This window comes from Flexivirga sp. YIM B11880 (assembly GCF_058148645.1).
The window spans coordinates 1-56,740 of record NZ_JBMAMH010000011.1 but is presented as its reverse complement, the minus strand read 5'-3'; the positions used below and the strand labels follow the sequence as shown (position 1 = coordinate 56,740).

The following is a 56,740-nucleotide window of genomic DNA, read 5'->3' as shown; positions in this document are numbered from 1 at the left end:
CACGCTGCACGTGCACGACGACGGTGTCGGCTTCGCCGACTCGCTCGCGGCGGCCGTGAAACGCAAGCGGTTCGGCCTGCTCGGGATGCGCGAGCGCGCGGTCGCCGCACACGGGGACCTCTCGATCAGCCGTCGCGAGCCGCGCGGCACCACCGTCCAGCTCTCGCTGCCCCGATGAAGGAGAACCAGCAGCCATGACGACTACGGACACCACCAATGCCACCGGCGTCGCCCCGACGACCCGGCTGCGCGTCGCCATCGCGGACGACAACGAGATCATCCGGGTCGGGCTGCGCAACATGCTCGAGATCGACGCCTCGGTCGACGTCGTCGGCGAGGCCGGCGACGGACGCGCCGCGATCGAGCTCATCCAGCGGCATCGTCCGGACGTCGCCCTCGTTGATGTGCGTATGCCGTTCGCCGACGGCATCACCGTCGTCCACGAGGTCCACGAGGTGACCAACGTGCTGATGCTGACCTACTCGGACGCGCCGGACGTCGTCCGCGGTGCGCTGTCCGCCGGGGCCCGCGGTTACCTGGTGCACGGGGCGTTCTCCCCCGCCGAGCTGACCGCCGGCATCCGGGCCGTCGCTCAGGGCGGCTCGGTGCTGTCGCAGCCCGCCATCGACGCGGTGCACAGCGCCTTGATCTCCTCGGCGCCGCTGCCGGACGCGAGCCGGCACGACGTCTACGGCCTCAGCAGGCGCGAGCTGGAGATCATGGACCTGATCGCGGCCGGCCTGGCCAACGGCGACATTGCCGGCAAGCTCTTTCTGGCCGAGAAGACGGTCAAGAATCACGTCAACCACATCTTCGCCAAGCTCGGCGTGACGACGCGGTCCGCTGCTGTCTCCTTGTGGCTCACCTGACGGCCCTGGGACCCAGCGGAAACGGTCGCAGAGATGGGCCCGGGATTGGGCCTGCAGGCCCTGCCACGAAATGCACGGTCCTCGTAATGTTTATCTCGTCAGGAAATAAAGCCCCCAGGGGGGAACGGGAACAAATCTTCCCGAATATCTTTCAAGGAGAAGACCCATGACTCGTGCAATCGTCGCCACCCGCGTCCGCCTCGTCAAGACATTCGAGGAGCGCGCCGAAAAGGGGCAGGGCACCCTGGAATACGTGGGCATGATCGCCCTCGCCGCGCTCTTGGTGATGGCCATTGTCGGCGCGTTCGGCGACGGCGGCAAGTTGGCCACCAAGGTCACCGACGCGATCGGCAAGATCACCGGCATCGGCGGCTGATCACCGCATTCGCCGCAATCAGGAGGGCCGTTCCTTTTCCGGAGCGGCCCTGCTGATTGTCAAAGACAGATGCCGCATCCGAAAGAAGGGAAGGCCGCCGAAAGGCGGCCTCCCTTTTGCGGGAATATCGCTTCAGGTCGTGCTCGAGGTATTGTGCAGCCGCAATGAACCACACACCGCTGCCACGTGCTGTGATTGAACGAGCGCGGCCGGCGATTTGGCTGTCACCGAAATGTATTGCCCGGAGGCGGCCTCGCCCATCAGCACCAGCGTCTTTGCAGCAGGCGTGACGTTGTGGTCGGTGTAGGCGAACTGATAGGCGTCGTGCAGTCCGGGCCAGGACACGCGCACCATCCGCAGGTCGCCGACGTGCTCGACGTCCAGCAGCTGACCGCGGAACGCCTGTGCTTCCAGCTTCGCGGTCTTGGCGTCCTTGCCGTTGGACCATGACACCACGATCGCCACCCGCTTCCCCTGCGCCTGCTCGGTGGACACGAACGACACACTCGTGGACTTCGACTGCTGCGCCGGATCGCCCTCCTGCTCGAAGCCGGCGGACACGACGAACGACGCCGGCCCCTGTACGACCTTGTGCCCGTCGGACGGACCCGGGCCCGCCGGGAAGATCGGCGTCTGCGCCGTGCTCGCCGAGGACGGCAGCGAGATCGACGGCCCCTGCGAGCCACCGCCGGAGCCACTGCCGCACGCCGCGACAAGCGCCAGTACGCCGATGGCAGCCGGAACGCCCAGCAACCGGCTTCTCATGACGTCACCTTCACGCCGGTCACCGCAGCGAACCCGGGCAGCGTGAGGTTCACCGTGGTGGTGCCGGAGGGTAGCGGCGGCAGCACGGCATACAGGACGGTCCCGGTGGTGTCGACGGAGTTGGGCAGCTCACTGCACACGCACGAGGTGTCCGAGCCGTCGCCCTGCGCGGGCACGTAGGTGTAGGGGTGGTAGATCTTCTTGGTCGCGGGGTCCACGACCCCGAGCAGCCGGGTGTCGAACAACGGCGGCCGGGCGAACTGGAACGACCTGGTGTCGGTGGTCGCCCCCGAGGCGCTCTTCAGCCGCCAGGTGACCAGGGTCGCCTGCGCGGAGTTCTTCACCTGCAGGATCTCGGCGATCACGGACGATTTCCCGGACGAAGCCTCGAGCGTGCCGTGGCTGGTGCCGAGCACCGGCAAGTTGTCGCCCGAACCCATGACCTCCGCGATCGCCGCGTCCGCAGCAGACCGGCCGCTGGTGGACGTGCCGGAGCCGCGCACCGGGCCGTGCGAGCCGGAGGACGACTTCGCCGGGGCCGGGGAGTCGCTGCTGCAGCCGGCCAGCGACAGGGCGACCAAGCCGGCGGCGACGGTGGCGGTCGCCTTGACGGAACGGTTCATCGGGCACCTCCGGTGTGGAAGGTGATGGTCACGCGGCGGTTGAGCTGTCGCCCTTCGGCGGTGCTGTTGTCGGCGACCGGGTCCTGCTCGCCCTTGCCCGAGGCAGTGAACGACAGGCCCTTCTTGGTCACCAACTGCTGCAGCGCCTTCTGCACCGATCGGGCGCGCCGCTCGGACAGGTCCTGGTTGAACGAGTTGCTGCCCGTGTTGTCGGTGAAACCGACGATGGACACCTGGCCGTCGCCCTTGGCCGACAACTGGGCAGCTACCTTGCGGAGCGTGCCCTGCGCCTTGGCCGTGAGATCGGCCTTGCCGTAGTCGAAGAGGACGTCGGCGTCGACGGAGATGGCGGTGGAGTCGGAGGTCGTCTTGGTCGAGGTGGTGGGGTCGGCGACGTTGCTCGCCAGCGACCGGATCGACTTCGCCGGGTCGGCCTGCTGGAGGGTCGCTTGGTCCGGCAGTTTCGGCCAGCCCTTGCCGAGCTCGACCGGCGACGAGCCGGCGGTGGGCGTCGGCAGGGTGCCGGTCACCGGGACGTCGACCACCAGGTTGCCGTAGCCGAACTGCACAGTGACGCTCGTGAGGCCGGCAGGCAACTCGGGCAGCACGGCCCAGCCGACCCGCGGTGTCTTGGTGCCGCCGTAGTCGCTGATGTCGGACACCGTGCTGCACAGGCACTTCTGGTCCGACGACACGAGCGGCAGGTAGAGCTTGAGCCCCTTGGTGTCGACCACGGCGACCGACCAGGCGGCGCCGGCCTGGTATGGCGTGCTGAGCCCGACGGACGGCATGACCGCGCTCGGATTGGCGCCCGGGCCGCCGAGGGAGTAGAAGACCGCGGTGCCACCGGGCACACGGACCACGGCGTTGACGGCGCCGTGGATCACCGGGTTACCGGTGTCGTTGCTGCCGTTGTAGACGAAGGTGCCCGCGATCGGTATGTCGCCTTCGGACGCGGCCGAAGCCGGCGGTGCGCCCACCCCGGCGACCAGGACGGCAGCCGAGACGGCGAGGGCACCCCCTCGGATTCGCATACTGGAAAGCACGGTCGATCGTTCCTTTCTCGGGTCGGCAGGGGCGTCGATCAGTCCACCAGTCGCGCCTTCAAGATATTGCGCAGCGCCGGCAGATCGTGGAGTACGAGGTGGCCGTCTTGCAGGTCGTAGTCGATCGTGACGCCACCGCACACCAGGTGCACGGGCTGCGGCGGCGCACTGCTGGACGGTGACGGGGTGGACGACCCACTGGGTGAACTCGCACTGGGCCTGGGAGTCGGGGTCGGTGTGGGCAGGTTGGTGAAGTGGCAACTGCCCCATGGCACACCGGTCTGCGCGACGGCCTTCGCCTTCGAGTGCTGTCCGCCGGAGAGTGCCTTGTCGGCCGCCACCTCGACCGTGGCCCGGTCGGTGCGCCAGTCGTAGCAGTAACTGATCGTGTGGGCACCGTTGCGATGGGCCAGTTGCTGAGCGTCGGAGGCGCCGAGGGCGCAGAAGAAGGTGCTCGGCTCGAACGGCCCGACGGGCAGCGTCCGGATGTCGTCGAGGACGTGGTCGATGACGTCGTCGGCGCCGGCGAGCGACGCCGCGTCGGCGGCGTTCTGGGTGTCCGACTTCTGGTTGACCGCGGAGCCGATCGGCACCATCACCCAGAAGGCGATGGCGACCAGGCCGAGAGCCGCGCAGATGATCAGCCCCGTTGCGACCTGGCCGTGCTCGTCGCGTGCGATGCGACGACGGCATCCGTGGGTACGGCGCACGGGCATACCCCTCTCTCGTCGACGTGCAGGCGTTCGGTGGGTTGGACGCAGCGTGGCGCCGATCAGATCCCGGTGATCTTGCCGATCGCGCCGCTCACGATGTCCGCCAGGCTGGTGCCCCTGCCGAAGGCGGCGACGATGGCGATGACCAGCAGCGTGGCGAGGGCGATCATCCCGACGTATTCGAGCGTGCCCTGTCCCTGCTCGGCGCGCTCGATGCTGGAACGCAGTGTCATCTGCGCAACGCTACCCAGGGCCGGTGCATCACCCCAGGGCCCACGGGCCCAGGAAACGAAGCCGGCCGCCGGAGGAGATCCTCCGACGGCCGGGCTTCTACGAGCTCGATCAGGCGAGTTCCTTCAGGATCTCCCGCATCAGTTCGGCGGTCTCGGACGGCGTCTTGCCGACCTTCACCCCGGCTGCTTCGAGCGCTTCCTTCTTCGCTGCGGCGGTGCCGGACGAGCCGGACACGATCGCGCCGGCGTGACCCATGGTCTTGCCCTCCGGCGCGGTGAAGCCCGCGACATACCCGACGACGGGCTTGGTCACGTGCTCCTTGATGTATGCCGCGGCGCGCTCCTCGGCGTCGCCGCCGATCTCACCGATCATCACGATGGCCTTGGTGTCGGGGTCGGCCTCGAACGCCTCGAGCGCGTCGATGTGCGTGGTGCCGATAACGGGGTCACCGCCGATCCCGATCGCGGTGGTGAAGCCGAAGTCGCGCAGTTCGTACATCATCTGGTAGGTGAGCGTGCCCGACTTGGAGACCAGGCCGATCGGGCCCTTGCCCGCGATGGTGTGCGGGGTGATGCCGGCCAGCGACTCCTCCGGGGTAATGATGCCCGGGCAGTTCGGGCCGATGATCCGGGTTTTCTTGCCCACCGAATAGTTGTAGAACTCCGCGGAGTCCTTCACCGGGATGCCCTCGGTGATGACGACCAGCAGCGGGATCTCCGCGTCGATCGCCTCGATCGCCGCGTCCTTGGCGAACTTCGGCGGCACGAACGCGACCGACACGTTGGCGCCCGTGGCCTCCATCGCCTCCTTGACGGTGCCGAAGACCGGCAGTTCCTTGCCGCCGATCTCGGCCGTCGTGCCGGCCTTGCGGGCGTTGACACCACCGACGATGTTCGACCCGGCGTCGAGCATGAGGGCCGTGTGCTTGGAGCCCATGCCGCCCGTCATACCCTGCACGATGATCTTGCTGTCAGCATCCAAAAAGATTGCCATTGCTTGCTTTTCCTTAAGTTCGTATGCCGTCAGCTGATCACTTGGAGGCGAGTTCGGCCGCGCGAGCGGCTGCGCCGTCCATGGTGTCGACCTGGGTCACCAGCGGGTGGTTGAGCTCGTTGAGGATGGCCCGGCCCTTCTCGACGTTGTTGCCGTCGAGGCGGACGACCAGCGGCTTGGTCGCGTTGTCGCCGAGGATCTCCAGGGCGCCCTTGATGCCGTTGGCGACCTCGTCGCACGCGGTGATGCCACCGAAGACGTTCACGAAGACGGACTTGACCTGCTCGTCACCGAGAATGACGTCCAGGCCGTCGGCCATGACCTGCGCGTTGGCGCCGCCGCCGATGTCGAGGAAGTTGGCCGGCTTGACGTCATACTGCTCGCCGGCATACGCGACGACATCCAGCGTCGACATGACGAGCCCGGCGCCGTTGCCGATGATGCCCACCTGGCCGTCCAGCTTGACGTAGTTGAGGCCCTTCTCCTTGGCCTTGGCCTCCAGCGGGTCGGCGGCGGACTTGTCCTCCAGCGCCTCGTGGTCGGGGTGGCGGAAGTCGGCGTTGGCGTCCAGGGTGACCTTGCCGTCCAGCGCGACGATGTCGCCGGCCCCGGTCTGCACCAGGGGGTTGACCTCGACCAGCGTCGCGTCCTCGCCGGCGTAGACGTCCCACAACTTCTGCAGCACCGGGGCGATCTTGGCGCCCAGCTCGGCGTCGAAGCCGGCGGCGTCGACGATCTCCTGCGCCTTGGCCGCGTCGATGCCGACGTTGGGGTCGACCGCCACGCGGGCGAGGGCGTCGGGGCGCTCGACGGCCAGCTGCTCGATCTCCATGCCGCCCTCCTTGCTGCACATCGCAAGGTAGCTGCGGTTGGCCCGGTCCAGCAGCACGGAGAAGTAGTACTCCTCCTTGATGTCCGCGCCCTGCGCGATCATCACGGTGCCGACGGTGTGGCCCTTGATGTCCATGCCGAGGATCTGGTCCGCGAGCTCACGCGCTTCCTCCGGCGACTTGGCGACCTTCACGCCGCCCGCCTTGCCCCGGCCACCGGTCTTGACCTGCGCCTTGACGACGGTCACGCCGCCCGACTTGCCTCCGATCTCGGCAGCGGCCTGCTCTGCTTGCTCCGGAGTGGTCGCCGTCTTGCCGGCCAGCACCGGCACGCCGTGCGCTTCGAACATGTCGCGCGCCTGGTATTCGAAAAGATCCACGCGGAATCCGTCCTCGTCCCGGGAGTCGTCACCGCGGGCGGCCGGGCCGCACATGCTGCCGGCCGGTCACGCGGAGCAGGCCCCCTCATGTTGATTCGTGATGAACTTCTGAAGGGATCAGGCCGCCGGTCCGCCGCGGACGGCGTGTCCGGGACCTCGGTGTCCAGACCGGATGCTAGTGCTACGCGCACCACCGGCACAGGTGGGGTCCAGGTCTACCGGTCGGTACGTGACAGATCTCACGCGCGGTCGTTCCGACCGCCACCCTCCGATCGACCGGCACCGGAGGCATCTTCGGATGGCGGCTCAGAGCTTCTCGACCGGCGCGTAACGCAGCAGCAGCCGCTTGACGCCGACGTCGCCGCCGAAGTCGATGTGCGCCATCGCACGGTCGCCCTGCCCCTCAACACGTATGACGGAGCCGAGCCCGAACGTGTCGTGGGTGACGCGATCGCCGGAATCCAGTGAGATCACGGCGCGATTGCCCGGACTGCGCACGCCCGGCTTTGCTGCAAGCCGGGCGACCGCGGGCGTCGACGACGGACGCGTCGCCGTCGTCGTCACCCGCTGCCAGTCGATCAGTCCGGACGGAATCTCACTGAGGAAACGCGACGGCGGGTTGTACTGCGGCGCCCCCCATGCCGACCGCACCTCGGCACGCGAGATGTGCAACCGCTCGCGGGCGCGGGTGATGCCGACATACGCCAACCGTCGTTCTTCCTCGAGCTCCTTCGGGTCTCCCAGCGCCCGCAGGTGCGGGAAGGTGCCGTCCTCCATGCCGGTGAGGAACACGACGGGGAACTCGAGCCCCTTGGCGGTGTGCAAGGTCATCAGTGTGACGACGCCCGTGTCCTCGCCATCCTCGGTCGGGATCTCGTCGGTGTCCGCGACCAGCGACACCTGCTCAAGGAAGTCCTCCAAAGATCCGCCGGGGTAGTTCTCGTCGAATTCCTTTGCTACGGCCACGAGTTCGGCGAGGTTCTCGACGCGGGTCTCGTCCTGCGGGTCCGCGCTCCGGCGCAGCTCCGACAGGTAGCCGGACTGGTCGAGGATCGCTTCGAGCAGATCGCCGACCCCTTTGTCGTCGGCCTGGTGGACCTCGCTCAGCGACTCCAACAGTGCAGTGAATGCGTTGATGCAGGTCACCGATCGAGTGGCGATGCCGGGCGCGTCCGCCGCTCGGCCGAGTGCGGCGACAAACGGGATGCGTTGGCGTTCGGCGAGGGCGGCCACGCACGCCTCCGCCCGATCACCGATGCCGCGCTTGGGCACGTTGAGGATGCGGCGCAGGTTGACGGTGTCGAGCGGGTTGGAGACCACCCGCAGATAGGCGAGCGCGTCCTTGACCTCGCGCCGCTCGTAGAAGCGTGTGCCGCCGACCACCTTGTAAGGCAGCCCGACGCGCACGAAAACCTCTTCCAGCGCTCGCGATTGGGCGTTCGTGCGGTAGAAGACCGCGACGTCCTTGGGCTTCACCTCGTGTTCGTCGCCGAGCTGGTCGATGGTGCGTGCGACGAACGCGGCCTCGTCGTGCTCGGAGTCGCCGACATACCCGACGATCGGCTCGCCGTCGCCGGAGTCAGACCACAGCTTCTTGGGCCGCCGGCCTTCGTTCTTGGCGATGACGGCATTGGCGGCCTGCAGGATGTTCTGGGTTGAGCGGTAGTTCTGCTCCAGCAGGATCGTGTGCGCCTCGGGATAGTCCTGCTCGAACTCCACGATGTTGCGGATCGTTGCGCCACGGAAGGCGTAGATCGACTGGTCCGCGTCACCCACCACGCACAACTCGGCGGGCGGCACCTCACCGAGCGCCGGATCCGAAATGGGTGTCCCCACAAGCTCTTTGACCAACTGGTATTGCGCGTGGTTGGTGTCCTGGTATTCGTCGACGAGCACGTGCCGGAAGCGCCGGCGGTAGTGTTCGGCAACGTCGGGGAACGCCTGCAGGATGTTGACCGTGGTCATGATCAGGTCGTCGAAATCGAGCGCGTTGGCCTGTCGCAACCTGCGTTGGTATGCCGAATAGGCCTCCGCGAGCCGCTGCTCCTGATGGGTGCCGTCCACCACCCGAGAGGCGTAGGTCTCCTCGTCGATCAGCTCGTTCTTGAGATTGCTGACCTGATGACTGAACGAACGCGGCGGGAAGCGCTTCGGATCGAGGTCGAGGTCGCGCATGACCAGCGCCATCATCCGCTGGCTGTCCGCGGCGTCGTAGATCGAGAACGTCGACTTCAGCCCGATCTTGGCGGCTTCGCGGCGCAAGATCCGCACACACGCCGAGTGGAAGGTCGACACCCACATCGAGCGAGCCACCGGGCCGACCAGTGCCTCGACACGTTCACGCATCTCCGCGGCGGCCTTGTTGGTGAAGGTGATGGCCAGGATCTGCCCGGGCTGCACGTGACGCGCCGCCATCAGATAGGCGATCCGGTGCGTCAGCACGCGGGTCTTGCCGGAGCCGGCACCGGCGACGATCAGCAGCGGCGGACCTTGGTGCAGCACCGCTTCACGCTGCTGTGGGTTGAGTCCGCTGACCAGGCTCTCGGGGTCGGCGGCCGACGGCCGCACCGGCTTGTCCACCGCAGCCGGCACTTCCTTGCGCAGACTCGCCCAGGTCGGCACGCCGCGCTCGTCGACATCGGTGGGCACCGTCGCCGACGCAGCGTCAGGCGGGAATCCGGGCAACGGGAGGTCGTCGAAAAGGCTGCTCATCTCGCCCGTCAGCTTACGTGGCCGCACCGACCAGGACCGAAGGATGCGGTCCGAGCGCACGTCGCGGCCGCGGCCGCGGCCCGGCGAGCGGTCCGCACGGCGAGCAGCGCCGCCAGCAGTACCAGGGCGATGTCCAGCACGCCGTAGCCGAGCAGGGTGGGGCGCAGCCCCCAGTCCTGCGCGGCGAGCCCCGCCACGACTGCCGGCACGCTGAACGCGGTGTAGCCGAGGACGTAGATCGCGGCGAACGTCTGGGCACGGCCGGTTGCGGGGGTGACCGCTCCGATCGCGGCGACGGCAGCCTGGAACGTCACTCCGAACCCGACGCCGGCGATCACCGAGCCGAGCACGTAGACCGCGCCCGACGACAACACGACGCCGACGAGGGTGACGACGACGCCGCCACCCAACGAGGCGAAGCCGAGCGTGCGCCGGGCTGCTTGCGGTACGGCGCCGATGCCGAGCAGCACGAGACCCGCCGGCCCGAAGAAGCTGGCCAACACGAGGCCCACCTGGAAGTGATCGGTGACGCCGAGCAGCCGAGCGACGGCGGACGAGCCGAGCGACAGATAGAGCCCGCCGAGTGCCCAGGTGGCGACCAAGGCCGGCGCCCAGGTCCCGAAGGTCGGTCGCGCGGCCTCCGCTACTCCCACGCTCGGCCGCAGTGCGGTGCGTATGGCGCGCCCGCCAACTTCCTCCCGGCGAGCCTCCGGCGCGAATCCGATTGCAACGGCGAGAAGTACATAACACGCGAACAGCACCCAGAACACCAGTTGCCGCGGTGCGGGGGCGTGCTGCACCAATCCCCCGGCCAGCGCTGCGCCGAGAGCGAGCCCGATCCCCGGTGCACCGCCGGTCACGACCGAACCGATGTGCGGACTCGGTTGCAGATCGAGCACCAGCGCGCCCACGGCGCCGGTGATGGCACCGGTCGCGACGCCCTGCACGATGCGCGCGAGCAGGAGCTCGGTCACGCTGGACGCGTCCGCGAAGATCACCATCGCGATCGCCAGCAGGATCAGACCACCGATCAGCATCGGGCGGCGGCCGAGGTGATCGGCGAGCGAACCCACCGTCAGCAGGGTGGCGAGCAGCGCCACGACATACACCGCGAACACCACCGTGAGGGTGAAAGACGAGAAACCCCAGAGGTGTTGGTAGACCGGATAGAGCGGCGACGGTGCTGCCGCTCCGACCATCAGGACGGTCATGGCAAGACCCGCAACGGCGAAGCCGGCGGGACGGGACAAGCGATACGACATACCAGCCTCGCTAATTGCAACCAATATTGCGTTAGCTGTGCAGCGTACGCCGCGACTCGCTTAATGCCAAGCTCACTGCAATAATGGTGAGTATGCCGACGCAGTCCACCGCCGTGAAACGCCGCCCCGGCGGCCGCAGCGCTCGCGTGCAGGACGCGGTCCACGCGGCCGTCGGTGAGTTGATGGCGACCCGCCGGCCGGACGAGATCACCGTTCCGATGGTCGCCGAGCTCGCCGGCGTCAACCCGACCAGCGTCTACCGGCGGTGGGGCGACATCGATGCGCTCCTGGAGGAAGTCGCGGTCGCCGTCTTCACCCGGGAGGACGAGGAGTTGCCGAACACCGGGTCGCTCGCCGACGACCTGCGCGGCTGGGCCGGCGCCATCGCCGACGACATCGCCCGCCCGCACCGCACGCGCTACCTACGCGCGATGGTCAAGGCTCGCGATGGCGTGCTGCAGGAGGGCTGCCCGTGCTGGACCGCCCGCCGGGAGCAACTCGCGGAAATGATCAGCCGGGCGGCGACGCGGGGCGAACGAACGCCGTCGGTCGAGCAGGTGCTCGATCACGTCATCGCGCCGCTCTATCACCACGTGGTTTTCGCGATGCCGGTCGATCGGGTGTATGCCGAGCGGCTCGTCGCCGATGTGTTGTTGATGCGCCGCAGTGACGACGCCTGAACAATCCTGCACATGAAGCGGGTTCGGCTGGTTGCGCAATGGCGGTAGTCGACGATCTTCTTCCGCTCGGCGGCTTCGCCTTTCCCAAGGAGGAACGCGAGGCGCTGGTCGCGGGCGAGCCGGACAAGTTCCAGCTGCCGTCGCCGTCCGACCTGCGCTTCAACTGGGTGCACGCTCGGCTCGCCGCCTTGGAGCGCACCGAAGCCCGCGAGCTCGTCGTCGACGCGTGGCGAATGGTCGTGCCCCAAAAGCTGTCGCGCGCCTACGATCTCGCGCACCCCAGCGGCCCGGGCTGACCTCCGGCTGGCGCGGTAACTCTGGTGTCGTCGCTTCTCGTCGTCGCGGCGGCGGAGGCTGTGGGTGAAGACCAGGTCCATCAGGGTGCGTTCGGGATCTGAGGTTGTCGGTGGTGGGTGGCCTGGTGGGGCGGGTGGTCGGCTGATCAGGGTGAATCCGCCGGTGCGGGTGATGGTCTGCCCGGCGTGCCCGGTGAGGTGGTAGTCGGGGTGTTCCTTGTCGTAGTTGCAGCGTTCGCACAGGCCTTGCCCGTTGCGTTCGGTGGTTTCGCCGCCGGCCGCGTGTGGTTCGATGTGGTCGATGTGCCGGACCGGGGCGGAACACCACGGGGTCCGGCAGGTCTGATCCCGGAACAGGATCAACCTAGCGAGCAGCCCCGGGTAGCGGCGGGCGCGGGAGTCCATGCCGACGATGTCACCCGTGCCGGGATACGTGAACAGTCGCCGCAGTTGGGGGCCGGTCGGGCCGCCGGCGGTGACCCAGTCACGGACCAGGTCGGCCGGCACCGGCCCGTACCCGGGCACGTGCGCGGGAATGTCACCGAACAGAGTGTCGAAACCCATCAGCAGATTCACGCACGCCCCCAGCGGATCCTGGGCGCGGGACCGGCCGGTCACGCGTTCGACGAGAGTGTCGGCCATCACCCGGTCCCGGCAGACGTTGCCGTCGGCGTTCGTCGCCGCCTGGTCGGCGGCCGCACGCAACGCGGCCTGGCAGGCCAGGGCGTCCTTGATCGGCAACAGCGCCGACAGCCGGCCCATGTGGTCCGCCGCGGGGCGCACCCGCACCCGCCGGTCGGCTTCGGCCGCCCGGCGGCGGGCGGCGACCTCCTCGGGCGCCACCTGGCAGGCCCCGGTTTTCGCCGCCGCGGCGAGCCGGTCGGTGGACGTGGTCCCCAGCTCGCCGCGAATTCGATCGTCCACCTGCGCCCGCTGCACGCGGCTGAGCCCGGCGGTTTCTCGCACCACCCGGGTCGCCTCCCATTCACTGATCGCCCCGGCCGCCAGGGCGGCCAACGTGTGCGGCATGTCCTCGACCAGGGCGTGCGCCACACCCAGGAACTGCGTGCCGCGGTGCGGGGTGCACCGCCGGGCGAACCCCAGGTGCGCGCCAACGATCCGCCGGGTGGCGGTGCGGGCGATCCCGCGCGCCTGGTCGGCGGCCTGTTGCCGGGCGTGCACGGTCACCGCCAGCCGGGCTTGCCGGGCGCTGATCGCGTGACGCAACTCCTCCAGCGCGCGCAGCTCGGCCAGCAGCCCGTGGGTGCCGGCCGGGTCGTCCGGCCCCGGGTCGGAGTCGTCGGCGATCGGTGTGTCGAGCCGGTCGTGGAACGCGCGCACCACGGACACGTCGAGGACGCCAATGGCGCCCTGTTCGTCGTCACATGGTTTGCCGTTCATGTGTTCGAGTATTCCACGAATCACCCACATTGGCAATAGATTTCGCCGACCGATGCTGTCCACACCCCCTTCCGTCGAGGTGCTTCGTGCACAGGGGATGTGGTCAGGCGACGGACCGACCGGATCGTTGCGGCCAACCCAGGGCTCGACGTTTTGGAGGGGCATCGGCACCGGCATATCCGCCGGACTTTTCGTCGCAGCGGGGTGTCGGGTGCTCGGGATGGAGGTCGACCCGGGGATGGCCGATTACGCGCGGTCGACCACCAGCCGACCTGGCCCGAGGAGTTCGCGGAGTGGTTGGAGCCGGTACCCACGTTTGGCGGACACAATCCATTCCCGCTGGACATTCTCGAGCAGTTGCTCTCCGGGATCGGAACCGTCATCGATGCCGCAGGCGGTGCGTTCACGATGAACTACACCGCGGTGACCGTGATCGCTAGCCTCGCCCGGACCTAGCCCGAAGCCTGCGCCCGCCGGCTCAGCGGGCGAATGTCTCCCGCGCCCGCAGCGCGGCACGCGTGATGGTGCGCGCGTCGACGGGACGTGAGGTGTCGATGTCGATGCGCACGCCGAAGCGAAACGGCGCGCCGTTGTGAGCAACCCACTCCCAGTCCAGGTCCTGTTGCACCCGTGGATCACTGCCGTGCACGGGATGTCGCTGTCCGGCCGTCACTCGCCCTTCGTGCCGGCGTCGTGCGGTCTCGATCGGCACGTCGCACCACACGTGAGGGACAGTGGCCGGATCGAAGCCCGCGCGACGCAGCCCGTCGATCGCGAGCTGCTCGTCATCGCGCCACCAGATGTTCTCGACGACACCGCCGATCGGAGACGAGGCCAGCAACTGCCAGAGCAGCTCACTCGCCCCCGCGCCGAGCGGCGAACCATGCCCGCCGGTGCCTTGTAATACAGCCGCCGCAGCGGGCTCCAGATGATCGAAGATCGTCTCCTTGACCATGTCCTTGGCGAACAGCGGCACGCCGAGTTCGGCGGCGAGCCGGGGTGCCAGGGTGGACTTTCCGGAACCGGGAATGCCGTTGACGAGCAACGCGACTCGAAGCTCCCGATGTGGTGCGTATGCCGGGGCCGGCCACTCCTCCCGGGTGACTGCGTGCATGACGTGATCGCGCCAGGATGCCCCGTCTCCGCTCGGCAGCCACAGCATGTCGCGCACGAGACCCTCGCGCCGGAAACCGAGCGACCGCAAGAGTCCCGCGGAGTTCGAGTTGCCCGGGCGGACGTTGGCCTCCAGCCGGTGCAGACCCATGCCCTGCGGTGTCGGCGTGAACGCGAGGTTGATGATCTGACGCAGGCCTTCGGCGAAGAGCCCTTTCCCGACATACGGGTCGTAGGAGTCGTAGCCGAGCACGCCGCTCTGGAAGCGGCCACGAACGACGTTGGTGACGTTCACTTTTCCGACGATCCCGTGGCTGCCCTGCGGATCGGCCGCGTGGATGAGGAAGGTGCGGTGGTCCTCGCTCTGCCGGTCCAGGTGCCAGCTGATGTCGTCGGGGTTGACGGGGTTCCACACGCTGATGCGGGCCGCCGACTGCTGGACGGCCATCCGGTATGCCGGGACGTCGTCCGGCTGCACCGTGCGCACCCAGACCCGGCGACCGCTGGACCGTAGCGGATGGAGACGCGGATCCACGGTCAGGAGCGCACCTGACGACCGCGCAGCACGATGCGCCACGGATCGGCGAGTGCCCGCACGTCTTCACGCGGATCCGCATGGTAGACGACGAAGTCCGCGCTCTCCCCTTCCTCCAGTCCAGGACGGCCCAGCCACTCCCGGGCGCCCCACGTGGCGGCGCTGATCGCCTCGAGGTTGGTCATCCCGGCGCGGGTGAGCTCGGCGACCTCGGACGCGACGAGGCCGTGCGGCAGCTGTCCGCCGGCGTCGGTGCCGGCCCAGATCGGCACGCCGGCCTCGTGCGCGGCCGCGATCGTGTCGAACCGGCGGGCGTAGAGGTCGCGCATGTGGACGCCGTATGCCGGGAACTTCGCCTCACCGGCCTCCGCGAACTTGGGGAAGTTCTCGATGTTGACCAGGGTCGGAACGATCGAAATGCCTTGCCTGGCAAACAGATCGATGGAGTCCGGGAGCAGACCCGTCGCGTGCTCGATGCAGTCCGTGCCGGCGGCAGCGAAGTCGAGCAGCGACTCCTCGCCGAAGCAGTGCGCGGTGACGCGCGCGCCTTCCTCGTGCGCGACGTCGATCGCGGCTTTCAACGCTTCGCGGGGCCAGCACGGTGACAGGTCGCCGCGGTCACGGTCGATCCAGTCACCGACCAGCTTGACCCAGCCGTCGCCGCGCCGCGCCTCCTGACGCACGTAGGCGACCAGGTCCTCCGGCTCGATCTCGTGGGCGAAGTTGCGGATGTACCGCTTGGTGCGGGCGATGTGCCGGCCGGCCCGGATGATGCGCGGCAAGTCTGCACGGTCGTCGATCCAGTGGGTGTCGACCGGAGACCCGGCATCCCGCAACAGGAGCGCCCCGGCCTCGCGTTCGGCCAGCGCGTGCTGCTCGGTGGTTTCCTTGTCCACGCCACCGTGTGCTTCGAGGCCGACGTGGCAGTGCGCGTCGACCAGCCCGGGCAAGACGAATCCCTGCACCGTCTCGACGTTTTCGGTGTGCTCCGGCGCGGACCAGCTGATCCGGCCGTCGATCACCCACAGCTCGTCGCGGATGTCCTCGGGACCGACCAGGATGCGCCCGGTCACGTGCAGCACGGGTGAGTGGCTCGCCATACGCCCGACCCTACTCACTACGGGTGCCGGAACGTGGCACCCGGACAGCCGTTGCCACCACGCGGCGACATAGCCTGAATCCATGTGTCCACGACACGCCGACGAGCTGGAGGAGTTCGTCGCCGCGCGCACGCAGGACCTGCACCACGACGCCTATCTGCTGACCGCATCGCAGGACGACGCGGAGCAGCTGGTTGCCCTCGTCCTCGCGGAACTGTCCCGCGAGCGCATCGACCTCAGCCACGCAGCGTTCGCCGCCCGGCAGCGTATGGCGCGCGCCGCCGCGCGGGCGGACGTCCGCGCACCCGACACCGATCGCGTGCCGTCGCGCTTCCGGCCGCTCGCCGCCCTCACCTCACGCCAGCGCGCCATCCTGCTGCTGGAGGCGCTCGATGGCCACGACCTGCACTCCGCCGCGCGTGCGCTGCAGCTGTCACCACGCCAGGTCGAGGAGTCGTATGCCGCCATACCCGGTGAACTGACCGACGCCGACCCGGCCGACCTGCGCCGGCTGCTGGACGACTTCGGCGATCTCGCCGAATCCCCTGACTCTGCAACGACACTGGCTGAGATGCACTCGGTGCCGCCACCGCCGCGCCGCCCCTGGTGGTCGTATGCCGCCGCAGCGCTGGTGGTCGCCCTCACGATGTCGTCCGTGTGGGTCACGCAGACCTGGCACGACGACTGGCTCCGCACTGCCGCCGGCCTCAACCACACCCACGGCACCCACTACCCGGCCTACACACAGGGCTACAAGTTGGTTGACATCAGCGACGTCGCCCCGGGACCGGCGGGATCCCTCAACCTCGGTCCCCACGACGCTGTCGTGGTCGAGTGCGCCGCTGGACAGGCGAACCAGGCCATGGTGGGTCGGCTGTTCAGCCCGGTCATCGGCGATTCGCCGGCCATGTGTTCAGCTCCAAGAGCACGACAGCTGCTGAATCCAGCAGGTGGCGAAACCAGTCTGGCCATCGATGATTTCAGTCGCCATAGCTGGCCCGTCGCTATATACCGACACCTCACCTGGGCTGAATATCCCGTTGCCACCAACGACTTCGTCGTCGAACACGACATCAGTCTCGCGAGTCAACGCCAGATCACGGACTCGGGGCAGACAATCCAGCCACTGCGGCGCGGAAAGGTGCTCACTCTGCACGGCACCGCGGATCACCCTAACGGCACGTTCACCGGAACCCTCGTCACACCTGTCGCCGGTCCGCACAGCATGCCAGTGTTCACCGGTGTGCTCTCGCCGACGACGACGGGCCAGTTCGGACTGGTGGTAGGCAGCGAACCACCCATGACGAAGTGCGGCGCGCCCGGCCCGATCTTCTACACGAGGAGTGGTGACGCTCGAACGTGCTCTCTGGTCGACAACTACGTCCCGCAGGTGATCTACAACGGGTGGGGCGTATTCCAGGCGCTGGGCCAGACGACGGCGGTCCGCTTCACGGTGAAACACGCGCGCGGGCCGTGGACCCTGCAGCTGAGCTACGACATCTATCGAACCAACGACCAAGGCGAGATGATTTCGCCGTAACGCCCCATTGGCCCTCGAGCTACCGCTTGGACACCAGTCAGTCCTTCTCAGCATCCGGGCCGAGGAACTTCTCAACCCATTGGACTGCTTGAGAAGCCCGGTCTCGCTCGGCCGCGGCGGTGATCAGCAGAGCACCAAGCGACGCTCGACCGACTGGCCCTCCGCGAGCTCTTCGTCATTCTCGAATCGCGGGTGCAGGGCACCGGCCAGTGCCAGCGCCTCCCCAATGCTTGCTGCAAGTTCTTCCATGGTGTCGCCCGTGCCGAAGCATCCGGGCTCCTCTACGACCTGCCCCCACAGCAAGCCGCCTTCGTCGTGGATCTCAACGGTGTACGCGTGCTCCTGCACGGCTTTACCGTCCTTCCCTGGGTATGCCCGCTTGCTTGAGTATCGCATTTGGTAGATCGGCAGGAATCCCGTCGCTTGTTGTCGGGCAGCGTAATAGGTCCGTGACCAGGCTTCGTCATTTTGACCTGATGCTTGCCGCCGGCTTCATGCGTCCACCCGTGCTGTTCGAGCAGCTTGATCGCCGACGTCTGATTCATCGTCTTGCTCATGCAGCCCTCCCACCCCAATTCATGGTGGGAAGGTATCGCTCAGCACCGACAGTCGGCTTGCTCGGCCGTTCAGTCCTTGTCGGCTCCCGGACCGAGGAACTTCTCAAACCCCTTGGGCAGCTTGAGGTTCGAGAAGTCCTGCTCCTCCTCCTGCTGCCCGAAGGCGCTGCCCATCGCCTTGTCCCGCGCAGCCGTGGCCTTCTGCGCGGCGGCTTGCTCCTGCTGGGCGCGCTTGGCCGGGTTGCCGCTCTTGCCCTTCTTCTTCGGCTGTTGCTTGCCGCGTTTGGCGCCTCCGCCACCCATGCCCGGCATACCGGGCATCCCCGGCATACCGCCGCCACGGCGCATCTGCCGCATCATCTTCTGCGCCTGGCCGAACCGCTCGAGCAGCTGATTGACCTCGGACACCGTCACACCGGAGCCGCCGGCGATGCGGGCCCGCCGGGAGCCGTTGATCTGCTTCGGGTGCGTGCGCTCGAACGGCGTCATCGAGCGGACCATCGCCTCGACCCGGTCGAACTCCTTCTCGTCGAGGGCGTTCAGCTGGTCCTTCAGCCCCGCCATACCGGGCAGCATGCCCATCAGGGCCTTGATGTTGCCCATCTTCTTGATGGCCGACATCTGCTGCAGGAAGTCGTCGAAGGTGAAGTCCTCCTCGTCCATGAACTTGCGCGCCATCGCGGCGGCCTGGTCACGGTCGAACGCCTTCTCGGCCTGCTCGATCAGGGTGAGCACGTCACCCATGTCGAGGATGCGCGACGCCATCCGGTCGGGGTGGAAGACCTCGATGTCCTTGGTCTGCTCGCCGATCGAGGAGAACATGATCGGCCGACCGGTCACCGAGGCGACCGACAGCGCCGCACCACCACGGGCGTCACCGTCCAGCTTGGAGAGCACGACGCCGGTGAAGTCGACACCCTGCTGGAAGGCGAGCGCCGTCTCGATGGCCGCCTGACCGATCATCGCGTCGATGACGAACAGCACCTCGTCCGGCTGGATCGCCTCGCGGATGTCGGCGGCCTGCTTCATCAGCGCCTCGTCGACCGCCAGGCGGCCTGCGGTGTCCACGATCACCACGTCGTACTGCCGCACCTTCGCCTGGCCGACACCGGCCTGCGCGACCCAGACCGGGTCGCCGTACGACTGGGTGCCCTCGCCGGTGGCGGCGTCGTGGCCGCCGATATTGCCCCGCTCCGGTGCGAAGCACGGCACACCGGCCCGCTCCGCGACGACCTCCAGCTGGGTGACCGCGTTGGGCCGCTGCAGGTCGGCCGCGACCAGCACCGGGAAATGCCCCCTGTCGCGCAGGTGGCGCGCCAGCTTGCCGGCGAACGTCGTCTTACCCGAACCCTGCAGGCCCGCCAGCATGATCACCGTCGGCGGTCGCTTGGCGAACTGCAGCTCGCGTGTCGTGCCACCGAGGACGTGGATCAACTCGTCGTTGACGATCTTCACGACCTGCTGGCCCGGGTTGAGCGCCTGGCTCACCTCGGCGCCGAGCGCCCGCTCGCGCACGTGGCCGGTGAACTCGCGCACCACAGGGGTCGCGACGTCGGCATCGATCAGCGCGAGGCGGATGTCGCGAATCGTCGAGTTGATATCGGACTCGGTGAGACGGCCCTTGCCCCGGAGGTTCTTGAAGGTCGTCGTCAGGCGGTCGGACAGGCTGTTGAACACGCAAGCTAGGTTAACTTGCCTGCTGGCCGTCCCCGTCACACGCGTCGATGAGCGCCGCGATGATCCGCGCCACGTCCGGCGGCGCGGGGACGGGTGTCACGTAGAAGGTGTCGAGCGACTGGCCGGCATACGTGGCGACGTGGCCAGAGCGTATGGCGAGGCCGTGGGCCGCGAACGCCTCCCCCAGATCACCCAGCAGTCCCGGCCGGTCGGCGGTGCGCACCTCCAGCACGAGCGCGTCGTCCGACGCCTCCGGCACGACCGTCGCCCGCGACGGCGGACCGCCCGGTGTCCGTTCGGCCGGTCGGGTGATCCGGCGGCGGGTGATGCCGCCCGGCTCCTGCAGGCTTCGGACCAGCTGCTCGGACGCCGGCAGGTCCGCCAGTGGCGCCTCCACCTGCCAGGTGTTGTGCGCGATCCCGTCGGTCGTGCGGACCCGCGCGGAGCGCACCGTCATACCCACCGACGCGAGGAGGGCGGCGCTGGCCGCGAAGAGGCCGGGCCGGTCACGGTCGGCGATCTCGATCGTGGCGCCGGACAGGGTCGGCCGCACGAGCACGTATGGCGCCCCGGCCGCCACCCGCTCCCGCACGACCGGGTCGAGCACGTCGTCCTCGACCGGCCGCACCGGCCGACAGTCGCCCAGCGCGGCTCGCCCGTGCTCCACCAGGGACCGGACCAGGCCGGCGCGCCAGGACGTCCAGGCCTTCGGCCCCGCGCCGATCGCGTCCGCCTCGGTGAGCGCGGCGAGCAGTTCGAGCACATCCGGAAGTTCCTCGACGGCCGCGACCAGCGCCGCGGTCGTGCGCGGGTCCTCCGGGTCGCGCCGGGTCGCGAGGTCGACGACGGTGAGGTGCTCGCGCACCAGCAACTCGAGCACCTCGACGTCCTCGGCGGCGAACCCCATGCGGCGGGCGATGTTCGCCGCGACCGGAGCGCCCTCGACGGAGTGGTCGTGGACGCCGGCGATCTTGCCGATGTCGTGCAACAGGGCGGCGACGAGCAGCAGGTCCGGCCGGCGCACCCGATCGCGCAGCGCCGCGGCCTGCACCACGGTCTCGATCAGGTGCCGGTCGACGGTGTGCCGGTGCACCGGGTTGCGCTGTGGCCGGCCGCGCACCGCTGCCCATTCGGGCAGCCAGCCGCCGATCACCCCGGCCAGGTCGAGCGTCTCCCACACGCGCGCCAGCCCCGGGCCGCTCGCCAGCAGGTCGACGAACGCATCGCGGATCTCGCCCGGCCAGGGAGTAGGCACACCCGGCACCTCGGCCGTCAGATTGCGCAGCGTGCTGGGTCCGACCGGCACGCCCCGGGATGCCGCCGCGGTGGCCGCGCGCAGCAGCACCAGCGGCCCGCGCCGGTCCATCTCGCGGCTGCCGAGCACCACCTCCCCGTCGTGCAGGTAGAGCCCGTGCCCGAGCGGACGCAGCACCGGCCGGCGCGGGCCGGTGCGCAGCGTCCGCGCGCGTTGCGACTGACCCGCGCGTCGCACGGTGTCGTCCAGCGCGTGCGAGATGACGCGCCCCGCCTGCACCACGGACGTGAGCAGCGCGTCGGCGTCCGGCTCCCCCAGCAGCGCGGCCACCGCGTCCTGGTCCTGCCGGGCGAGCCGGTCCCGGCCGCGACCGGTCACGACGTGCAACGCGTCGCGGACGTCCAGCAGCCGGTCGTATGCCGCATCCACCGCCCCGTGCGGCCGGTCGGCCAGCCACGCCGCCGCCAGCGACCGCAGCACCGACATGTCGCGCAATCCCCCGGCCGCCTCCTTGAGGTCGGGCTCGAGATCGTTCGCCAGCCCACCGTGCCGCTCGTGCCGGACCCGCAACGACTCGACCAGCTCAGGCAGCCGCTTGCGGGCATTCGCCCGCCAATCGTGCGCGATGCTCTGCCGGACCTGCGCCACCAGTAGCTGGTCACCGGCGACCGGCTCGATGTCGAGCAACCCGACGGCCGCCGCCAGGTCGCCCGACGCCACCGAGCGGCACTCCTTCGGTGTCCGCAGACTGTGGTCGAGGCGAATACCTTCGTCCCACAGCGGATACCAGAGCGCATCAGCGAGGGCGTTCAGCTCGTCGCGGCCGAGCGCACGGCCGTCGTGCACCAGCACCAGGTCGTAGTCCGACAGCGGACCGCCGTCCCCGCGGGCCACGCTGCCGACGACGGCGAGCGCGACACCGTGCGACGGCACCGGCACGCCCGCCGTCGCGTCGTCCCACAACGTCCGCAGGAACTCCCGGTTGTGTGCCGCGAGCCGTTCCCGCCGCCGCAGCCCTTCGCCGGGCCGCGCGAACTCCCGCGTCCCGGCCAGATCCAGCCGCTTCCGGTCGGTTGTCAAGGGCTACAGGGCACCGTCGCCGTGCTCGCCGGTGCGCACCCGGACGATGTCGTCGATCGGCGTCACCCACACCTTGCCGTCGCCGATCCGCCCGGTCTGGGCGGTCTTGACGATCACATCCACGACGGTGCCGGCGTCGATGTCCTCGACGACCGCCTCCAGCCGGATCTTCGGCACGAAGTCGACGGTGTACTCGGCGCCCCGGTAGACCTCACTGTGGCCCCGCTGGCGGCCGTAGCCGCTGACCTCGCTCACCGTCATACCGGTGATGCCGTAGGCCTCGAGCGCTTCCTTCACCTCGTCCAGCTTGAACGGCTTGATGATGGCGGTGACGAGTTTCATGCGTCCACTTCCTCCTTGTGCGGGTGCCGGGCCGGTCGCCCGGGGTGATGTCCGATCCGGCTGGCGGAGAACACGCTGCCGAAGTCGTATGCCGTCTCCGCGTGCTCGGCCTGGTCGATTCCCACGGCCTCATCCTCGTCGCTCACGCGCCAGCCGAGAGTGACCTTCAACGCCACCCCGATGATGCCGGTCGTCGCGCCGGCGAAGAGCAGGGTGATGATCGCGATCACGAATTGCACGACCAGCTGGCGCCATTCGCCATACACCAGCCCAGTGCCGCGCGCGAAGACGCCGAGCGCGAGCGTGCCCCACAGACCGGAGACCAGGTGCACGCCGACGACGTCGAGCGAGTCGTCGAAACCCAGCGTGAACTTCAGCCCGATGGCGTATGCCGAGAGGACTCCCGCCACCAGGCCGATCGCGATCGCGCCCAGCGGTGTCACGTTGCCGCACGCCGGCGTGATCGCGACCAGGCCGGTGACGATGCCCGACGCCGCACCGATCGAGGTCGGGTGCCCGTCGCGCAGCTTCTCCAGCACCAGCCAGCCGATCATCGCCGCACAGCCGGCGACGGTCGTGTTGACCCAGACCAGCGCCGCGGTCGCGTTCGCTCCCAGCGCCGAGCCGGCGTTGAAGCCGTACCAGCCGAACCACAGGATCCCCGATCCGAGCATCACCAGCGGCACATTGTGCGGCCGCATCGGCTGGCTGCCGAAACCCACCCGCTTGCCGATGATCACCGCGACGACGAGGGCCGCCATACCGGCGTTGATCTCCACGACGGTGCCACCGGCGAAGTCGATCGGCACCACCTTCGCCACCCCGTGCACGGTGCCGAAGAGCTTCGCCGCGATGCCGTTCGCCGAGCCGGACAGCAACCCGCCGCCCCAGACCATGTGCGCCATCGGGAAGTACACCAACGTCACCCACAGCCCGGAGAACGCGAGCCAGGTCGAGAACTTCGCCCGGTCGGCGATCGCCCCGCTGATCAGCGCGACCGTGATGGCGGCGAAGGTGAACTGGAAGCCGACGAACACCAGCGTCGGGATGCCGCCGGCATGCAGCACCGCCGCGCCCGGCTGGCCGGGCAGCAGCCCGGACAACCCGAAGAACTGCAGCGGGCTCGCGACGATCCCGCCCAGTTCGTGGCTGCCGAAGGACATCGAGTAGCCCCAGAGCACGTAGATGATCCCGGTGACCGCCAACGCGCCGAACGACATCATGATCATGTTCAGCACGCCGCGGGACCTGCCCAACCCGCCGTAGAACAGCGCGAGTCCGGGGATCGTCATGAAGAGCACCAGCGACGCGGAGATCAGCATCCACGCGGTGTTGCCGGTGTCGAGCGTGATCGGCGACGCGGCGGCCGGCAACCCGGAGGCGAGGAAGGACATGCGAGAAAGACTCGCAACGCTTGGTTTCCGGGACGTGCGCCGGCACGTTACATCCGTGTTGCCATTTCCTGGGAGCGCTCACAGGATCTCCGCCTCGTCCTTGCCGCCGCCACCGCCGCCGATGTCGGCGCGTCGGGCCGGTCGCTCCGGCCGGTGCCAGATCCGGCTGCTGCCGAAGAGGTTGCCCAGTTCGTATGCCGTCTCGGCGTGTTCGCTCTGGTCGACACCGACCGTCTCCTCGTCCTCCGGTACCCGGAAGTCCATCAGCTTGTGCAGCACGAGACCGATGGCGTAGGTGACGACGAAGGAGAAGAGGAGCACGAAGAACGCCGCCGCCGCCTGGACGCCCAGTTGGAGGAAGCCCCCGCCATACAGCAGACCTTGCTGGGTGCCGCTCCCGTTGGGGCTGCCCTTGCTGGCCAGCAGCCCGATCAGCAGCGTGCCGACCAGGCCACCCACGAGGTGCACGCCGACCACGTCGAGGCTGTCGTCGAAACCCAGCTTGAACTTCAGACCGACCGCCAGGGCGCAGATGCCTCCCGCAAGGAGACCGACGACCAGCGCACCGATCGGGGTGACCGTCGCACACGCCGGCGTGATGGCCACGAGGCCGGCGACCACACCGGACGCGGCGCCGAGCGAGGTGAAGTGGCCGTCCCGGAGCCGTTCGACGAGCAGCCAGCCGAGCATCGCGGCGGCAGTCGCGCCCAACGTGTTGACCCACACCCCGGCCGCGAGGGAGCCTGCTGCCAAAGCGGATCCGGCGTTGAAGCCGAACCAGCCGAACCACAGGATGCCGGCGCCGATCATGACGAGGGTGAGATTGTGCGGCCGCATCGGCTCGCGGCCGAAGCCGATTCGCTTGCCGAGCACCAGCGCGAGCGCCAGCCCGGCCGCGCCGGCGTTGATGTGGATGGCGGTGCCGCCCGCGAAGTCGTAGGCGCCGTGCCCGTGCAGGAAGAAGCCGCCGTTGGCGATCCAGCCGCCGGCGTTCGCGGCGAACCCGTTGAACGCGAAAACCCAGTGCGCAGCGGGGAAATAGACGAGCGTCGCCCAGACGACGGTGAACACCGTCCAGGTGCTGAACTTCGCCCGGTCGGCGATCGCGCCGCTGATCAGCGCGACCGCGATGATCGCGAACACCACCTGGAACGCGACGAACGCCGGACCCGGAATCGTCCCGTAGGTCGCGGTGAGGACACCGTGCAGGCCGAAGTGGTCGAACGGGTCGCCGATCCAGCCGCCCGTGCTGTCGGCCCCGAACGCCTCGGAGTAACCCCACAGCAACCACACGACGCCGACGGTCGCCATGCTGATGAAGCTCATCATCATCATGTTGAGCACGCTCTTGGCGCGGACCATCCCGCCGTAGAACAGCGCGAGGCCAGGGGTCATGAAGAGCACGAGAGCGGCGGAGGCGAGCACCCATGCGGTGTCGCCCGAGTTCGGCGTGGCGGCCGCTGCGGCCAGTGAAGTCGGCGTCATGTCCAAAGACCTTGGCAACGCAGCGTTTCCACCGAGCACGTCTTCGGGTTACATCCGTGTTGCCGCTCACCGTCCCGCGTTAACAACGCATTTCGTCTTGGGCAGCCAGTCCGACGCATAATGGCCGGTATGACGGTGCTCGACACGGTGCGGCACAAGGCCGCCGTGCAGCTGCGCCAGCGAGTGGCGGGCGAGGACGCCCGGCGGCGCGCCGACAACATCTGGGGCAAGGCCGGCGAGCGCTGGTTCGGCCCGGACGACCCGATCTGGCGGGTGCACCTGGACGCGGCGATGTTCGTCGGCGGCATCCGGGCGTTGTTGTTGCAGGCGCTGCACCCGCTGGCGATGGCCGGCGTCGAGCAGCATTCGAGCTACCGCGAGGACCCCTGGGGGCGCCTGCAGCTGACCAGCAACTTCATCTCCACGACGACGTTCGGCACGATCCCGGACGCCGAGCGGTTGCTGGCGCGGGTGCGCGGCATCCACCGGCGGGTGCACGGAACGTTCGACGGTGTCCCCTACCGCGCGGACGACCCGCATCTGCTGGCGTGGGTGCACGCGGCCGAGGTCGACAGCTTCCTCACCTGTTTCCGGGCGTTCGGTGCCGGCAGCCTCACCGACGCCGAGGCCGACACCTACGTCGCGCAGATCGGGTCGGTGTCGATGCGGCTCGGTTTCGACGACGCGCCCTCCTCGGTCGCGCAGCTGCAGGAGACGCTGGCGTCATACCGGCCGGAGCTGCGCGGCACCCGCGCCGCACGGTCCGCACTGCACTTCATCGCCTGGAAGCCACCGCTCGCGCTCGCCGGCCGGCCCGCCTATCTCAGCCTGGTCGCGGGCGCCGTGGGCACGCTCCCGTCATACGCCCGGGAGATGCTCGGGGTGCGCACCCCGCCCGGTGGCGCCGCGGCGCTGCGCGCGCTGGGCAAGGGCGGTGCCGCAGGTGTGCGCTGGCTGCTCTCCGACCCGCAGATCCAGGCCGACCGCCGCGTCAACCAGGCGGCCGACGCTGCCCAACGCGACTGACCGTCAGTCCAACACTGCGTCGACGAACGCCTTCGGGTCGAACGGCGCCAGGTCGTCCGCGCCCTCGCCGAGTCCGACCAGCTTGACCGGTACGCCGAGTTCCCGCTGCACCAGCACCACGATGCCGCCCTTGGCGGTGCCGTCTAGCTTGGTGAGCACGACGCCGGTGACGTCAACCGCCTCGGCGAAGATCTCGGCTTGCCGCATGCCGTTCTGGCCGGTGGTCGCGTCGAGGACCAGGAGGCACTCGTCGATCGGACTGCGCTTCTCGATGACCCGCTTGACCTTGGCCAGCTCGTCCATCAGGCCGACCTTGTTGTGCAGCCGGCCGGCGGTGTCGACGATCACCACGTCCACCTCACCCTCCTGGCCGGCTCTGACCGCATCGAACGCGACGGCTGCCGGGTCGGCGCCCTCCTTGTCGGAGCGGACGGTCGGCACGCCGACGCGCGCCCCCCATGTCTCCAGCTGGTCGGCGGCCGCGGCGCGGAACGTATCGGCCGCGCCCAGGACCACGTCCTTGTCCTCGGCGACGAGCACCCGGGCCAGCTTGCCGACGGTCGTCGTCTTGCCGGTGCCGTTGACCCCGACGACCATGATGACGGCGGGCCGATCCCCGACGCGGCTGCCGGCGATGCGGCGGTCCATGTCCGGACCGACCTGGGCGAGCAGCTCCTCGTGCAGCCAGCTCTCCAGCGTCTCGGTGTCCGGTGCACCTTCAACCTGCACTCGACGTTTCAGCCCGTCGACGATCTCGGTGGTGGCTTCGACGCCCAGGTCCGCGCCCAGCAGCGTGTCCTCGACGTCCTCCCAGACCGTCTCGTCCAGCTTGTCGCCGGACAGCGCGGTCAGCAGGCCCTTGCCGAGGGCGTTGTTGGAGCTCGCGAGCCGGGACCGCAGGCGGGTCATCCGGCCGCGCGCGGACTCCGGGCGCTCCAGCGTCGGAGCGGCCGGCTCCTCCACCACGGGCTCCTCGACGGCCGGCTCCTCGACCGGTGCCTCCGGCGCGGGCTGCGGTGCCGGTGCGACCGGTGCGCTGCCCTTGCTGGTGTCGATCGTCGCCGTGCCGCCCGGTCGGTAGGTGTTGGCGCCGCGGGTCTTGGCCTCGCGCGCCGGCGGCGGTGGTGCTACCGGCGGCGCGGACTTGCGACCGCCGCCGCGGAGGTAGCCGACGAGCAGCCCCAGGCCGGCGAGGACGACGACCGTGATGATGACGAGAATTTCCCAGAGCGAGTCCACGCCGACATCATGGCAAACGGAGCACCCGGGTGGGAGCGGTGCACCCGCTCTGCTGCGCGTGCAGCCCGCTGAGGCTTCAGCCCGCGGCGCGTTCGTCCTGGTCGGAGCCGGCCGCCGCCTTGCGGCCACGTCGCTCGGTCACCGAACTCACCACGTGCTCGGCACGTTCGGTCAGGAGCTCGCGGCCCTCACGCCGCGCAGGGACGGCGACGAGACCGATGACGGTCCCGGCGAGAGCGACACCGATGACCAGCGCAAGGATCAGCCACACCATGCGGCCATTGTGGGGTGCCTGTCTGTGATTACCAAGGCAAAACCCTTGGTATGGCGGGAAAAGTTGTCCAGCTCACGCTCGTGCGCCCCCATCCGGTCATCCGGGGTCCGGTGCAGCGCTCCTGGGGCCGCCGGATCCGGCGGATCCGCGGCGGCGCGCGGCGCGTCATACCCGCGTCCGGCCGCGCGTCGAGGTGTCCAGTGGGTCGGACCTTCGTTACCCTCGTCCGGACCAATCCGACAAAGAAGGATCAGCTGTGACCAACTACCCGAACGACCCCAACCAGCCGGGCGGCAGCGGCGAGCAGCCGAACGACGGCTCGGGTTACCCGCAGTACGGCAACCCGCAGCAGGGTGGCCCGCAGTACGGCGCGCCGCAGCAGGGCGGGTCCGAGTATGGCGGGTCGCAGTATGGCGCGCAGCCGTACGGATCTCCGCAGTACGGCACACCCCAGCCGGGCAACCCCTACGGCGGACAGCCGCAGCCGGGCGGTCCCTACGGTGCCGCCCCCCAGGAGTACTCGAAGGCGACGCTGATCCTGGTGCTGGGCATTCTCGGGTTCTGCTGCTTCATTCCCGGCGTCGTGGCGGTCGTGATGGGCCGTCGGGGCCTGGACGAGATCGACCGTTCCAATGGGATGCTCACCGGTCGCCAGAAGGTCAAGGTCGGTTACGTCCTCGGCATCATCTTCACGGTGCTGAACATCATCGGCATCATCTACAACTTCTCGAGGCGCTGAGCGCAGCTGCGCCGAAAGAGCCCGTCCCCGCACCGCGGTGACGGGCTCTGCGCTGTGCCGTCAGTTCTGGTAGAGCCACTGCCCCCAGGGCGTCCAGCGGTAGACGGTGAAGATCAGCATCGCAATGCCGAAGACCGTCGTCGCGACGCGTGGTGTGGGCAGCAGGATCGCCCCGGCGTCGCCACGGGCTCGACGGACGAACCAGCGCAAGATCAGCACGATTCCGGCGCAGAGGATGAACACCGCCGCCGCGTTGCTGAGCAGAGCGTCCTCGATCCGGCCGCGGGTCAGATCGTTCATGGCCCGCAACCCGCCGCACAGCGGACACGGGTGTCCGGTGAGGTAGAGGAACGGGCAGTAGGCGTACGAACCCTGAGCATGCGGATCGTGGAACCGCAGCATCGCCATCGCTGCCGCACCACCGCCCATCGTGAGCAGCGGTCCGCGCATCCGGCGCGCGAACGGCACCTGCGGGGCGTTCGCCGGGTGGAGCTGCGTCGTGGTCACCGCACCAGGCTAGGCCACCGCTCGCAGAGCGAAGACCCTCAGCGGAGGTGCGCACCGAGCAGGGTGGTGAACGGCGTGACCTCCGCCGGCACGTCGACCCCGGAGTCCCGGCTGCTCGTCGATGGAGTGAACCCGGCGACCGCGTCGCCGCCGCCGGACACGAGGTGCGCGGCGAGTTCCGCCGCTGCCCGCCCGACCCGACGACTCAGGTCGTGGCCGGCAGCGCCGCCGCCGAAGTCCTCGGTCGCGGCGAACACGCCGGTCGGCACGACGACGGCGTGCAGGTGGCTGAGCAGCGGCCGCAGCGCGTGGTCCAGCACCAGCGAGTGGCGCGGCGTGCCCGCCGTGGCGGCGATGACCACCGGCATCCCGTTCAGCGCGTCGGGGTCGAGCGCGTCGAAGAACATCTTGAAGACGCCGCTGTAGCTGGCGGCGAAGACCGGCGTCACGACGACGAGTCCGTCGGCGGCCGAGACGGCACGCCGCAGGTCGTCGAGACGCGCCGTCGGCATACCGGCCGTTGCCATCATGGTGGCGAGATCCACGGCGTATTCACGCAGTTCATAGGTTCGTATGTCGAGCGCCTCGCCTCGAGCGCTCACTTCGGCGCCGACCGCGCCGGAGAGCTGGTCCGCGAGCAGCCGGGTGCTGCTGGGCTGGCTCAGTCCGGCGGTCAGCACGACGAGCTTGCGCGTCATACCGTCGCCTCCTCCTGCTGCAGACCGGCGGTCGCGCTGATCACCTTGCGGTGCGGCGAGTCGGGGCCTTCGGCGACGAGCGACGCGTGCGTGGGCGGGTCGCTCGGCACGTGGGCGGGTCGGCGGGTCTCGAACTCCTTGCGCAGCACGGGCACGACCTCCGTGCCGAGGATGTCGATCTGCTCCAGCACCACGTCCAGCGGCAGACCGGCGTGGTCGACCAGGAAGAGCTGCCGCTGGTAGTCACCGACGTAGTCGGCGAAGCCGAGCGTCCGCTCGATGACCTGCTCGGGCGTGCCGACGGTCAGCGGCGTGTCGCGGGTGAAGCTCTCCAGCGACGGACCGTGCCCGTAGACCGGCGCGTTGTCGAAGTAGGGCCGGAAGATCCGCTTGGCCTCGGCCCCGGTGTCCGCCATGAAGATCTGGCCGCCGAGGCCGACGATCGCCTGGTCCGCCGAGCCGTGACCGTAGTGCTCGAAGCGCTGCCGGTAGAGCCGCACCATCGCCTGGGTGTGCTCCTTGTTCCAGAAGATGTTGTTGTGGAAGAAGCCGTCGCCGTAGAACGCCGCCTGCTCGGCGATCTCCGGGCTGCGGATCGAGCCGTGCCACACGAACGGCGGCACGTCGTCCAGCGGGGCCGGCGCCAGCGTGTAGCCGTGCAGCGGGGTGCGGAACTCGCCCTCCCAGTCGACCGACTTCTCGCGCCAGAGGCGCCGCAGCAGGTGGTAGTTCTCGACGGCGAGCGGGATGCCCTTGCGGATGTCCTTGCCGAACCACGGATAGACCGGGCCGGTGTTGCCGCGCCCGAGCATCAGGTCCGTGCGGCCGTCCGCCAGGTGCTGCAGGTACGCGTAGTCCTCGGCGAGCCGGACCGGGTCGTTGGTGGTGATCAGCGTCGTGGCGGTGGACAGCTGCAGGTTGGTGGTCTGCGCGGCGATGTGGCTGAGCAGGATCGGCGGGTTGGCCGGCGCGGCGAACGGCGGGTTGTGGTGCTCACCGGTGGCGAACACGTCCAGGCCGACCTCCTCCGCCTTGTGCGCGATCGCGACCATCGACCGGACGCGCTCGGCCTCGGTCGGCGTGCGGCCCGTGGTCGGGTCCGAGGTGACGTCACCGATGGTGAAAACGCCGAACTGCATGTGACTCAACTCCCTGTGTCGAAGTCTCAAATTTTAACTAACTGCTCATCACAACGGGCTTGGACTCGGAGCTATTCCCCCTCGCCGACACTCGAGCCCCACCTCGCCGAGAGGCTCACAAAACGTCGACAGGCTCAGCAATCCAAGCCCCGAAGGTCCGGATTGCTGAGCCTGTCAGTGTCTTTCTGAGCCTCTCGGCGTATGGCGCCGCGGCGCCACACACCGAAAGGCGCAGAAAGACACTGACAGGCTCAGCAATCCAAGCCCCGAATGTCCGGATTACTAAGCCTGTCAGTGTCTTTCTGAGCCTCGCGGCGTAGGGCGCCGCGGCGCCACGGGCGCCGCTACAGGATCAGCCAGAGCAACGAGGTGAGGCCGAGGCCGACCACCGAGATGATCGTCTCCATCACGGACCACGTCTTGATGGTCTGGACGATCGTCAGCCCGAAGTACTCCTTGACCAGCCAGAAGCCCGCATCGTTGACGTGCGAGAAGAAGAGCGAGCCGGCGCCGACCGCGAGCACGACGAGGGCCACGTGCGTGGTCGACAGCCCGGTCGCGAGCGGCGCGACAATGCCCGATGCGGTGACGGTCGCCACGGTGGCCGACCCGGTGGCCACCCGGATGAGAACGGCGATCATCCAGCCCAGCACGAGCGCGGACAGGCTCGCCGCCACAGCGATCTTGCCGATCGCGATGCCGGTGCCGCCGTCGAGCAGCACCTGCTTGAAGCCGCCGCCGGCACCGACGATGAACGTCGCGCTGACGATCGGCTTCAGGCTGTCGCTCAGCTTCTCGGTGAGGGTTTCGAGCGAGAACCCGACCGTCGTGCCGAACGTCACCATCGCCATCAGGACAGCGAGCAGCAGGGCCACGATCGGTTCACCGATGAACTGCAGCAGCGGGTAGATCGCGTTGCCCGGGCTCATCCACACGTCGGACGCCGCGCGGATCAGCATCAGCACGACGGGCAGCAGGATGGTCGCGATCGTCCAGCCGAAGGTGGGCCGCCGGGTGGGGGTGACGCCGTCCGACGTCGCCGCGGCGTCGCGCGACTTCGTCAACGACACGTCACCCTCCGCGTCCTCCTTCACCGTCTCCGACGTGGCTACCAGGTTGCCGCCGGCACCGGCTGCGCCGATCGGCACCATCCGCGCGGCGATGACGGAGAAGAGCGGGCCGGCGATGATCACCGTCGGGATGGCGATGAGCAGACCGATCGCAAGCGTGACGCCGACGTCACCGTGCAGGTTGGCGATCGCGGCGAGCGGTCCGGGGTGCGGCGGGATGAAGCCGTGCAGCACCGACAGACCGGCCAGGGCCGGTATGCCGAGCGTCATGGCGGGTTTCTTGGATCGCTTGATGGCCAGCATCACGACCGGGATCAGCAGCACGAGCCCGATCTCGAAGAACATCGGGATGCCGATGATGAACGCGATCAGCGCCATCCGCCATTGCAGGCCGCCTCCGCGACCGGAGAGGATCTTGTCGACGATCTCGTCGGCTCCGCCCGAGTCGGCGAGCAGCTTGCCGAGCATCGCTCCGAGGACGATCAGCACGCCGACGTTGCCGAGCACGGCACCCACACCTGTTTCGAAGGACTTGGCGACGTTCGCCAGGCCGATGCCTGATCCGACACCGACGAAGAGACAGCCGATCGTCAGCGCGAGAAAGCCGTGCATCCTCAGTTTGATGATGAGCGCCACGATGATCGCGATGCCGATCACCGTGACGACCAGAGCCTGGGTGTCGTGGCCGGCCCACGGCTCGTGGATCTTCTTGATGGTGTCGTCGGCGGCGACCAAGGAAATTGGATGGAGCGCTGTTGTCATCAATCTCTCCGTTCCTCAACGAGTTCGGCTCAGCGTATTGCTCGGCAGAACGCCGTGGCGTTTTCGGTGATGTCGGACCAGCGGGCCTGCTCGACATCGGACGGCGCGACGACCGACGTGCCGGCGGTCACCGCGAGCGCCCCTGCCGCCAGGAAGTCGGCGGCGTTGTGGATGCTCACGCCCCCGGACGGCACGAGCGGCACTCCGGGCAGCGGGCCGTGCAGATCGGAGAGGTATGACGGGCCGACTGCTCGTGCCGGGAAGATCTTGACGACGTCCGCGCCCAGCTCCACCGCGGTGATGACCTCGCTGGGCGTGAGTGCGCCGAGCACGACGGCGGCCCCGGCGCGATGCGCGACGTCGACGATGTCGCTCGCGCGTGGTCCCAGTCCGGGCGTCACGATGAAGCGCGCGCCGGCGTCGACCGCGGCCGTCGCCTGCTCACCGGAGGTCACCGTGCCGGCGCCGACGAGCGTGCCGGTCTGTGCCGCCGACGCGGCGGCGGTGCTGAGCAGGTCGGTGAGACCCGGCGTGGTGAAGGTCAGCTCGAGGACCCGGATGCCGCCGGCCGCGAGCGCAGCCGTGAGCGCGACGACGTCGTCGATTCGTGGTGCCCGCACGATCGACAGGACCCTGTCCTCGGTGAGCACCTCCAGCACTTCGGTTGCGGCCTGGTTCACAGCGGTTTCGTCCCTTCGTCGGTGCGGCGCAGTGCGCGCCCTGGTAGCTCGTCCGTGCGGTCTCCGTCGTCGATGACCGGGGTGCCGTTCACCAAGACCCAGTCGATGCCGGCCGCTTGCTGACGCGGCTGCTCGAAGGTGGCGGTGTCCTGCACCCGGTCGGGGTCGAACAGGACGAGGTCCGCGGCATACCCCTCGCGCACCAGGCCGCGGCGGTCCAGCCGGAGCCGCGCGGCCGGCCGGCCGGTGAGGTGGTGCACGCAGTCGACGAGATCGAGCACGCCGAGCTCACGGACGTAGCGCGCGAGGTAGCGCGGGAAGGTTCCCCAGGCGCGCGGGTGGGGTCGCTCGCCGACCAGGATCGCGTCGGAGCCGCCGCAGTGCGAGCGGTGTCGCATGATTGTCCGGACGTTGTCCTCGTGGCCGACGTGTTGCAGGATCGTCGTGGCGAGCCGGTCCTGTTGGAGTATGTCGAAGAACTCTTCGATCGCGGATCTCCCTGATGCATCAGCGATTTCGGCGATGGTGCGGCCGACCCGATCCGCGAGCGCCGGGTTGCCGACGCCGCTGATTTGGATGGTCCGCCAGTCGGTGACGCAGCCGTGGCAACCGTCGGTGCCGACCTGCTCGATCTCGTAGCCCACTCGGTCACGGACCGCCGGATCCTGCAGTCGCTGCAGCAGCGTGTCCGGGGCGCCGGTGGTGACCCAGCTCGGCAGGATCGCGCTCAGCGTGGTCGAGCCGGGCAGATAGGGATAGGTGTCGAGCGTGATGTCGACCCCGTCCGCGCTCGCCCGGTCGATCAACTGCAGCAACTCCCCTGCCCGGCCCTTGTTGGGTTCGAAGTTCATCGTCGCGTGCGTGAGGTGCAGGGCGCAGCCGGCGGCCCGGCATACCTCCATCATCTCGGCGTAGGCCTCCAGCGCGCCCGCGCCGTAGGACCGGTGGTGCGGGCTGTAGTAGCCGCCGCGCGAGGCGACGACCCGCAGGAGTGCCACGAGCTCCTCGTCGTCGGCGAACATGCCTGGTGGGTAAGTCAATCCGCTGCTCATCCCGACAGCGCCCTCGTCGAGTCCGGCCGCGAGGAGCGCCATCATCTGCTCCAGCTGGTCGGGGGTCGCGCGCACGTCGTCAGGGCCGACGACCATCAGGCGCAGCGTGCCCTGCGGCACCAGATAGGCCGCGTTGCAGGCGATGCCACGGTCCAACCGGTCGAGATAGTCCCGCACGGTGCTCCAGTCATAGGCGAATCCCTCGGGATCGCCGTTCCAGCCCGCGATCTGCCGGCGCAGCGTCGCGCGCGCCGCATCGTCGATGGGCGCGAACGAGAGACCGTCCTGCCCGAGCACCTCCAGCGTCACCCCCTGGCTGACCTTGGCGGTGTGATCGGGCCGGGCCAGGATCTGGATGTCCGAGTGGGCGTGCATGTCGATGAAACCCGGTGCCAGTACTCGCCCTTCGGCCTCCACGACACGACGCGCCCGAGGGACCGCGTCGGTCGCTCGGTGGATCGCCGCGATCCTCCCGTCCTCGACGACGACGTCGGCGTCGTATGCCGGAGCGCCGGAGCCGTCGATGACTCGCGCGCCCCGGATGAGCACGTCGGCAGTCATCGGGTGGTCCTCAGAACCACGTGCGGACCAGGTCGACCACGACCGGGTCGTCCGCGTCCGCGTCGTCGATCACCGGGACCAGCGTCCACTTGTCCATCGCCGTGCACGGGTGCGAGAGGCCGAGCCGCAACTCGTCGCCGATCAGCACCGGAGCGTCGTGCTCCGCGTCGAAGCGCAGGAACCCGTGCTGGTCGTTGAGCGCAGTCACGGTCAGCCCGCTGAGTCGGGTGGGGTGGTCCCCTGCGGCGCGCGGCCGCAACAGCTGCACCTCCGGAAGTCCTTCATCGAAGGGCAGATCCCGCTTGCCGGCGTCGAAGAGCGCAAGCCCCGGCTCGGGTTGCGAGGACACCCGCACCCAGCCGTGCATCGCGGACCGCAGCGCCGGACCGTCGGTCCGCGGATGCTCGCCCAGCGGTGAGATGTCCCGGTAGAAGCCGTCGTCGTGCACGATGTAGGCACCGCTGCGCAGCACCACGCGGGCGCCGGTCTCCACGAGGGGGCGCAGTACCTCGTCGACGATGTCGAAGTAGGCGCTGCCGCCCGCCGTGATCACCGGCGTGATCCCGTCCGGGTAGCGCCCGGCGTCAGCAAGTCGCCGGTGCACCTCCGCGAGGTCACGCAGGTAGCCGGCCACCACATCGTGCGCCTGCTGGTCGGCAGTGTGCGCGAGCGCTCCCTCGTATCCCGCGACCCCCGCCAGCATCAGGTATGGCGAATCCGCAACGACCGCAGCCACATCCAGCGCTGTCTCCACGCTCCGCGCGCCGGTGCGGCCGCCGGCTCCGCCGCGCTCGACCAGCACTCGCAGCTGCGGCCGCTCGCCGGCCTCGCGCGCGTGCTCCTCGAGGGCGGCATGCATCAGCTGCGCCGTGCGGACATCGTCGGCCCAGACGTAGATCTCGGCGTCCGGATGCGCCGCCAGCTCGTCGACCATCCAGCGCAGCGACAACGGGGAGACGATGGCATTGGCCACCATCACCCGCGGCACGCCGAACGCCCGTGCCACGGCGAGCTGCGGCAGGTTGGCCACCGTGATGGCCCATGCGCCGGCGGCCAGCTGCTCCGCCCACAAGCTCGGCGCCATCGTCGTCTTGCCGTGCGGCGCGAGGTCGAATCCCCGCACGGAGCACCAGGATTGGAGCGCGGCCAGGTTGTGGTCGAGCGCGGTCCGGGACAGCGTCAGCAGCGGCGTCGGCAGCTCGGACAGGCGAGGACGGCGCGCCCGGATGTCGGCGACCGTCATACCCCACAGGGCCGGAGGCATCCCCTTGTGTCGCCAGTCGACGCGTTCGTCGGACAAGGCGTCGAGCGCCGCACGATCCATACCTGCGAACCTTTCGATTGCGTAGCACGCAACGGGTATTGCGTAGAATGTTTCTCCTGTGTAGCATCGCTGCCAGCACATCGTCAAGACTTCCACGGAAGGGTGCGCCTCGGTGACGACGAACGACCGCAATCGGGTGCTGTGTCTCGGCGAGGCCATGGTCGTGCTGCGACCGGAGCAGCCCGGCGGCCTCACCCGATCGGCGTTGCTCCGTCGGTCCGTCGGTGGCGCCGAGGCCAACGTCGCCGGCGCGCTCGCCGCCCTCGGCATACCCGCTTGCTGGGTGTCCCGCCTCGGCGACGACCCGTTCGGTGCCTATGTCGCACACGATCTGCAGGAGCGCGGCGTCAGCGTGCTGGCCGAGCACGACGCGGCGCACCCGACCGGTCTCTACCTCAAGGACTCCAGCGCCTCCGGCAGCCGAATGTTCTACTACCGCAGCGGTTCTGCGGCCGCAGCGATGACCGGTGCCCTGCTCGACGAGCCCTCCGTCGCCGCCGTCCTCCAGACCTGCGAGGTCGTGCACACCTCCGGCATCACGGCCGGCATCCTCGCCGCCGGCAGCGATCTGCTGGAGCGCTTGGTGCGGGCACGGGACCAGCACGGCTTCGTGCTCAGCGTCGATCTCAACTGGCGTCCGGTGCTGTGGCGCGGCCGTCGGCCCGGCGCCCTGCACGACCTGCTGCGCGCCGCCGATGTCGTGCTGCTCGGCGAGGACGAGGCGGCCGCGGCGCTCGACGCCAGCTCACCGGAGGCGCTGCGCGAGCTCATCGGCCCCCGCGCGCGGATCGTCGTCAAGTCCGACGCACACATCGCCACCGAGATCGAGCCGGACGGCAGCAGTGTCGCGGTGCCCGCCCTGCGGGTCGAGGTCGTCGAACCCGTCGGTGCCGGAGACGGATTCGCGGCCGGTTACCTCACCGGCCTGCTGTCGGGGTATGACGCCGTACAGCGTCTCCGGCTCGGGCATCTCAGTGCCGCCTGCGTCCTCGCCGAGCCCGGCGACCACGCCCGGCAGCTGCCGGGCCCGGAGGTCCGGCAAGCACTCGTCACCGCCGGCGAGGACGTCTGGCGAGCCACCTCCGTGAGCAGCCGCGGCATCGAGTCGCCCGCACTGCCGGTGCCGGAGCGCTAAGACATGAGCCACAGCCTGGCGCGCGCTCTGCAGCTGCTCGATCGGCTCGCCGAAGGCGACCGCACACTCGACGATCTCGCCCGGTCACTGGACGTGCACAAGACCACGGTGCTCCGGCTGCTGCGCACCCTGGAGAGTGACCGCTTCGTCCGGCGCGACGACAATCACCGCTTCTACCTGGGCTCCCGGTTCTTCGAGCTGGGCACCACGTCCCTCGAGCAGCACGCGATCCGCGACGTCGCCCTGCCGCACCTGGAGCACCTGGGCCGGGTGACCGGCGGCCAGGCGATACATCTGGCGACCTACGAGAACGGCCGCGCCGTCTACATCGGCAAGGTCGAGAGCACCAGTTCCGTGCGCATGTACTCCCGTGTCGGCCTGGTTGCCCCCCTCCATGCGACGGCTGTGGGCAAGGTGCTGGCGTGCGAGCTGTCGGAGCGGCAGCTCGCAATCGCGCTGGAGTCAACGGACTTTCACCGGTTCACCGATCATACGATCACGACGGCGGACGCCTTTCGGGCCGAGCTGGCGAAGGTGCGCGAGCAGGGCTGGGCCGCCGACTCGGCCGAACACGAGGACTTCATCAACTGCATCGGCACGCCGATCCGCGACAGCACCGGCCGGATCATCGCCGCCGGATCGATCTCGGTGCCCGATGTGATCCTGACCCGCGACAAGGTGCACGCGTTGCTCCCGATGTTGCAAGAAACCACCGCGGCCATCGAGGCCGACTGGGCCACTACCAAGGAAAGGACCTGACGTGCCCAAGCAGCAGATCACCACCGACAAGGCGCCCATCCCCGCCGCCCCCTACTCCCAGGGGATCGTCAAGAACAACATCGTGCAGGTCTCCGGGCAGACCGGAGTCGACGCCTCGACCGGGACACTGGCCGACGGCCTCACCGCCCAGACGAACCAGACGTTCGCCAATCTGGACGCCATCCTCACCGCGGGTGGCGCGACCTGGGACGACGTCGTCTCGGTGCGCGTCTACCTGACCGCTCCCGAGGACTTCGCCGAGATGAACGCCGCCTACGAGAAGTTCCTGCGCGACCGGCTCGGTGACGACGCCGTGCTGCCCTGCCGGACCACCACCATGGTCGCGCTGGCCAACCCGGACCTGCTCGTCGAGATCGACGTGATGGCCGTCCTCGGCTGAGTCGTTTGCGTCAGCTCATCGAGGACAAGGCCGGTATGCCGGAGTCCTCCACGGTCTTGCCCTCGGTGACGCTGTGCGTGGTCTCCACCTCCACGCCGCCACCGGGCAACACGTCCTTGATGCGCTGGGACACGACCGTCGTCACGCCGTCACCGCGCATGCTCACGCCATACAGGGCGTCGGCGATCTCCATGGTGCGCTTCTGGTGGGTGATGACGATGAGCTGGCTGGAGTCGCGCAGCTCCTCGAAGAGCGTGATCAGCCGCCCGAGGTTGGCGTCGTCGAGCGCGGCCTCCACCTCGTCCATGATGTAGAACGGGCTGGGCCGCGCCTTGAAGATCGCGACCAGCAACGCGACGGCGACCAGCGAGCGCTCCCCGCCGGACAGCAGCGAGAGGCGCTTGATCTTCTTGCCCGGCGGGCGGGCCTCGACCTCGATGCCGGTGGTGAGCATGTTGCCGGGGTCGGTCAGCGTGATCCGGCCCTCGCCACCAGGAAAGAGCCGGCTGAAGACCCCCTCGAACTCGCGGGCCGTGTCCTCGAACGCCTCGGTGAACGCCTGCTCCACCCGCTTGTCGACCTCGGCGACGATGTCGAGCAGATCCAGCTTGGACTTCTTCAGGTCCTCCAGCTGCTCGGTGAGGAATTTGTGCCGCTCCTCCAGCGCCGCGAACTCTTCCAGCGCAAGCGGATTCACCCGCCCGAGCTGACTGAGCTTGCGCTCCGCCGACCGCAGCCGCTTCTCCTGCACCTCTCGGACGAAGGCGATCGGCTCGGGCAGGTTGTCCGGGTCGTCGTCGGGACCCGGCACGTGCGGGATCAACTGGTGCGGCCCGAACTCCTCGACCAGCACGTCCGGGTCGATGCCATGCTCCTCGACGGCCTTGGTCTGCAGCGTCTCGATGCGCAGCCGCTGCTGGGCGCGCGCGACCTCGTCGCGGTGCACCGTGTCGGTCAGCTCGCGCAGTTCGTCGCCGATGCTCGCCACTCGGGTCCGCTCGTCCTTCAGCGCCCGGTCCAGCTCCGCCTTGATCCGGTCGGCCTCGGCGCGACGCTCCGTCGCCACCTCGAGCAGCTGCGCCACCACCGTCACCGCGTGCCCGGCACCGTCCTGCACGGCGCGCGCGACCCGGGCGTCCCGGGCCCGACGCTCGCGCCGGGCACGCGCCCGCTCCCGCGCCTCGATCTCCGAACGCGCAGCTGCTTCAAGAGATTTGGCACGGTCGGCGAGAGACTTCGCGCGCTCCTCCCGGGTGCGCAGGCCCAGCCGCTCCTCGGTCTCCGCGCTGCGCGCAGCCGCCGCCTCGGCCGCCAGCCGGTCCCGCTCGTCGGTGGTCGGCTCCTCCTCGCTCGGCTCCTCCAGCGCCGCCGCGAGCCGCTGCTCCAGGTCCGCCAGCTCCGCGCGACCGGCCGCGAGCTGCTCCTCGGCGGCGGTGTGCTGCGTCTGCAGGCGTTCGCGTTCGGCCTTCGCGCTGCGCATCACCTGGCCGAGCTGGCTGAGCTGTTCGGCCACGGCGGACATGCGCGCGTCGGACTCGTTGAGTCGCTCGAGTGCCTCGTCGACCGCCGCACTCAGCTCGACGGCTTTGTTGCGTGCCTGCTCCGCGGCGAACTGTGCCTTCTCCTTGCGACGTGTCGCTTCCTCGACCTTGTCGCGGGTCTCGTCGACCGCGGACTGGATCTCGAGCAGGCTGGGTGCCCCGGCCGAACCGCCACGGACGAAGCCCGCGGCATACACATCACCGTCGGGAGTGACGGCGGTGACTCGATGATCAAGGGACACAACAGTTTTCGCAATGTCGACCGAGTCGACCAGTGCAACGCGCTCCAACAGCGCCTCCACGGTGGGCGCCACGTCCGGCGGTGCGCCGATCACCTCACGCGCCCACCGGGCTCCGGCCGGCAGCGACGGCCAGCCGTCGGCCGGCTCGGGCCGGCCACCGCGGAAGAGCATTCCCGCGCGGCCGGCGTCGTCCGCGCGCAACCGGTCGACGGCCTCGGCCGCCTGCTCGAACGACTCCGCCACCACGGCATCGGCGGCCCAGCCGAGCGCGGCGGCGACGGCGGCCTCGTGGCCCGGCTCGACCGAGACCAGCTCGGAGACCGACCCGCGCAGCCCGCTGGATCCCTCCGCACCGAGCAGATGCGCGGCGCCGTCCTTGCGCCGCAGCCCCAGCTCGAGCGCCTCCAGCCGGGCCTGATGACCGGTGCGATCGCGGTCGGCGGTCCGCTCCTCCTCGCGGGCCTCCTCGAAGGCGGCTTTGACCTCGTCGAGCTTGGCCTGTGCCTCTTCGTATGCCGCGTCGAGGTCCTCCTCGCCGGCCTCGTCCTGCGCGATGGTGGCTTCGAGTGCGGCGAACTCCCGCTCGGCGCGTGTCGAGCGCTCGGCGACTTCGGCCATGCTGGCCGTGAGCCGGCCGAGCTCGGACTCCCCCGCCTCGGTGCGGCTGCGCCGGGCGGCGACCTGGCCCTCCAGCTTGGCCAGGCCCTCGCGCCGGTCCGCCGCAGCGCGGGCCAGCTTGGTCAGCCGCTGCTGCTCCGCCTGGTGCGCTTGCTCGAGATCGGCGCGGCGTTCGGTGGCCTGTTGCAGCGCAACCTTGGCCTGTGCGATCTGCTGCTGCAGCGCGTCGTGCTCGTCGCGGACCTTCGCCGCCTGCTGCTGCAACTGCTCCGGGCTGCGACCCGAGCGCGACTCCTCGTGCTGATCGTCCTCGGAGAGCAGCCGCACCCGCTCAGCGGCCAGGGACGCGGTCGCCTCGATCCGCTCCCGCAACGACGAGAGCGCGAACCACTGCTCCTGCGTCTTGGTGAGAGCCGGTGCGGCAAAGGCGGATTCGGCCTCCAGCTGCTCGAGCCGCGCCTTGGCGGCGGCCAGCGACTGCTCGACCGCGCGCTGTCGCTCCAGCAGTGCGGTCTCGTCGGCGACCTCCTGCTCGAGATTGCTCGTGAGCTGAGCGAGGTCGTCAGCCAGCAGCCGCAAGCGGGCGTCCCGGACGTCGGCCTGGATGGTCGCGGCCTTGCGGGCCGTCTCGGCCTGCCGGCCGAGCGGGCCGAGCTGGCGGCGGATCTCGGTGGTGAGGTCGGTGACGCGGGCCAGGTTGGCCTCCATGGCGTCGAGTTTGCGCAGCGCGCGTTCCTTGCGCTTGCGGTGCTTGAGGACACCGGCGGCCTCCTCGATGAACCCGCGGCGCTCCTCCGGCGTGGCGCGCAGCACCGCGTCGAGTTGCCCCTGCCCGACGATGACGTGCATCTCGCGGCCGATGCCGGAGTCGGACAGCAACTCCTGGATGTCCAGCAGCCGGCAGGAGGTGCCGTTGATGGCGTATTCGGAGCCGCCACCCTTGAACATCGTGCGGCTGATCGTCACCTCGGTGTAGTCGATCGGCAGCGCACCGTCGGAGTTGTCGATGGTCAGCGTCACCTCGGCGCGGCCCAGCGGCGCACGACCGGCCGTGCCGGCGAAGATGACGTCCTCCATCTTGCCGCCGCGCAGGCTCTTGGCACCCTGCTCGCCCATCACCCAGGCGAGCGCATCGACGACGTTGGACTTGCCGGACCCGTTGGGACCGACGATGCAGGTGATGCCGGGCTCGAGTTTCATCGAGGTCGCCGAGGCGAAGGACTTGAAGCCCTTCAGGGTCAGGCTCTTGACGTACACGAGCGGGCTGGCTCCTCGGCGTTCTGGTGTATGGCGATCGCCGCCACTCTACTGGGGAGGGTTCAGCTGAGCGGCAGCTTGAGACCGGCGTGGCTGTGCACGAAGCCCAGCGACGCATAGAACCGTATGGCGTCAGCGCGCTGCAGGTCACTCGTCAGCTGCACCAGCGCGGCCCCTTGCCCGCGGGCCGCCTCGATCATGAACCCGAAGAACGCCCGGCCGACGCCGCGACCGCGCAAGGCCCCGCCGACCCGCACCGCCTCGATCTGCGCACGCAACGCACCGCCCCGGGACAGGCTGCGGACGAAGCCGAGCTGCGCCGTCCCGACGACCGCGTCGCTCTCGTCGAGCAGCACCAGCAGGTGCTCGCTCGGATCGGCGTCGATGACGGCGAAGGCTTCGTCATACGCGGCCACGGCGCTGGATTCGCGGTCCCGTCCGAGCACGTCGTCGGCGAGCAGCGCGACGATCTGCGGGACCTGCCCGGCCGTCGCCGCCGCCACGCGGATGCCCGGGACACCGGGCAGCGGGCTCCCTCCCGGACCGCGCGGCAGCGTCATACGGCCGAACGATCGGTGAAGACGATCGGGTCGCCCTCGGTGATCGCGATCGTGTGCTCCGAGTGCGCACCCCGCGAGCCGTCGCCGGACCGCAGCGTCCAGCCGTCCTGGTCGGTGTAGATCTCGTCGGTGCCGCGCATCAGCCACGGCTCGATCGCGATGACCAGGCCCGGCCGCAGCTTCAGGCCGCGGCCGGCCCGACCGTCGTTGGGCACGTGCGGGTCGCCGTGCATCGTCCGCCCGACGCCGTGCCCGCCGAACTGGGTGTTGACGGTGTAGCCGTTCGCGCGGGCGACGTCGCCGATGGTCGCGGAGATGTCGCCGAGCTTGTTGCCGGGCTTGGCCACCTCGATGGCGGCGGCGAGCGCGTCCTCGGTCGTCTTGATCACCCGCAGGTCCTCGGGGTCGGGCGTGCCGACGACCACGGACAGCGCGGAGTCGGACACCCACCCGTCGACGCTCGCCGCGAAGTCGACGGACAGCAGATCGCCGTCCCGCAGCGTGTAGTCGTGCGGCAGCCCGTGCAGCACGGCGTCGTTGACGCTGGTGCACAGCACCTTCCCGAAGGGCATCGCACCGAAGCTCGGGTGGTAGTCGATGTAGCACGACTCCGCGCCGGCGTCGCGAATCATCTTGTGCGCCAACGCATCCAGCTCGAGAAGGTTGACGCCGACGCCCGCGGCGTCGCGCAGCGCGGTCAGCACCGAGGCGACGAAACGGCCGGCCGGGCGCATCGCCTCGATCTCGGCGGGTGACTTCAGTTCGATCACCGCCCTACCGTATGCCGAGGGCCATTCGCAGGTAGAGGGATATCCTGGGATCGGGAACGGGACAGGCTGCCGAACCCGTTGGATCACTGCTCCACGCGGCAACCTTCGGAGCCGGCCCACGAGGTGATCGACATGGTTCTGCTCGGAGTCATCGCGGTGCTGGTCGGCGTCGCCGTGCTGGTCGTCGAGGCCCACATCAACACCGCAGGGGTGCTCGGTGTCGCCGGGACGCTCGCCACCGCGACAGGGGTCGGCATGATCCTCGGCGGCGCAGGGGCGGCCTGGTGGGTGACGATCCCCGTCGCGGCGTTCCTGGCGATCACCGGCCTGGTGACGCTGCTGATCATCGCGCGGGAAGTCATCGTGGCTCGCCATCAGGAGATCCGGAGCGGCCCCGACGCACTGGTCGGCAGCAAGGCCGTCGTCCGGTCCTGGTCGGAGCGCGAGGGCCAGGTCTCGGTTGCGGGTGCCCTGTGGCACGCGGAACTCGCCTACGGCTGGGAGGATCCGATGCCCGCACCGGGCGACACCGTCGTGGTGGCCGAGCTCGACGGACTGTCGGTGGCCGTACGCCGCCCGCATGCGTGGGAGGTGAGGCCGATATGGAAGCCGTCATCACTCTCGTTGTGATCCTGGCCGTCATCCTGATCGCACTCGGCGGCTCATCCGTCCGCATTCTGCGCGAATACGAACGCGGGGTCGTCTTCCGGCTCGGCCGACTGGTGCAGATGAAGGAGCCCGGCCTGGCGCTGCTGATCCCGGTGGTCGACCGGATGGTCCGCGTCGATCTCCGCACGGTCACCCTCAACGTGCCCGCCCAGGACATCATCACCCGGGACAACGTGCCGGTCCGCGTCACGGCGGTGGCCTACTTCCGGGTCATGGACGCCAACCACGCGATCGTCGAGGTGGAGAACTTCCTGGCGGCGACCACCCAGATCGCGCAGACCTCGCTGCGCGCCGTGCTCGGCAAGGCGGAGCTGGACACGCTGCTCGCCGAACGCGAACGGCTCAACGAGGACCTGCAGAAGGTCATCGACCAGCAGACCGAGCCGTGGGGCGTCAAGGTGTCGGTGGTCGAGATCAAGGACGTCGAGATCCCGGCGAGCATGCAGCGCGCCATCGCCCGGCAGGCCGAAGCCGAACGAGAACGCCGGGCCAAGGTCATCAACGCGGAAGGCGAATACCAGGCGTCCACGCAGCTGGCCGACGCGGCGGACGTGATGAGCCGCAACCCGACCGCGCTGCAGCTGCGCTACCTGCAGACCTTGCTGGAGATCGGCAGCAACGCGAAGTCGTCCGTCGTCATACCGCTGCCGGTCGACCTGGTGCAGCCCCTCCTGGAGCAGATGAAGGGCCGCCCCGAGGCAGAATAGGCCTCCGTGCACTTCTACCGCCCTGCCGAAGGCCACCGCCTCGCCCACGACCCGTTCAATTCGATCGTCGCGCCGCGGCCGATCGGCTGGATCGGGACGGTCGACGCGGAAGGGCGGCGCAACCTGGCGCCATACAGCTTCTTCAACGCACTGCACTATCGGCCGCCGCTGGTCGGCTTCTCCAGCAACGGCTGGAAGGGCACGGTCGCAAACTGTGACGCGACAAGGGAATTCACCTGGAACCTCGCCACGCGGGCACTCGCCGAGCAGATGAACGCGACCTCCACCACGCACGACGTCGACGAGTTCGAGGTGTCCGGCCTGGACGCGGCGGAGTCGACCGAGATCGCCGCGCCGCGGGTGGCGAGGTCGCCGGTCAACTTCGAGTGCCGGGTCACGCAGATCGTCCCCCTGCAGTCGGCACAGGGCGCGGCGGTCGGCAGCTGGTTCGTGGTCGGCGAGGTCGTCGGCGTGCACATCGACGAGCGGCTCATCGCCGACGGCGTCTTCGACACGCTGGCCGCCGATCCGCTGCTGCGTGCGGGCGGGCCGACGACCTATTACGGCATCACGGGTGACACCCGGCTGGACCTGCGCCGCCCGGACTGAGAGACCAGCCACCGCCGTCCGACGTCGGGCACGTAGCCTGGTGGGGTGACTGTCGCACCAGAGGGCCGCAAGATGCTGCGCGTCGAGGCGCGCAACGCCGAGACGCCGATCGAGCGCAAGCCGAGCTGGATCCGCACCACCGCGAAGATGGGCCCGGCATACACCGGCCTACACCAGCTGGTGAAGAGCCAGGGTCTGCACACCGTGTGCCAGGAAGCCGGCTGTCCCAACATCTTCGAGTGCTGGGAGGACCGGGAGGCGACCTTCCTCATCGGCGGCGACGTGTGCACCCGTCGCTGCGACTTCTGCGACATCGCCACCGGCCGACCGACCGCGCTGGACATGGACGAGCCGCGCCGGGTCGCCGAGTCGATCCAGGAGATGAACCTGCGTTACTGCACCGTCACCGGGGTGGCGCGCGACGACCAGCCGGACGGCGCCGCCCGGTTGTATGCCGAGACGATTCGCGCGATCCACGCGCTCAACCCCAACACCGGGGTGGAGATCCTGCCGCCCGACTTCGGTGCCAAGCCGGAGCTGGTCGGCCAGGTCTTCGAGGCCGGGCCGGAGGTCTTCGCGCACAACCTGGAGACGGTGCCGCGCATCTTCAAGCGGATCCGTCCGGCGTTCACCTACGACAAGTCCCTGCGGGTGCTCACCATGGCCAAGGCGGCCGGATTGATCACCAAGTCCAACCTGATCCTCGGCATGGGCGAGGAGGACCACGAGGTCGAGCAAGCGATCCGCGATCTGCACGACGCCGGCTGCGACATCCTCACCATCACGCAATACCTGCGCCCCTCCCCCAAGCACCACCCGATCGACCGGTGGGTGAAGCCGGAGGAGTTCGTGCAGTGGTCCGACGTGGCCACGGACCTGGGTTTCCTCGGCGTGATGGCCGGGCCGCTGGTCCGGTCGTCATACCGCGCCGGGAAGCTGTATGCCGGGGCGATGGCCAAGCTGGGCCGCCAGCTGCCGCAGCACCTGGCGCACCTCGCGGCGGCGTCGTCCTCCCCCGCCCGGCAGGAGGCCGCCGCGCTCGTGGCGCGGACCCCCGCTGACATATCCTGATAAGTATGTCGACGCAGCCCGAGAAGAAGTCCCGTTTCGCGCGGAAGCCGAAGGATCCGGACAATCCGGGCCGGCTCTCGCAGTTCAAGACGCTCTTCCAGGTTTCGGTCAAGCACAACCCGAAGATCCCGCTGTGGATGGCGGGCGCTTTCCTGGTCACCTTCCTGGTGCTGACCTTCCTGCTGCACTTCGTCTTCCACAGCTACATCTACACCGGCATCATCGGCATTCTCTTCGGCCTGCTCGCCGCGATGATCGTCTTCGGCCGGCTCGCCGAGCGCGCGGCATACGGCGCCCTCGAGGGTCAGGCGGGCGGCACGGGCGCCGCGCTGCAGGGGCTGAAGCGCGGCTGGACCTACGAGCAGGAGCCGGTTGCCGCGGAGGCCGGACGGGCGCGTCGCATGTCCGAACTGTCAAACGCCGCACTGGTTTTCCGTGCCGTCGGCAAGCCGGGTGTCGTGCTCATCGGTGAAGGACCGAGCGGCGCTTCGCGCAAGCTGCTCGAGTCGGAGCGCAAGCGCGTCTCGCGTGTCGCCGGCCCTGAGGTGCCGGTGCACCTGCTGCGGGTCGGCGCCGGCGAGGACACGGTCAAGCTCGGCGAGCTGACCAAGACGATGAAGAAGCTCGACGGCAAGCTCACCGACGCCGAGGTGCAGGCCGTCACCAAGCGGCTGCGTGCGCTCGGCGCCGCGAAGCCGCCCATCCCCAAGGGCATGGACCCGCGCAACGCGCCGAAGATGGACCGCAAGGCGCTCCGCGGCCGGTAAATCTGGAGGTTGAGATGAGTCGACGCGGTCAGCGATCGATGGCTCGACACCGTGTGACGCTGCTGAGTGGCGGTGCGGCGCTGATCGTCGGCGCGCTGATCCTGACCGGCTGCACCGCTTCCAGCCACCCCTCGCCCGCCAGTTCCAGCAAGTCGCCGGCCTCGTCATCCGGCCGGCTCGGCGCCGGAGCACCGCCGTCGGACGCGTCCGGGTTGCAGGACGACTACGTGCGCACGATCAAGTCGGTCCTGCCGTCGGTGGTGCTGATCCGCACCAGCAAGGACCTCGGCTCCGGCATCGTGTTCGACTCCAAGGGCGACATCGTCACCAACGACCACGTCGTCGGGTCCGCGAAGTCCTTCACGGTGACCCGCTCCGGCAGCGCGACCCCATTGACGGCAAAGCTGGTCGGCGCCTATCCGCCAGACGATCTCGCGGTGATCCGGGTCAGCACACCGGCCGGGCTGAAGCCGGCCACGTTCGCCGATTCCAAGAAGGCGCAGGTGGGTGACATCGTCCTGGCCGTGGGCAACCCGCTCGGGCTCGCCAGCAGTGTCACCAACGGCATCATCTCGGCCGTCGGCCGAACCGTCAGCGAGCCGCAAGGGGGCGACTCGCCGGGTGCGACGCTGCCCGACACCATTCAGACCAGCGCCGCGATCAACCCGGGCAACAGCGGTGGCGCGCTGGTGAACCTGGCCGGCCAGGTCGTCGGCATCCCGACGCTCGCCGCGACCGACTCGCAACTGGGCGGCGGTGCGGCACCCGGCATCGGCTTCGCCATTTCGTCGGACATCGTCAAGGACATCGCCACCCAACTGGTGGCACACGGTAAGGTCACCAACTCCCACCGAGCGGCTCTCGGCGTGCGCGTTGCGACCGTCGCCGGCCCGAACGGTCAGAGTGGCGGCGTCGGGATCTTGAGCGTCGAACCGGGCAGTGGAGCCTCCAAGGCGGGGTTGACGGCGGGTGAGGTCATCACCGCCGTCAACGGCACGCCCACCCCCTCCGAGCAGGATCTGGCGGCAGTGCTGGCAAACCTCTCGCCGGGCAAGACCGTGAGCGTGAAGGTCACGCAGGCCGACGGGACCACACGGACCGTCAAGGTCACGCTGGGGTCACTACCGGGCTGACCGGATTCGGCCTGCGTCACCGCACCCGTCGGATGACGGTGCCGGCCAACCGGTCGTGCATGCCGCGGCCGTCCTTGTCCCAGACGACGGCGGGAATGAAGAGGCACAGCAGGGCGGTGCGGATCAGCGCGGCAACCGGCCCGGCGGCGCGGCCGCACAGCTTGGAGACGTGCAGACCAACCACCCGGTGGCCCACGGTGGAGCCGAGAGTGCCCACCAACAGGACGTTCTCGACGAAGAACACGACGAGCGGCGTCCAGCTGCGGCCGTCGGCGCCGAAGCGGTAGCCGAGGAAGCCCGCGGCGATCACCGAGCAGATCAGCCAGTCGATGACGAGTGCCACCGCCCGCGGGCCGAGGCGAGCGGGCGAGCCCGGACCGTGGGCCGGCGCAGTGCGGCCGGAGCCCTCGTCGGTGTCGTTCACGACTCTGCTCGTTTCCACGTGCACCAAGAATAGTTGGAGCTGCCGACACCAAGCGCGAGAGGGGGTGTGACGACATACGAACACCGCGTCCACCATCCGAGACTCTCAGGCCGGCGTAACACTGCCGAAACACACGGGTCATGGCCGGGAAACTGCGACCCCGTAAGGTCGGTCCCGGCGCGCGGCGCTCGAAGCCGCCCGCGAGAAGAGAAAATCGATGGAGGATCCATGTTCACCACGGCCGACGAGGTCTTGAAGTACATCAAGGACGAAGACGTTCAATTCGTCGACATCCGATTCTGTGACCTCCCCGGTGTGATGCAGCACTTCAATGTGCCGGCGGCCACCCTCGACGAGGACGCGATCCGGGAAGGCGCCATGTTCGACGGCTCGTCGATCCGTGGTTTCCAGGCGATCCACGAGTCCGACATGAAGCTGATCGCGGACCCGACGTCGGCATTCATCGATCCCTTCCGCAAGCACAAGACGCTGATCCTCAATTTCTCGATCGTGGATCCGTTTACCGGAGAGGCATATTCGCGTGACCCGCGGAACATCGCGGCGAAGGCGGAGGCCTACCTGAAGTCGACCGGCATCGCGGACACCGCCTACTTCGGCGCCGAGGCGGAGTTCTACATCTTCGACGACATCCGCTTCGAGACCAAGGCGAACGCCGGCTACTACTTCATCGACTCGGTCGAGGGCGCCTGGAACACCGGGCGCGACGAGGAGGGCGGCAACCTGGGCTACAAGCCGCGCTACAAGGGCGGCTACTTCCCGGTCGCACCGGTCGACCACTTCTCCGACCTGCGGGACGACATCTGCGCCAAGCTGGCCCAGGTCGGCCTCAGCGTCGAGCGCGCCCACCACGAGGTCGGCACCGCGGGCCAGCAGGAGATCAACTACACGTTCTCCACGCTGAAGGCCTCCGGCGACGACATCATGAAGTTCAAGTACGTCGTCAAGAACACCTGCTTCGAGGCGCGCAAGACGGCCACGTTCATGCCGAAGCCGCTCTTCGGCGACAACGGCTCGGGCATGCACACCCACCAGTCACTGTGGAAGGACGGTGAGCCGCTCTTCTATGACGAGAAGGGGTATGGCGGGCTGTCCGACCTGGCTCGCTGGTATGTCGGGGGCCTGCTCAAGCACGCCCCGTCGCTGCTGGCGTTCACCAACCCGACGGTGAACTCCTACCACCGGTTGGTCCCGGGCTACGAGGCTCCGGTCAACCTGGTCTACTCGGCGCGCAACCGGTCGGCGTGCATCCGCATCCCGATCGCCGGCACCTCGCCGAAGGCCAAGCGCATCGAGTTCCGCATCCCGGACCCGTCAGCGAACCCCTATCTGTCGTTCGCGGCGCAGCTGATGGCCGGTCTGGACGGCATCAAGAACCGCATCGAGCCGCCGGAGCCGGTCGACAAGGACCTCTACGAGCTGCCGCCGGAGGAGCACGCCAACATCGAGCAGGTCCCGGATTCGCTTCCGGCAGTGCTGAATGCGCTCGAGGCCGACCATGACTTCCTCACGGAGGGCGACGTGTTCACCGAGGACCTCATCGAGACGTGGATCGACTACAAGCGCACCCACGAGGTCGACCCGCTGCGCTTCCGGCCGCACCCGCACGAGTTCGAGCTCTACTACGACATCTGAGGAGTGAGGTGGAGGTACGCCGAGCGGTGTCCTGAGTAGCCCGAGGCGCCAGCCGAGGGCGTATCGAAGGGCGCTAGCGAGGTGTGCCGTAGCCGAGCCCCGCAAGATGTCGTCATCGAGCACGACATCTGAGGAGTGAGGCGGAGGAACGCGCGTATCGAGACCGAGCGGCTGAAATGCCCCGGACCACTTTCTGGTCCGGGGCATTTCGCATGTGACGGTCTTCGCTCCGCTTCCTATGCCAGACGGGCGCTATGCCGCGCAGATGACATAGGGCCGTTGCCACCGCAGGCACACAAATGTCCGGGGCCAGTCTCAGCAGTCTCTATACAATCGAGCCATGTCCGATAGCAGAATGCCGGCGCGGGAGCCTCTCAGCGGTCCGAAAGGTCGCCTCCTGGTCTCTCACCGCGAGGAAGTCCTCGAAGTGTTGCGTCGACATGGAGTCACCAATCCCGAGATCTTCGGGAGCGCTGCACGGGGCGACGACCACGAAGAAAGCGACGTCGATCTGCTCGTCGATTTCGCGCCAGCCACCAGCATCATCGACATCATCGGAATCCAGCACGAGCTGGAGGACGTCATCGGCGTACCCGTCGATCTGATCCCACGCTCCGGGCTCAAGCCGCGGGTTCGGGCACACGCCGAGAAGGACTTCGTTCCGCTATGAAGCGAGCCGACGTCGACATTCTCGACGACATCACGGACGCCATTGGGACGATCCGCGCGCACCTCGTCCACGGACCGATCTCTATCGAGCTCGTGCTCGACGCGGTAGCGATGCGGCTATTGGAGATCGGGGAAGCCGTGAAGTCCCTCAGTCCGGAGCTGACCGAGCGCGAGCCCACGATCCCGTGGAGCAGGATCGCTGGCATGGGCGACTTCCTCGCCCATCATTACTTCGCGACCAGCCCGGAAATCGTCCAGGCGGTGATCGACAAGGATCTGCAACCACTCGCAGAGGCGGTGGCCCGGCTTAGGGCCTCAATTCCGAGCGACGACTAGCGGATTCGTCGGATGCCGAGCGGTGTCGGCTGATGTCGTCATCAAGCACAACGTTTCATCCTGGTCTGCCCTGTCCGAGGGGACCTGCGTTCCTTCCGGGTGGAAATCACGTAAGGACCGACCGCAACACACGTAGCTGGTCGGGCGCTGCACTGCGCCAGTAGGCGGCGTCGTGGTAGCCGGATCCGAAGAACGCCCGATGCGGAAAGTTCATCAGTCCCACCAGGTTTCGGGTCGCCTGGTAGAAGGGATCGCCGGTGCCGCACGCCACGGCGACCGTGAGTCCGCGCAGCTTCCCGACCTGCGTGAAGACATCGTTGGCGTAGTAGTCGGCACGGTTGTCGAACGCGCCGGGAGCAGTGGCGGACGGCGTGGTCCACAGCGCGGGGCTGGCCGGGGCGACGCCGACGAAGGTGGAGCTGGCGCGCTCCGCCGCGAGCAGCGCGCCATACCCGCCCATCGACCAACCCATCAGCGCATAGGGCACGTCGCCGAACCTCGCCCGCAACATCGGCAGGAACTCCCGCAGCAGCGTGGACTGCGCGTCGGTGCCGTCGGCGCGCCGGTGCCAGTAGCTGTCCGCGCCACCGTCGACGCCGGCCACGGCGACCCGCATGCCGACCGACGCGGCCGCGTCGGGCAGGTGGACGTGATCGAAGGCGAAGCGGTGATTTCCGCCGAAACCGTGCAGGCACACGATGACTCCGCTCGGTGAGCCGCTCCCGGCCGGTCGGGACACCGTCCAGCCGACGTTGCCGCGCATATATCTGCTCACGAAGCGACCGGACTCCTCGGTCGCGCCCGAGGGCTCGAACTGCCGATCCGGACTCGAACTGAGGCCGATGCGGTGCATGCCTCGCTCGAAGAGCGAGTGATCGGCGAGCTCGACGCCGGCGACGCCGACCGTCGCAGCGGCGACGAGCGCACCGCCGCCGATCAGGAAGTGCCGGCGCCCCAGCCCCCTCTGTGATGCGTCGTGTCCTGCCACCCCGACCCCCTTGTATGCCGCTTCGCGCGGCTCACCCGGCCCCGACTATACGAGTAGCTCCGTGTGCGCGGCGCCGACTGTGGGTAGCCACGCCCGGGAGAGGTGAGAACATGGCGGGTTTCGTCAAGGGGATGCGAGAGACCGGCAACGGTCTGCTCGTGCGCATCAGTGTCATTGCGGCGATCGGTGGACTGCTGTTCGGCTACGACACCGGGGTGATCTCCGGCGCACTGCTCTACATCCGCAAGGATCTGCACGCGGGTCAGTTCGAGCAGGAGGCGATCGTCGCGGTGCTCCTGCTCGGCGCCATGGTCGGCGCCCTCGCGTCGGGATACCTGGCCGACCGGATCAGCCGGAAGTGGACGAAGGTCTTCTCCGGCGGCCTCTACTTCGCGGCCGCCCTGGGGTGCGCGTTCAGCGTCAACGCCGAGATGCTGATCGGCTGCCGATTCGTGCTCGGCATCTCGGTGGGAACCGCGTCCTTCGTGTCCCCGCTCTACATCTCCGAGGTGTCGCCGCCACGCGTTCGCGGTGGCCTGACGTCGTTCAACCAGATGGCCGTGGTGACCGGCATCCTCATCGCCTACATCGTCAACTACCTCTTCAAGGACTTCGCGTACAACTGGCGCTGGATGCTGGGCATCGCCGCCTTGCCGGGCGCGATGCTCGCCGTCGGGATGCTGACCGTTCCCCACACACCGCGCTGGCTCACCCTGTCCGGACAGCGCGATCGCGCCAAGCAGGTGCTCGAGGAGCTGCGCAGCGGCGACGAGGACGCCGACGTCGACGCCGAGATGGACGAGATCGAGGAAGCCAACCGCGCCGAGGGCGAGGCGTCGGTCCGCACGCTCTTCGAGCCGCGGCTGCGCCCGATGATCCTGGTCGGCATCATGCTCGCCGTCGCGCAGCAGTTCGTCGGCGTCAACACCGTCATCTACTACGCCCCGACGATCCTCAGCGGCACCGGCCTGACCAACGCCGCCTCACTGGCCGGGACGCTCGTGGTCGGCGTGACGAACGTCGTGTTCACCATCATCGCCGTCCTCCTGCTGGACCGGGTGGGGCGGCGGGTCCTGCTCAACGTCGGCACGGTCGTCCTGATGATCGCGTTGCTCGTGCTGGGCGCCTACTTCAGTTCGAGCACACTGCAACACGACTACGGCTGGTTAGCGCTCGGCGGCCTGGTGCTCTTCATCGCCGGCTTCGCGATCGGTCTCGGTCCGGTCTTCTGGTTGATGATCTCGGAGATCTTCCCGGTCGGCGTGCGGAGCAAGGCGATGTCGGTGGCGACCATCTTCAACTGGGGCGCGAACTTCCTTGTGGCGCAGACGTTCCTGAGTCTGAGCGGCTGGATCAGCCGGCAGGGAGTCTTCTTCCTCTATGCCGGCCTCGCCGTCCTCGCCCTGGTGTTCTTCGTCTTCCGGGTGCCGGAGACCCGCGGCAAGTCGCTCGAGGAGATCCAGGAGGAAGTGGGCGCGGAGGAGTCGTGACTCATTCCGCCCCGTGGGCAACGTCAGGTCAGCGCCGACATCGCCTTCCACTGTTGCCACGACAGTGCCCAGTCGTAGAGCTCCGTGCGGGTGTCGGCGAGTTTGACCTTCGTCCCGCGTACGTCGATCGGGTCACCGTAGATCGCCGTCGCGTAGTAGGCCTTGGCATCCGGCGTGGACAGGTTGATGCAGCCGTGCGAGACGTTCGTCTTGCCTTGGTACTGCACCGTTTTCGGGTTGGCGTGGATGAACTGCCCGTTGTTGTTGAAGCGGACCGCCCAGTGCTCGATCTCGTCGTAGTGGAACAGCTTCGACTTCATCTCGACGGTCTCGAGCTTGTCGGTGACGATGTTGATGCCGGTGCGGGTGTTGCGTCGCGGGTCGGAGTCCAGGCCGTATGACGCCGGGTAGGTGGCAACCCGCACGCCGTCCCGGTAGATCACGATGGTGTGCTTGCGCGCGTCGGCGATCACCACCTGTGACCTTCCGATGCTGAACTGCCAGTCCAGATCCTGCACGCCGGTGACACCGCCACCCCAGTCGAGGTGGGCGAGCGGCAGGATGACGTGGACGTCGGAGTGCGCCGGCCAGTAGTCCTTCGTCCGGAAGTGCACCTCCGAGTCCGGCGCGTTGTCGGGCAGCCACGCCCAGGACCCGACGGCCTGCGTCCAGGCGGCATTCGACCCGGTCGGCCGGATCAGCACCTGCAGTTCCTTCTCGACTGCGGCCTTGTCGGTGACCTGCGTCGCGAACTTCACCACGATGGGCGCGGCAACGCCGACGGTCTTGTCGACGCCGATGTTCGCGGTCGCTCGGACGATCCGCGCCGCGGGCGTCGAGGTGAGCGTGCCTTCGCTGCCGGCGCCCGCCTTCGTCAGCGCCTGCCAGGACCAGGTCTGCTCGGGCCCGATCGGGCCGGTGCTGACCCACGACCGAGCATCGGCGGCGAGGCTGCCCTCGACCGCCTTGCCGCCGCCGTCCTGCACCGTCATCGACCGGAGGGCAGCGGACGAGGCCAGCGTGACCGCGGCGCCGAAGGCCACGGTGCCGTTCTGCGCGCCCGTGACGGTGACCCGGGCGGGAGTCGGCGCGGGCTTCGACGAGGGCGTCGCGGTGCCCAGCGGTGCTCTGGTCTCGGACGCCCCTGATCCCTGCGCCGTATGACGATTGCCGCACGCGGCGATGCCGGCGGTCGCCGCCGCGAGCGCAGCACCCATCGCCACACGTCGAGTCACGGCACCGGACACGCCATACCCCCCAATGGGTTTCGAACAGTTGCACTCGCCACGGTAAGTCGCTCAGGGGGTGGAACCGTAACGGCACGCGCCGCGCACAGGGAATCGAAACCGGATCGTCATTGTCCGGTGCCGGTCGATCCGGCGGTCAGCTGCCCTTGGCTGCCTTGACTGCTTGGGTGGCTTGGGGCAGGACGGTGAAGAGGTCGCCGACGACGCCGAAGTCGACGAGTTCGAAGATGGGTGCTTCTTCGTCCTTATTGATCGCGACGATGGTCTTGGAGGTCTGCATCCCGGCGCGGTGCTGGATCGCCCCGGAGATCCCGGCCGCGACATACAACTGCGGAGACACCTGCTTGCCGGTCTGCCCGACCTGGTTGGCGTGCGGGTACCACCCCGCATCCACCGCCGCCCGGGACGCACCCACGGCGGCACCCAGGGTGTCGGCGAACTCCTCCACCGGCCCGAAGTCGCCCCCGGTCCCCCGGCCACCGGACACCACGATCTGCGCCTCGGTCAACTCCGGCCGCCCCGACTTCGCCTTGGCCTCGGTGGCGGTGATCCTGGCCGCCTTCGCCACCTGCGAGACCTGCACGTCGACCGGCACCACGGTGGCGGCCGCCTGCGCCGCGGTCGGCGGGACGGTGTTGGCCTTGACCGTCACGATCGCCGGCCCCTTGGTGACCACCGAGGTGACCGTGTAGTTGGACGCGAACGCCGACTGCGTCGTCTGCACACCCTCGGCGCCGGCCTCCACGTTGGTCGCGTCGGTGATCAGCCCGCCACCGGTCTTGACCGCCAACCGGGCCGCCGCCTCCTTGGCCACCCCACTCGTGGGCAACAGGATCGCGACCGGGTTCGCCTGGGCGACCACCGCGGCCAGCGCCTCCGCCAACGGCGCCGCCAACCCGCCCGTGACCTCCGGGCTGTCGATCACGTACACCTTCGCGGCGCCGAACTGCGCCAACCGGGGCCGCGCCGCCTCCACCCCGCCACCGACGAACACCGCCGACGGCTCACCGAGCCGACGCGCCAGCGTCAACAACTCCGCCGTATTCTTCTTCACCTGACCGTCGATGTGATCGACCAGAACCAGGACCTCAGCCATGACGAATCTCCTTGTCTCTCAGTCGATCAAAGCAGTTTGGACGTGGCCAGGAACTCCGCCAACCGGGTGCCGCCATCACCCTCGTCCGTGATGATCTCACCCTGCTCCCGTGGCGGACGCGCCGTGAACGACACGACCTTCGTGCCCGCGTTGTCCGGCCCGACCCGCCCGGCATCCACCCCCAAATCCGCCAACGACCACGTTTCCACCGGCTTCTTCTTCGCGGCCATGATCCCCTTGAACGACGGATACCTGGGCTCGTTGACCTGA

The 56,740-nt window shown here is 68.9% G+C and carries 55 protein-coding genes (1 of these 55 cut by a window edge); 20 read left to right on the top strand and 35 right to left on the bottom strand.

Annotated features, from left to right (window positions below; genetic code table 11):
* The 3 genes from ACN8HC_RS15245 to ACN8HC_RS15235 form a co-directional block, all read left to right on the top strand.
* A protein-coding gene (locus ACN8HC_RS15245; protein WP_490075689.1) for a sensor histidine kinase crosses the window boundary here: on the top strand, positions 1–178 show its end. The gene continues 989 nt to the left of window position 1, outside the view; the window shows 178 of its 1,167 coding nt (coding positions 990–1,167); its start codon lies off the left edge, out of view; the stop codon is at positions 176–178.
* Between the two features lie 16 nt (positions 179–194).
* The gene (locus ACN8HC_RS15240; protein WP_490075688.1) at positions 195–869 is read left to right on the top strand and encodes a response regulator; all 675 of its coding nucleotides are present in this window, start codon (positions 195–197) and stop codon (positions 867–869) included.
* 166 nt (positions 870–1,035) lie between these two features.
* Entirely contained in the window at positions 1,036–1,245 is a 210-nt protein-coding gene (locus ACN8HC_RS15235) for a hypothetical protein (protein ID WP_490075687.1), read from the top strand.
* Between the two features lie 132 nt (positions 1,246–1,377).
* Here ACN8HC_RS15235 and ACN8HC_RS15230 read toward each other — a convergent pair whose 3' ends face one another.
* The 9 genes from ACN8HC_RS15230 to ACN8HC_RS15190 form a co-directional block, all read right to left on the bottom strand.
* Positions 1,378–2,010, bottom strand: coding sequence for a hypothetical protein (locus tag ACN8HC_RS15230; RefSeq protein WP_490075686.1), 633 nt, complete (start codon positions 2,008–2,010; stop codon positions 1,378–1,380).
* Positions 2,007–2,633, bottom strand: a complete 627-nt coding sequence (locus ACN8HC_RS15225) for a hypothetical protein (RefSeq protein ID WP_490075685.1) — start codon at positions 2,631–2,633, stop codon at positions 2,007–2,009. Before ACN8HC_RS15225 ends, ACN8HC_RS15230 begins: the two co-directional genes overlap by 4 nt.
* Positions 2,630–3,667 carry an OmpA family protein gene (locus ACN8HC_RS15220; RefSeq protein ID WP_490075684.1) on the bottom strand — a complete coding sequence of 346 codons (1,038 nt, stop codon included), beginning with the start codon at positions 3,665–3,667 and terminating at the stop codon, positions 2,630–2,632. The genes ACN8HC_RS15225 and ACN8HC_RS15220 overlap by 4 nt, the downstream gene beginning before the upstream one ends.
* 50 nt (positions 3,668–3,717) lie before the next feature.
* Positions 3,718–4,395 (bottom strand): pilus assembly protein TadG-related protein, encoded by a 678-nt coding sequence (locus ACN8HC_RS15215; protein ID WP_490075683.1) that lies wholly within the window; start codon positions 4,393–4,395, stop codon positions 3,718–3,720.
* 56 nt (positions 4,396–4,451) lie between these two features.
* Complete coding sequence (locus ACN8HC_RS15210; RefSeq protein WP_490075682.1) at positions 4,452–4,625, bottom strand: hypothetical protein; 174 nt, start codon at positions 4,623–4,625, stop codon at positions 4,452–4,454.
* Positions 4,626–4,734: 109 nt separating this feature from the next.
* On the bottom strand, positions 4,735–5,619 hold the full coding sequence (gene sucD, locus ACN8HC_RS15205; RefSeq protein ID WP_490075681.1) for a succinate--CoA ligase subunit alpha: 885 nt from the start codon (positions 5,617–5,619) through the stop codon (positions 4,735–4,737).
* A 37-nt stretch (positions 5,620–5,656) separates the two neighbouring features.
* Positions 5,657–6,829 (bottom strand): ADP-forming succinate--CoA ligase subunit beta, encoded by a 1,173-nt coding sequence (gene sucC, locus ACN8HC_RS15200; RefSeq protein ID WP_490075680.1) that lies wholly within the window; start codon positions 6,827–6,829, stop codon positions 5,657–5,659.
* A gap of 306 nt (positions 6,830–7,135) precedes the next feature.
* Positions 7,136–9,541 (bottom strand): DNA helicase PcrA, encoded by a 2,406-nt coding sequence (pcrA, locus tag ACN8HC_RS15195; RefSeq protein ID WP_490075679.1) that lies wholly within the window; start codon positions 9,539–9,541, stop codon positions 7,136–7,138.
* Positions 9,542–9,549: 8 nt separating this feature from the next.
* Positions 9,550–10,752, bottom strand: coding sequence for an MFS transporter (locus tag ACN8HC_RS15190; RefSeq protein ID WP_490075678.1), 1,203 nt, complete (start codon positions 10,750–10,752; stop codon positions 9,550–9,552).
* 143 nt (positions 10,753–10,895) lie between these two features.
* Between ACN8HC_RS15190 and ACN8HC_RS15185 the strand changes: the two genes are divergently transcribed.
* Positions 10,896–11,483: a TetR/AcrR family transcriptional regulator gene (locus ACN8HC_RS15185; RefSeq protein WP_490075677.1), complete on the top strand. Its 588-nt coding sequence runs from the start codon at positions 10,896–10,898 to the stop codon at positions 11,481–11,483.
* Here the strand turns inward: ACN8HC_RS15185 and ACN8HC_RS15180 are convergent.
* From ACN8HC_RS15180 to ACN8HC_RS15170, 3 genes are all read right to left on the bottom strand, one after another.
* Positions 11,390–13,180, bottom strand: a complete 1,791-nt coding sequence (locus tag ACN8HC_RS15180; RefSeq protein WP_490075676.1) for an HNH endonuclease — start codon at positions 13,178–13,180, stop codon at positions 11,390–11,392. The two genes, ACN8HC_RS15185 and ACN8HC_RS15180, sit on opposite strands and share 94 nt — an antisense overlap.
* A 478-nt stretch (positions 13,181–13,658) precedes the next feature.
* A complete protein-coding gene (locus ACN8HC_RS15175; RefSeq protein ID WP_490075675.1) occupies positions 13,659–14,828 on the bottom strand; it encodes a GNAT family N-acetyltransferase in 1,170 nt (389 codons plus the stop codon).
* A gap of 2 nt (positions 14,829–14,830) precedes the next feature.
* Entirely contained in the window at positions 14,831–15,928 is a 1,098-nt protein-coding gene (locus tag ACN8HC_RS15170) for an amidohydrolase family protein (protein ID WP_490075674.1), read from the bottom strand.
* A gap of 82 nt (positions 15,929–16,010) precedes the next feature.
* Between ACN8HC_RS15170 and ACN8HC_RS15165 the strand changes: the two genes are divergently transcribed.
* A complete protein-coding gene (locus ACN8HC_RS15165) occupies positions 16,011–17,468 on the top strand; it encodes a helix-turn-helix transcriptional regulator (RefSeq protein WP_490075673.1) in 1,458 nt (485 codons plus the stop codon).
* A gap of 123 nt (positions 17,469–17,591) precedes the next feature.
* On the opposite strand, the gene ACN8HC_RS15160 is transcribed toward ACN8HC_RS15165, so the two are convergent.
* From ACN8HC_RS15160 to ACN8HC_RS15135, 6 genes are all read right to left on the bottom strand, one after another.
* Positions 17,592–17,816, bottom strand: a complete 225-nt coding sequence (locus tag ACN8HC_RS15160) for a type II toxin-antitoxin system HicB family antitoxin (protein ID WP_490075672.1) — start codon at positions 17,814–17,816, stop codon at positions 17,592–17,594.
* 278 nt (positions 17,817–18,094) lie between these two features.
* Complete coding sequence (ffh, locus tag ACN8HC_RS15155) at positions 18,095–19,702, bottom strand: signal recognition particle protein (protein WP_490075671.1); 1,608 nt, start codon at positions 19,700–19,702, stop codon at positions 18,095–18,097.
* 10 nt (positions 19,703–19,712) lie between these two features.
* Positions 19,713–22,037 carry a [protein-PII] uridylyltransferase gene (locus tag ACN8HC_RS15150; protein WP_490075670.1) on the bottom strand — a complete coding sequence of 775 codons (2,325 nt, stop codon included), beginning with the start codon at positions 22,035–22,037 and terminating at the stop codon, positions 19,713–19,715.
* A gap of 3 nt (positions 22,038–22,040) precedes the next feature.
* A complete protein-coding gene (locus ACN8HC_RS15145; RefSeq protein ID WP_490075669.1) occupies positions 22,041–22,379 on the bottom strand; it encodes a P-II family nitrogen regulator in 339 nt (112 codons plus the stop codon).
* On the bottom strand, positions 22,376–23,773 hold the full coding sequence (locus ACN8HC_RS15140) for an ammonium transporter (RefSeq protein WP_490075668.1): 1,398 nt from the start codon (positions 23,771–23,773) through the stop codon (positions 22,376–22,378). Before ACN8HC_RS15140 ends, ACN8HC_RS15145 begins: the two co-directional genes overlap by 4 nt.
* A gap of 78 nt (positions 23,774–23,851) precedes the next feature.
* A complete protein-coding gene (locus ACN8HC_RS15135) occupies positions 23,852–25,258 on the bottom strand; it encodes an ammonium transporter (RefSeq protein ID WP_490075667.1) in 1,407 nt (468 codons plus the stop codon).
* Between the two features lie 129 nt (positions 25,259–25,387).
* Here ACN8HC_RS15135 and ACN8HC_RS15130 point away from each other — a divergent pair, with 129 nt between their 5' ends.
* A complete protein-coding gene (locus ACN8HC_RS15130; protein ID WP_490075666.1) occupies positions 25,388–26,284 on the top strand; it encodes an oxygenase MpaB family protein in 897 nt (298 codons plus the stop codon).
* A gap of 3 nt (positions 26,285–26,287) precedes the next feature.
* Here ACN8HC_RS15130 and ftsY read toward each other — a convergent pair whose 3' ends face one another.
* Both ftsY and ACN8HC_RS15120 read right to left on the bottom strand, forming a co-directional pair.
* Complete coding sequence (gene ftsY / locus ACN8HC_RS15125; protein WP_490075665.1) at positions 26,288–27,523, bottom strand: signal recognition particle-docking protein FtsY; 1,236 nt, start codon at positions 27,521–27,523, stop codon at positions 26,288–26,290.
* Positions 27,524–27,599: 76 nt separating this feature from the next.
* Complete coding sequence (locus ACN8HC_RS15120) at positions 27,600–27,797, bottom strand: hypothetical protein (protein ID WP_490075664.1); 198 nt, start codon at positions 27,795–27,797, stop codon at positions 27,600–27,602.
* A gap of 256 nt (positions 27,798–28,053) precedes the next feature.
* Between ACN8HC_RS15120 and ACN8HC_RS15115 the strand changes: the two genes are divergently transcribed.
* Positions 28,054–28,536, top strand: coding sequence for a DUF4190 domain-containing protein (locus ACN8HC_RS15115; protein ID WP_490075663.1), 483 nt, complete (start codon positions 28,054–28,056; stop codon positions 28,534–28,536).
* A gap of 60 nt (positions 28,537–28,596) precedes the next feature.
* Here ACN8HC_RS15115 and ACN8HC_RS15110 read toward each other — a convergent pair whose 3' ends face one another.
* From ACN8HC_RS15110 to ACN8HC_RS15080, 7 genes are all read right to left on the bottom strand, one after another.
* Complete coding sequence (locus ACN8HC_RS15110) at positions 28,597–29,043, bottom strand: DUF2752 domain-containing protein (protein ID WP_490075662.1); 447 nt, start codon at positions 29,041–29,043, stop codon at positions 28,597–28,599.
* 38 nt (positions 29,044–29,081) lie between these two features.
* Positions 29,082–29,741, bottom strand: coding sequence for an FMN reductase (locus tag ACN8HC_RS15105; RefSeq protein ID WP_490075661.1), 660 nt, complete (start codon positions 29,739–29,741; stop codon positions 29,082–29,084).
* A complete protein-coding gene (locus tag ACN8HC_RS15100) occupies positions 29,738–30,880 on the bottom strand; it encodes an LLM class flavin-dependent oxidoreductase (protein WP_490075660.1) in 1,143 nt (380 codons plus the stop codon). Before ACN8HC_RS15100 ends, ACN8HC_RS15105 begins: the two co-directional genes overlap by 4 nt.
* 344 nt (positions 30,881–31,224) lie before the next feature.
* A complete protein-coding gene (locus ACN8HC_RS15095) occupies positions 31,225–32,712 on the bottom strand; it encodes a GntT/GntP/DsdX family permease (RefSeq protein WP_490075659.1) in 1,488 nt (495 codons plus the stop codon).
* Between the two features lie 29 nt (positions 32,713–32,741).
* On the bottom strand, positions 32,742–33,392 hold the full coding sequence (locus tag ACN8HC_RS15090; RefSeq protein WP_490075658.1) for a bifunctional 4-hydroxy-2-oxoglutarate aldolase/2-dehydro-3-deoxy-phosphogluconate aldolase: 651 nt from the start codon (positions 33,390–33,392) through the stop codon (positions 32,742–32,744).
* The gene (locus ACN8HC_RS15085) at positions 33,389–35,005 is read right to left on the bottom strand and encodes an N-acyl-D-amino-acid deacylase family protein (RefSeq protein ID WP_490075657.1); all 1,617 of its coding nucleotides are present in this window, start codon (positions 35,003–35,005) and stop codon (positions 33,389–33,391) included. Before ACN8HC_RS15085 ends, ACN8HC_RS15090 begins: the two co-directional genes overlap by 4 nt.
* A gap of 10 nt (positions 35,006–35,015) precedes the next feature.
* Entirely contained in the window at positions 35,016–36,329 is a 1,314-nt protein-coding gene (locus ACN8HC_RS15080; RefSeq protein WP_490075656.1) for a type III PLP-dependent enzyme domain-containing protein, read from the bottom strand.
* A gap of 112 nt (positions 36,330–36,441) precedes the next feature.
* Between ACN8HC_RS15080 and ACN8HC_RS15075 the strand changes: the two genes are divergently transcribed.
* From ACN8HC_RS15075 to ACN8HC_RS15065, 3 genes are read left to right on the top strand one after another with little or no spacing between them, the layout of a single operon-like run.
* The gene (locus tag ACN8HC_RS15075) at positions 36,442–37,464 is read left to right on the top strand and encodes a sugar kinase (RefSeq protein WP_490075655.1); all 1,023 of its coding nucleotides are present in this window, start codon (positions 36,442–36,444) and stop codon (positions 37,462–37,464) included.
* Positions 37,465–37,467: 3 nt separating this feature from the next.
* Positions 37,468–38,223, top strand: coding sequence for an IclR family transcriptional regulator (locus tag ACN8HC_RS15070; RefSeq protein WP_490075654.1), 756 nt, complete (start codon positions 37,468–37,470; stop codon positions 38,221–38,223).
* Between the two features lies 1 nt (position 38,224).
* On the top strand, positions 38,225–38,623 hold the full coding sequence (locus tag ACN8HC_RS15065; RefSeq protein ID WP_490075653.1) for a RidA family protein: 399 nt from the start codon (positions 38,225–38,227) through the stop codon (positions 38,621–38,623).
* Positions 38,624–38,633: 10 nt separating this feature from the next.
* On the opposite strand, the gene smc is transcribed toward ACN8HC_RS15065, so the two are convergent.
* From smc to map, 3 genes are all read right to left on the bottom strand, one after another.
* On the bottom strand, positions 38,634–42,281 hold the full coding sequence (gene smc, locus ACN8HC_RS15060) for a chromosome segregation protein SMC (RefSeq protein ID WP_490075652.1): 3,648 nt from the start codon (positions 42,279–42,281) through the stop codon (positions 38,634–38,636).
* 62 nt (positions 42,282–42,343) lie between these two features.
* Positions 42,344–42,841, bottom strand: coding sequence for a GNAT family N-acetyltransferase (locus ACN8HC_RS15055; RefSeq protein WP_490075651.1), 498 nt, complete (start codon positions 42,839–42,841; stop codon positions 42,344–42,346).
* Entirely contained in the window at positions 42,838–43,611 is a 774-nt protein-coding gene (gene map, locus ACN8HC_RS15050) for a type I methionyl aminopeptidase (protein ID WP_490075650.1), read from the bottom strand. The genes ACN8HC_RS15055 and map overlap by 4 nt, the downstream gene beginning before the upstream one ends.
* Before the next feature lie 132 nt (positions 43,612–43,743).
* On the opposite strand from map, the gene ACN8HC_RS15045 reads away from it, so the two are divergent.
* From ACN8HC_RS15045 to ACN8HC_RS15020, 6 genes are read left to right on the top strand one after another with little or no spacing between them, the layout of a single operon-like run.
* Positions 43,744–44,241, top strand: a complete 498-nt coding sequence (locus tag ACN8HC_RS15045) for an NfeD family protein (RefSeq protein ID WP_490075649.1) — start codon at positions 43,744–43,746, stop codon at positions 44,239–44,241.
* Entirely contained in the window at positions 44,214–44,987 is a 774-nt protein-coding gene (locus tag ACN8HC_RS15040; protein ID WP_490075648.1) for a slipin family protein, read from the top strand. Before ACN8HC_RS15045 ends, ACN8HC_RS15040 begins: the two co-directional genes overlap by 28 nt.
* 6 nt (positions 44,988–44,993) lie before the next feature.
* Positions 44,994–45,596, top strand: coding sequence for a flavin reductase family protein (locus ACN8HC_RS15035; protein ID WP_490075647.1), 603 nt, complete (start codon positions 44,994–44,996; stop codon positions 45,594–45,596).
* Between the two features lie 45 nt (positions 45,597–45,641).
* On the top strand, positions 45,642–46,667 hold the full coding sequence (lipA, locus tag ACN8HC_RS15030; protein ID WP_490075646.1) for a lipoyl synthase: 1,026 nt from the start codon (positions 45,642–45,644) through the stop codon (positions 46,665–46,667).
* Positions 46,668–46,672: 5 nt separating this feature from the next.
* A complete protein-coding gene (locus ACN8HC_RS15025) occupies positions 46,673–47,434 on the top strand; it encodes a DUF4191 domain-containing protein (RefSeq protein ID WP_490075645.1) in 762 nt (253 codons plus the stop codon).
* A 38-nt stretch (positions 47,435–47,472) separates the two neighbouring features.
* Positions 47,473–48,567 carry a S1C family serine protease gene (locus ACN8HC_RS15020; RefSeq protein ID WP_490075644.1) on the top strand — a complete coding sequence of 365 codons (1,095 nt, stop codon included), beginning with the start codon at positions 47,473–47,475 and terminating at the stop codon, positions 48,565–48,567.
* Between the two features lie 16 nt (positions 48,568–48,583).
* Here ACN8HC_RS15020 and ACN8HC_RS15015 read toward each other — a convergent pair whose 3' ends face one another.
* On the bottom strand, positions 48,584–48,991 hold the full coding sequence (locus ACN8HC_RS15015; RefSeq protein ID WP_490075643.1) for an RDD family protein: 408 nt from the start codon (positions 48,989–48,991) through the stop codon (positions 48,584–48,586).
* 228 nt (positions 48,992–49,219) lie between these two features.
* Between ACN8HC_RS15015 and glnA the strand changes: the two genes are divergently transcribed.
* From glnA to ACN8HC_RS15000, 3 genes are all read left to right on the top strand, one after another.
* Positions 49,220–50,644: a type I glutamate--ammonia ligase gene (gene glnA, locus ACN8HC_RS15010; RefSeq protein WP_490075642.1), complete on the top strand. Its 1,425-nt coding sequence runs from the start codon at positions 49,220–49,222 to the stop codon at positions 50,642–50,644.
* Between the two features lie 340 nt (positions 50,645–50,984).
* On the top strand, positions 50,985–51,314 hold the full coding sequence (locus ACN8HC_RS15005) for a nucleotidyltransferase family protein (RefSeq protein ID WP_490075641.1): 330 nt from the start codon (positions 50,985–50,987) through the stop codon (positions 51,312–51,314).
* Entirely contained in the window at positions 51,311–51,649 is a 339-nt protein-coding gene (locus ACN8HC_RS15000) for a HepT-like ribonuclease domain-containing protein (RefSeq protein ID WP_490075640.1), read from the top strand. Before ACN8HC_RS15005 ends, ACN8HC_RS15000 begins: the two co-directional genes overlap by 4 nt.
* Before the next feature lie 106 nt (positions 51,650–51,755).
* Here the strand turns inward: ACN8HC_RS15000 and ACN8HC_RS14995 are convergent, their stop codons facing one another.
* On the bottom strand, positions 51,756–52,637 hold the full coding sequence (locus ACN8HC_RS14995; RefSeq protein ID WP_490075639.1) for an alpha/beta hydrolase: 882 nt from the start codon (positions 52,635–52,637) through the stop codon (positions 51,756–51,758).
* Between the two features lie 110 nt (positions 52,638–52,747).
* On the opposite strand from ACN8HC_RS14995, the gene ACN8HC_RS14990 reads away from it, so the two are divergent.
* The gene (locus tag ACN8HC_RS14990; RefSeq protein WP_490075638.1) at positions 52,748–54,127 is read left to right on the top strand and encodes a sugar porter family MFS transporter; all 1,380 of its coding nucleotides are present in this window, start codon (positions 52,748–52,750) and stop codon (positions 54,125–54,127) included.
* Positions 54,128–54,150: 23 nt separating this feature from the next.
* On the opposite strand, the gene ACN8HC_RS14985 is transcribed toward ACN8HC_RS14990, so the two are convergent.
* The 3 genes from ACN8HC_RS14985 to ACN8HC_RS14975 all read right to left on the bottom strand — a co-directional run.
* Positions 54,151–55,362, bottom strand: coding sequence for a L,D-transpeptidase (locus ACN8HC_RS14985; protein WP_490075637.1), 1,212 nt, complete (start codon positions 55,360–55,362; stop codon positions 54,151–54,153).
* Between the two features lie 148 nt (positions 55,363–55,510).
* The gene (locus ACN8HC_RS14980) at positions 55,511–56,470 is read right to left on the bottom strand and encodes an electron transfer flavoprotein subunit alpha/FixB family protein (protein ID WP_490075636.1); all 960 of its coding nucleotides are present in this window, start codon (positions 56,468–56,470) and stop codon (positions 55,511–55,513) included.
* Positions 56,471–56,496: 26 nt separating this feature from the next.
* Positions 56,497–56,740, bottom strand: a 244-nt coding sequence (locus ACN8HC_RS14975; RefSeq protein WP_490075635.1) for an electron transfer flavoprotein subunit beta/FixA family protein, incomplete at its 5' end; no start/stop codon positions are given.

Bases quoted from the DNA above. Each gene is read 5' to 3' on its own strand.
- ACN8HC_RS15045 (WP_490075649.1), top strand. From the start codon at position 43,744: ATGGTTCTGCTCGGAGTCATCGCGGTGCTGGTCGGCGTCGCCGTGCTG.
- ACN8HC_RS15190 (WP_490075678.1), bottom strand. From the start codon at position 10,752: ATGACCGTCCTGATGGTCGGAGCGGCAGCACCGTCGCCGCTCTATCCG.
- ACN8HC_RS15040 (WP_490075648.1), top strand. From the start codon at position 44,214: ATGGAAGCCGTCATCACTCTCGTTGTGATCCTGGCCGTCATCCTGATC.
- ACN8HC_RS15080 (WP_490075656.1), bottom strand. From the start codon at position 36,329: ATGGATCGTGCGGCGCTCGACGCCTTGTCCGACGAACGCGTCGACTGG.
- ACN8HC_RS15225 (WP_490075685.1), bottom strand. From the start codon at position 2,633: ATGAACCGTTCCGTCAAGGCGACCGCCACCGTCGCCGCCGGCTTGGTC.
- ACN8HC_RS15180 (WP_490075676.1), bottom strand. From the start codon at position 13,180: ATGAACGGCAAACCATGTGACGACGAACAGGGCGCCATTGGCGTCCTC.
- ACN8HC_RS15000 (WP_490075640.1), top strand. From the start codon at position 51,311: ATGAAGCGAGCCGACGTCGACATTCTCGACGACATCACGGACGCCATT.
- ACN8HC_RS15185 (WP_490075677.1), top strand. From the start codon at position 10,896: ATGCCGACGCAGTCCACCGCCGTGAAACGCCGCCCCGGCGGCCGCAGC.
- ACN8HC_RS15005 (WP_490075641.1), top strand. From the start codon at position 50,985: ATGTCCGATAGCAGAATGCCGGCGCGGGAGCCTCTCAGCGGTCCGAAA.
- ACN8HC_RS15240 (WP_490075688.1), top strand. From the start codon at position 195: ATGACGACTACGGACACCACCAATGCCACCGGCGTCGCCCCGACGACC.
- ACN8HC_RS15220 (WP_490075684.1), bottom strand. From the start codon at position 3,667: ATGCGAATCCGAGGGGGTGCCCTCGCCGTCTCGGCTGCCGTCCTGGTC.
- ACN8HC_RS15085 (WP_490075657.1), bottom strand. From the start codon at position 35,005: ATGACTGCCGACGTGCTCATCCGGGGCGCGCGAGTCATCGACGGCTCC.
- ACN8HC_RS15145 (WP_490075669.1), bottom strand. From the start codon at position 22,379: ATGAAACTCGTCACCGCCATCATCAAGCCGTTCAAGCTGGACGAGGTG.
- ACN8HC_RS15095 (WP_490075659.1), bottom strand. From the start codon at position 32,712: ATGACAACAGCGCTCCATCCAATTTCCTTGGTCGCCGCCGACGACACC.
- ACN8HC_RS15055 (WP_490075651.1), bottom strand. From the start codon at position 42,841: ATGACGCTGCCGCGCGGTCCGGGAGGGAGCCCGCTGCCCGGTGTCCCG.
- ACN8HC_RS15165 (WP_490075673.1), top strand. From the start codon at position 16,011: ATGTGTCCACGACACGCCGACGAGCTGGAGGAGTTCGTCGCCGCGCGC.
- ACN8HC_RS14990 (WP_490075638.1), top strand. From the start codon at position 52,748: ATGGCGGGTTTCGTCAAGGGGATGCGAGAGACCGGCAACGGTCTGCTC.
- ACN8HC_RS15120 (WP_490075664.1), bottom strand. From the start codon at position 27,797: ATGGTGTGGCTGATCCTTGCGCTGGTCATCGGTGTCGCTCTCGCCGGG.
- ACN8HC_RS15025 (WP_490075645.1), top strand. From the start codon at position 46,673: ATGTCGACGCAGCCCGAGAAGAAGTCCCGTTTCGCGCGGAAGCCGAAG.
- ACN8HC_RS15130 (WP_490075666.1), top strand. From the start codon at position 25,388: ATGACGGTGCTCGACACGGTGCGGCACAAGGCCGCCGTGCAGCTGCGC.
- ACN8HC_RS15135 (WP_490075667.1), bottom strand. From the start codon at position 25,258: ATGACGCCGACTTCACTGGCCGCAGCGGCCGCCACGCCGAACTCGGGC.
- ACN8HC_RS15105 (WP_490075661.1), bottom strand. From the start codon at position 29,741: ATGACGCGCAAGCTCGTCGTGCTGACCGCCGGACTGAGCCAGCCCAGC.
- glnA (WP_490075642.1), top strand. From the start codon at position 49,220: ATGTTCACCACGGCCGACGAGGTCTTGAAGTACATCAAGGACGAAGAC.
- ACN8HC_RS15100 (WP_490075660.1), bottom strand. From the start codon at position 30,880: ATGCAGTTCGGCGTTTTCACCATCGGTGACGTCACCTCGGACCCGACC.
- ACN8HC_RS15230 (WP_490075686.1), bottom strand. From the start codon at position 2,010: ATGAGAAGCCGGTTGCTGGGCGTTCCGGCTGCCATCGGCGTACTGGCG.
- ACN8HC_RS15235 (WP_490075687.1), top strand. From the start codon at position 1,036: ATGACTCGTGCAATCGTCGCCACCCGCGTCCGCCTCGTCAAGACATTC.
- ACN8HC_RS15020 (WP_490075644.1), top strand. From the start codon at position 47,473: ATGGCTCGACACCGTGTGACGCTGCTGAGTGGCGGTGCGGCGCTGATC.
- sucD (WP_490075681.1), bottom strand. From the start codon at position 5,619: ATGGCAATCTTTTTGGATGCTGACAGCAAGATCATCGTGCAGGGTATG.
- ACN8HC_RS15170 (WP_490075674.1), bottom strand. From the start codon at position 15,928: ATGGCGAGCCACTCACCCGTGCTGCACGTGACCGGGCGCATCCTGGTC.
- ACN8HC_RS15070 (WP_490075654.1), top strand. From the start codon at position 37,468: ATGAGCCACAGCCTGGCGCGCGCTCTGCAGCTGCTCGATCGGCTCGCC.
- ACN8HC_RS14980 (WP_490075636.1), bottom strand. From the start codon at position 56,470: ATGGCTGAGGTCCTGGTTCTGGTCGATCACATCGACGGTCAGGTGAAG.
- pcrA (WP_490075679.1), bottom strand. From the start codon at position 9,541: ATGAGCAGCCTTTTCGACGACCTCCCGTTGCCCGGATTCCCGCCTGAC.
- ACN8HC_RS15140 (WP_490075668.1), bottom strand. From the start codon at position 23,773: ATGTCCTTCCTCGCCTCCGGGTTGCCGGCCGCCGCGTCGCCGATCACG.
- ACN8HC_RS15210 (WP_490075682.1), bottom strand. From the start codon at position 4,625: ATGACACTGCGTTCCAGCATCGAGCGCGCCGAGCAGGGACAGGGCACG.
- ACN8HC_RS15215 (WP_490075683.1), bottom strand. From the start codon at position 4,395: ATGCCCGTGCGCCGTACCCACGGATGCCGTCGTCGCATCGCACGCGAC.